General features: G+C 44.8%; 57 protein-coding genes, 1 pseudogene and 2 riboswitches (1 of these 60 cut by a window edge). Of the genes and pseudogenes, 15 read left to right on the top strand and 43 right to left on the bottom strand.

What is annotated here, in order from left to right:
* The 4 genes from MH215_RS20715 to MH215_RS20700 form a co-directional block, all read left to right on the top strand.
* Positions 1–939 carry the 3' portion of an FAD-dependent monooxygenase gene (locus MH215_RS20715; RefSeq protein WP_239293097.1) on the top strand. Its footprint begins 570 nt before the window's first position, so only the last 939 of its 1,509 coding nucleotides appear in the window; its start codon lies off the left edge, out of view; the stop codon is at positions 937–939.
* A 433-nt stretch (positions 940–1,372) separates the two neighbouring features.
* Positions 1,373–1,735, top strand: coding sequence for a stalk domain-containing protein (locus tag MH215_RS20710; RefSeq protein ID WP_239293096.1), 363 nt, complete (start codon positions 1,373–1,375; stop codon positions 1,733–1,735).
* 6 nt (positions 1,736–1,741) lie between these two features.
* Positions 1,742–1,927 (top strand): hypothetical protein, encoded by a 186-nt coding sequence (locus MH215_RS20705; RefSeq protein ID WP_239293095.1) that lies wholly within the window; start codon positions 1,742–1,744, stop codon positions 1,925–1,927.
* 74 nt (positions 1,928–2,001) lie between these two features.
* Positions 2,002–2,673 (top strand): hypothetical protein, encoded by a 672-nt coding sequence (locus MH215_RS20700; RefSeq protein ID WP_239293094.1) that lies wholly within the window; start codon positions 2,002–2,004, stop codon positions 2,671–2,673.
* A 51-nt stretch (positions 2,674–2,724) separates the two neighbouring features.
* Here MH215_RS20700 and MH215_RS20695 read toward each other — a convergent pair whose 3' ends face one another.
* The 4 genes from MH215_RS20695 to MH215_RS20685 all read right to left on the bottom strand — a co-directional run bounded on the left by MH215_RS20695 (position 2,725) and on the right by MH215_RS20685 (position 5,133).
* Entirely contained in the window at positions 2,725–3,807 is a 1,083-nt protein-coding gene (locus MH215_RS20695; RefSeq protein ID WP_239293093.1) for a nucleotidyltransferase domain-containing protein, read from the bottom strand.
* A gap of 159 nt (positions 3,808–3,966) precedes the next feature.
* A complete protein-coding gene (locus tag MH215_RS20690; protein WP_239293092.1) occupies positions 3,967–4,233 on the bottom strand; it encodes a CD3324 family protein in 267 nt (88 codons plus the stop codon).
* A gap of 55 nt (positions 4,234–4,288) precedes the next feature.
* On the bottom strand, positions 4,289–4,411 hold the full coding sequence (locus MH215_RS29120) for a hypothetical protein (protein WP_275446249.1): 123 nt from the start codon (positions 4,409–4,411) through the stop codon (positions 4,289–4,291).
* 158 nt (positions 4,412–4,569) lie between these two features.
* Positions 4,570–5,133 carry an NAD(P)H-dependent oxidoreductase gene (locus tag MH215_RS20685; protein WP_239293091.1) on the bottom strand — a complete coding sequence of 188 codons (564 nt, stop codon included), beginning with the start codon at positions 5,131–5,133 and terminating at the stop codon, positions 4,570–4,572.
* A 194-nt stretch (positions 5,134–5,327) separates the two neighbouring features.
* On the opposite strand from MH215_RS20685, the gene MH215_RS20680 reads away from it, so the two are divergent.
* Complete coding sequence (locus tag MH215_RS20680) at positions 5,328–6,182, top strand: helix-turn-helix transcriptional regulator (protein ID WP_239293090.1); 855 nt, start codon at positions 5,328–5,330, stop codon at positions 6,180–6,182.
* Between the two features lie 178 nt (positions 6,183–6,360).
* On the opposite strand, the gene MH215_RS20675 is transcribed toward MH215_RS20680, so the two are convergent.
* The 7 genes from MH215_RS20675 to MH215_RS20645 form a co-directional block, all read right to left on the bottom strand.
* On the bottom strand, positions 6,361–7,380 hold the full coding sequence (locus MH215_RS20675) for an ABC transporter substrate-binding protein (protein ID WP_239293089.1): 1,020 nt from the start codon (positions 7,378–7,380) through the stop codon (positions 6,361–6,363).
* 23 nt (positions 7,381–7,403) lie between these two features.
* A complete protein-coding gene (locus MH215_RS20670; RefSeq protein WP_239293088.1) occupies positions 7,404–8,162 on the bottom strand; it encodes an ABC transporter permease in 759 nt (252 codons plus the stop codon).
* Positions 8,159–8,920 (bottom strand): ABC transporter ATP-binding protein, encoded by a 762-nt coding sequence (locus tag MH215_RS20665; RefSeq protein ID WP_239293087.1) that lies wholly within the window; start codon positions 8,918–8,920, stop codon positions 8,159–8,161. Before MH215_RS20665 ends, MH215_RS20670 begins: the two co-directional genes overlap by 4 nt.
* Positions 8,917–9,579 carry a thiaminase II gene (gene tenA, locus MH215_RS20660; protein ID WP_481857462.1) on the bottom strand — a complete coding sequence of 221 codons (663 nt, stop codon included), beginning with the start codon at positions 9,577–9,579 and terminating at the stop codon, positions 8,917–8,919. The genes MH215_RS20665 and tenA overlap by 4 nt, the downstream gene beginning before the upstream one ends.
* Positions 9,580–9,700: 121 nt before the next feature.
* Positions 9,701–9,798: riboswitch (TPP riboswitch) on the bottom strand.
* Between the two features lie 308 nt (positions 9,799–10,106).
* Positions 10,107–11,273: an iron-containing alcohol dehydrogenase gene (locus tag MH215_RS20655; protein WP_239293086.1), complete on the bottom strand. Its 1,167-nt coding sequence runs from the start codon at positions 11,271–11,273 to the stop codon at positions 10,107–10,109.
* 331 nt (positions 11,274–11,604) lie between these two features.
* Positions 11,605–12,183 carry a DUF4367 domain-containing protein gene (locus tag MH215_RS20650; protein ID WP_239293085.1) on the bottom strand — a complete coding sequence of 193 codons (579 nt, stop codon included), beginning with the start codon at positions 12,181–12,183 and terminating at the stop codon, positions 11,605–11,607.
* Between the two features lie 184 nt (positions 12,184–12,367).
* Positions 12,368–13,456, bottom strand: coding sequence for a stalk domain-containing protein (locus MH215_RS20645; protein WP_239293084.1), 1,089 nt, complete (start codon positions 13,454–13,456; stop codon positions 12,368–12,370).
* 225 nt (positions 13,457–13,681) lie between these two features.
* On the opposite strand from MH215_RS20645, the gene MH215_RS20640 reads away from it, so the two are divergent.
* The gene (locus MH215_RS20640; protein WP_239293083.1) at positions 13,682–14,152 is read left to right on the top strand and encodes a hypothetical protein; all 471 of its coding nucleotides are present in this window, start codon (positions 13,682–13,684) and stop codon (positions 14,150–14,152) included.
* Positions 14,153–14,277: 125 nt separating this feature from the next.
* Here the strand turns inward: MH215_RS20640 and MH215_RS20635 are convergent, their stop codons facing one another.
* From MH215_RS20635 to MH215_RS20550, 18 genes are all read right to left on the bottom strand, one after another.
* Complete coding sequence (locus MH215_RS20635) at positions 14,278–14,994, bottom strand: class I SAM-dependent methyltransferase (RefSeq protein WP_239293082.1); 717 nt, start codon at positions 14,992–14,994, stop codon at positions 14,278–14,280.
* Positions 14,995–15,241: 247 nt separating this feature from the next.
* Positions 15,242–15,574, bottom strand: coding sequence for a chaperone CsaA (gene csaA / locus MH215_RS20630; protein WP_239293081.1), 333 nt, complete (start codon positions 15,572–15,574; stop codon positions 15,242–15,244).
* Between the two features lie 423 nt (positions 15,575–15,997).
* Positions 15,998–16,966 (bottom strand): Ldh family oxidoreductase, encoded by a 969-nt coding sequence (locus tag MH215_RS20625; RefSeq protein ID WP_239293080.1) that lies wholly within the window; start codon positions 16,964–16,966, stop codon positions 15,998–16,000.
* 297 nt (positions 16,967–17,263) lie between these two features.
* A complete protein-coding gene (locus MH215_RS20620) occupies positions 17,264–17,446 on the bottom strand; it encodes a hypothetical protein (RefSeq protein ID WP_239293079.1) in 183 nt (60 codons plus the stop codon).
* Between the two features lie 67 nt (positions 17,447–17,513).
* The gene (locus MH215_RS20615) at positions 17,514–18,812 is read right to left on the bottom strand and encodes an ABC transporter permease (RefSeq protein WP_239293078.1); all 1,299 of its coding nucleotides are present in this window, start codon (positions 18,810–18,812) and stop codon (positions 17,514–17,516) included.
* Entirely contained in the window at positions 18,805–19,707 is a 903-nt protein-coding gene (locus MH215_RS20610) for an ABC transporter ATP-binding protein (RefSeq protein WP_239293131.1), read from the bottom strand. The genes MH215_RS20615 and MH215_RS20610 overlap by 8 nt, the downstream gene beginning before the upstream one ends.
* A 20-nt stretch (positions 19,708–19,727) precedes the next feature.
* The gene (locus MH215_RS20605) at positions 19,728–20,624 is read right to left on the bottom strand and encodes an ATP-binding cassette domain-containing protein (protein ID WP_239293130.1); all 897 of its coding nucleotides are present in this window, start codon (positions 20,622–20,624) and stop codon (positions 19,728–19,730) included.
* Between the two features lie 15 nt (positions 20,625–20,639).
* Complete coding sequence (locus MH215_RS20600; protein WP_239293077.1) at positions 20,640–21,029, bottom strand: GntR family transcriptional regulator; 390 nt, start codon at positions 21,027–21,029, stop codon at positions 20,640–20,642.
* Positions 21,030–21,124: 95 nt separating this feature from the next.
* Positions 21,125–21,838 (bottom strand): hypothetical protein, encoded by a 714-nt coding sequence (locus tag MH215_RS20595; RefSeq protein ID WP_239293076.1) that lies wholly within the window; start codon positions 21,836–21,838, stop codon positions 21,125–21,127.
* Between the two features lie 348 nt (positions 21,839–22,186).
* Positions 22,187–22,558, bottom strand: a complete 372-nt coding sequence (locus MH215_RS20590; protein WP_239293075.1) for a hypothetical protein — start codon at positions 22,556–22,558, stop codon at positions 22,187–22,189.
* Positions 22,559–22,668: 110 nt separating this feature from the next.
* The gene (locus tag MH215_RS20585; RefSeq protein WP_056695575.1) at positions 22,669–23,133 is read right to left on the bottom strand and encodes a DUF420 domain-containing protein; all 465 of its coding nucleotides are present in this window, start codon (positions 23,131–23,133) and stop codon (positions 22,669–22,671) included.
* Positions 23,134–23,219: 86 nt separating this feature from the next.
* Entirely contained in the window at positions 23,220–24,146 is a 927-nt protein-coding gene (ctaG, locus tag MH215_RS20580; protein ID WP_239293074.1) for a cytochrome c oxidase assembly factor CtaG, read from the bottom strand.
* A 106-nt stretch (positions 24,147–24,252) separates the two neighbouring features.
* Positions 24,253–24,573 (bottom strand): cytochrome C oxidase subunit IV family protein, encoded by a 321-nt coding sequence (locus tag MH215_RS20575; RefSeq protein ID WP_056695579.1) that lies wholly within the window; start codon positions 24,571–24,573, stop codon positions 24,253–24,255.
* 3 nt (positions 24,574–24,576) lie between these two features.
* Positions 24,577–25,203, bottom strand: a complete 627-nt coding sequence (locus MH215_RS20570; protein WP_239293073.1) for a cytochrome c oxidase subunit 3 — start codon at positions 25,201–25,203, stop codon at positions 24,577–24,579.
* On the bottom strand, positions 25,200–27,050 hold the full coding sequence (ctaD, locus tag MH215_RS20565) for a cytochrome c oxidase subunit I (protein ID WP_239293129.1): 1,851 nt from the start codon (positions 27,048–27,050) through the stop codon (positions 25,200–25,202). The genes MH215_RS20570 and ctaD overlap by 4 nt, the downstream gene beginning before the upstream one ends.
* Before the next feature lie 71 nt (positions 27,051–27,121).
* On the bottom strand, positions 27,122–28,174 hold the full coding sequence (coxB, locus tag MH215_RS20560; RefSeq protein ID WP_056695632.1) for a cytochrome c oxidase subunit II: 1,053 nt from the start codon (positions 28,172–28,174) through the stop codon (positions 27,122–27,124).
* Positions 28,175–28,765: 591 nt separating this feature from the next.
* Positions 28,766–29,527: a type I methionyl aminopeptidase gene (gene map / locus MH215_RS20555; RefSeq protein WP_239293072.1), complete on the bottom strand. Its 762-nt coding sequence runs from the start codon at positions 29,525–29,527 to the stop codon at positions 28,766–28,768.
* A 172-nt stretch (positions 29,528–29,699) separates the two neighbouring features.
* On the bottom strand, positions 29,700–29,888 hold the full coding sequence (locus tag MH215_RS20550; RefSeq protein ID WP_017690840.1) for a hypothetical protein: 189 nt from the start codon (positions 29,886–29,888) through the stop codon (positions 29,700–29,702).
* Between the two features lie 397 nt (positions 29,889–30,285).
* On the opposite strand from MH215_RS20550, the gene MH215_RS20545 reads away from it, so the two are divergent.
* Entirely contained in the window at positions 30,286–30,567 is a 282-nt protein-coding gene (locus MH215_RS20545) for a transposase (protein ID WP_128100123.1), read from the top strand.
* A 266-nt stretch (positions 30,568–30,833) separates the two neighbouring features.
* A complete protein-coding gene (locus tag MH215_RS20540) occupies positions 30,834–31,172 on the top strand; it encodes a DUF4870 domain-containing protein (protein ID WP_056695585.1) in 339 nt (112 codons plus the stop codon).
* Positions 31,173–31,562: 390 nt separating this feature from the next.
* Here MH215_RS20540 and MH215_RS20535 read toward each other — a convergent pair whose 3' ends face one another.
* Positions 31,563–32,915: a nucleobase:cation symporter-2 family protein gene (locus MH215_RS20535; RefSeq protein WP_239293071.1), complete on the bottom strand. Its 1,353-nt coding sequence runs from the start codon at positions 32,913–32,915 to the stop codon at positions 31,563–31,565.
* Between the two features lies 1 nt (position 32,916).
* Positions 32,917–33,504, bottom strand: a complete 588-nt coding sequence (locus MH215_RS20530) for a xanthine phosphoribosyltransferase (protein WP_128100112.1) — start codon at positions 33,502–33,504, stop codon at positions 32,917–32,919.
* 317 nt (positions 33,505–33,821) lie between these two features.
* Positions 33,822–33,921, bottom strand: a riboswitch (purine riboswitch).
* A 262-nt stretch (positions 33,922–34,183) separates the two neighbouring features.
* On the opposite strand from MH215_RS20530, the gene mscL reads away from it, so the two are divergent.
* Positions 34,184–34,678: a large conductance mechanosensitive channel protein MscL gene (gene mscL / locus MH215_RS20525; protein ID WP_056695591.1), complete on the top strand. Its 495-nt coding sequence runs from the start codon at positions 34,184–34,186 to the stop codon at positions 34,676–34,678.
* 398 nt (positions 34,679–35,076) lie between these two features.
* Here the strand turns inward: mscL and MH215_RS20520 are convergent, their stop codons facing one another.
* Entirely contained in the window at positions 35,077–35,379 is a 303-nt protein-coding gene (locus tag MH215_RS20520) for a hypothetical protein (RefSeq protein WP_056695593.1), read from the bottom strand.
* Positions 35,380–35,455: 76 nt separating this feature from the next.
* On the opposite strand from MH215_RS20520, the gene MH215_RS20515 reads away from it, so the two are divergent.
* Positions 35,456–36,181 carry an NUDIX hydrolase gene (locus MH215_RS20515; RefSeq protein WP_239293070.1) on the top strand — a complete coding sequence of 242 codons (726 nt, stop codon included), beginning with the start codon at positions 35,456–35,458 and terminating at the stop codon, positions 36,179–36,181.
* Between the two features lie 305 nt (positions 36,182–36,486).
* Here MH215_RS20515 and MH215_RS20510 read toward each other — a convergent pair whose 3' ends face one another.
* Together MH215_RS20510 and MH215_RS20505 are read right to left on the bottom strand one after the other, a co-directional pair.
* The gene (locus MH215_RS20510) at positions 36,487–37,293 is read right to left on the bottom strand and encodes a TrmB family transcriptional regulator (protein ID WP_239293069.1); all 807 of its coding nucleotides are present in this window, start codon (positions 37,291–37,293) and stop codon (positions 36,487–36,489) included.
* Between the two features lie 71 nt (positions 37,294–37,364).
* Complete coding sequence (locus MH215_RS20505; protein WP_145050325.1) at positions 37,365–38,150, bottom strand: zinc ribbon domain-containing protein; 786 nt, start codon at positions 38,148–38,150, stop codon at positions 37,365–37,367.
* Between the two features lie 458 nt (positions 38,151–38,608).
* Here MH215_RS20505 and MH215_RS20500 point away from each other — a divergent pair, with 458 nt between their 5' ends.
* Positions 38,609–41,179 carry a UvrD-helicase domain-containing protein gene (locus tag MH215_RS20500; RefSeq protein WP_239293128.1) on the top strand — a complete coding sequence of 857 codons (2,571 nt, stop codon included), beginning with the start codon at positions 38,609–38,611 and terminating at the stop codon, positions 41,177–41,179.
* A gap of 134 nt (positions 41,180–41,313) precedes the next feature.
* On the opposite strand, the pseudogene MH215_RS20495 reads toward MH215_RS20500, so the two are convergent.
* The 3 genes and pseudogenes from MH215_RS20495 to MH215_RS20485 all read right to left on the bottom strand — a co-directional run bounded on the left by MH215_RS20495 (position 41,314) and on the right by MH215_RS20485 (position 44,553).
* Positions 41,314–42,171, bottom strand: a pseudogene (locus tag MH215_RS20495) (P-loop NTPase family protein).
* A gap of 365 nt (positions 42,172–42,536) precedes the next feature.
* A complete protein-coding gene (locus MH215_RS20490) occupies positions 42,537–43,715 on the bottom strand; it encodes an MFS transporter (RefSeq protein WP_239293068.1) in 1,179 nt (392 codons plus the stop codon).
* Between the two features lie 19 nt (positions 43,716–43,734).
* On the bottom strand, positions 43,735–44,553 hold the full coding sequence (locus tag MH215_RS20485) for a MerR family transcriptional regulator (RefSeq protein WP_239293067.1): 819 nt from the start codon (positions 44,551–44,553) through the stop codon (positions 43,735–43,737).
* Between the two features lie 277 nt (positions 44,554–44,830).
* Between MH215_RS20485 and MH215_RS20480 the strand changes: the two genes are divergently transcribed.
* A complete protein-coding gene (locus MH215_RS20480) occupies positions 44,831–45,199 on the top strand; it encodes a hypothetical protein (RefSeq protein ID WP_239293066.1) in 369 nt (122 codons plus the stop codon).
* A gap of 94 nt (positions 45,200–45,293) precedes the next feature.
* On the opposite strand, the gene MH215_RS20475 is transcribed toward MH215_RS20480, so the two are convergent.
* Entirely contained in the window at positions 45,294–46,364 is a 1,071-nt protein-coding gene (locus MH215_RS20475) for a Gfo/Idh/MocA family protein (protein WP_239293065.1), read from the bottom strand.
* Between the two features lie 355 nt (positions 46,365–46,719).
* On the opposite strand from MH215_RS20475, the gene MH215_RS20470 reads away from it, so the two are divergent.
* On the top strand, positions 46,720–47,817 hold the full coding sequence (locus MH215_RS20470) for a copper amine oxidase N-terminal domain-containing protein (RefSeq protein WP_239293064.1): 1,098 nt from the start codon (positions 46,720–46,722) through the stop codon (positions 47,815–47,817).
* A gap of 131 nt (positions 47,818–47,948) precedes the next feature.
* On the opposite strand, the gene MH215_RS20465 is transcribed toward MH215_RS20470, so the two are convergent.
* The 5 genes from MH215_RS20465 to MH215_RS20445 form a co-directional block, all read right to left on the bottom strand.
* Positions 47,949–48,344, bottom strand: coding sequence for a RidA family protein (locus MH215_RS20465; RefSeq protein ID WP_239293063.1), 396 nt, complete (start codon positions 48,342–48,344; stop codon positions 47,949–47,951).
* A gap of 253 nt (positions 48,345–48,597) precedes the next feature.
* Entirely contained in the window at positions 48,598–49,572 is a 975-nt protein-coding gene (locus MH215_RS20460) for a M15 family metallopeptidase (RefSeq protein ID WP_239293062.1), read from the bottom strand.
* 391 nt (positions 49,573–49,963) lie between these two features.
* A complete protein-coding gene (locus MH215_RS20455) occupies positions 49,964–50,863 on the bottom strand; it encodes a hypothetical protein (RefSeq protein WP_239293061.1) in 900 nt (299 codons plus the stop codon).
* Between the two features lie 201 nt (positions 50,864–51,064).
* Entirely contained in the window at positions 51,065–54,277 is a 3,213-nt protein-coding gene (locus MH215_RS20450; protein WP_239293060.1) for a DEAD/DEAH box helicase, read from the bottom strand.
* 261 nt (positions 54,278–54,538) lie between these two features.
* A complete protein-coding gene (locus MH215_RS20445) occupies positions 54,539–54,970 on the bottom strand; it encodes a chemotaxis protein CheW (RefSeq protein WP_056704132.1) in 432 nt (143 codons plus the stop codon).
* A 390-nt stretch (positions 54,971–55,360) separates the two neighbouring features.
* On the opposite strand from MH215_RS20445, the gene MH215_RS20440 reads away from it, so the two are divergent.
* Both MH215_RS20440 and MH215_RS20435 read left to right on the top strand, forming a co-directional pair.
* Positions 55,361–57,157: a methyl-accepting chemotaxis protein gene (locus MH215_RS20440; protein WP_239293059.1), complete on the top strand. Its 1,797-nt coding sequence runs from the start codon at positions 55,361–55,363 to the stop codon at positions 57,155–57,157.
* Between the two features lie 6 nt (positions 57,158–57,163).
* Complete coding sequence (locus MH215_RS20435) at positions 57,164–57,340, top strand: hypothetical protein (RefSeq protein ID WP_239293058.1); 177 nt, start codon at positions 57,164–57,166, stop codon at positions 57,338–57,340.
* The last annotated feature ends 331 nt before the right edge of the window (positions 57,341–57,671 follow it).

The raw sequence follows: 57,671 nt of genomic DNA, 5'->3' as shown, positions 1-57,671 counted from the left end.
GACGGTAAGATTGATAAATTATCGCGTAATCGTTGGCACATGTGGCCGCGTAAACATGGTAAGCAAGTCGCTGCTTGTCCGCTCCCCCACTCCAGTCAATTTCAAATTATGATTCGTCTAAAACCGGGAGAAATGCCAAATCTCAATGAAGATATGCTATCAGAACAGTTTTACACGCTCACTGGATTCAGGCTACACAGCATCACCTGGTCTTCCGTGTTCAGACCCAACATTCGGCTCGCAAAAAATTACCGCGCAGGTAGAATTTTTTTAGTTGGGGATGCGGCCCACGTTCATACTCCAGCTGGAGGGCAAGGCCTTAACACAGGTGTGCAGGATGCTTATAATCTCGGTTGGAAACTCGGTCAGGTAATTTCAGGCGCAAATGAGAGTCTACTAGACTCATATGAAGCCGAACGGCAACCAATTGCTGCAAGTGTTCTTGGTAAATCAACTGAGCTGTACGCAAGTCTAGGTAAACGGAACCTTTCCAGCCTTAAGCGTGGAGATGAGGAACGACAGCTCAGGATTTCGTACCATGGAGGTCCACTTGCTCCAATTAATACTCCGTCTACCAAGACACTGCAAGTTGGCGACAGAGCACCAGATGCATCCTGTATAGGACCTGGAAGTGTGCGCAGTTTGTTTGACTTGTATAAGGGACCACACTTTACACTCTTAGCTTTCGGAGTAAATGCTACAAAGGCATTGCTCGAAATTAAGTCGCCAACTAACGGAGCTACATTGCAAAGCTACGCCGTCCATACTAAAGAAGTTGATTCAGAAGATTATATCTGTGATGTTTCAGGAAAGTTGTGTAATATATATGGAATCACTGATGATACATTAATATTAATTCGTCCGGACGGTTACATTGGATGTATTATAAAAAAAGACTGGCTGACAACCTTTAACAAGATAATTATGAGTATTAGCTAAACTATACGGAACACGGAACTTTTGACTGGGCAGAGAAACAGACCATTTATAACGAAGCTGAAATTGCCCACCAATTAAATCAAATCAATGATGAGACAAAACAATTATTAATTCCTAAGTTTGGAGCTGTATACCTCAGAGTTGAAAGTGACGAGGAAGAGAGCTAGGGAACCATTAAAATTGTTGAATATACACAATCTACTGGAGTGGTGGTGAAGATTCCGGAGCATTAGACTCCGGGGTCTTTTTTTGATGTACACGGACACCAGCCATCAATAAACCAACAACAGCGATATGCCTCATAGAAGAAATCAGAAATATGAATCAACGCTATGCTTAATCGTTCAAACAACTAGAATATTAAGGAAACATTCCCCTTCTATTACGCGTTTATATTACGTGTACAGCATTTTTTTGTAAGGAGGGCTTTAAGATGAAGCGGCTTATTTCTCTTTTGTTGATGTTATGTTTTGTTGTTAGTAACACAGTCATTGCATCTGCAGATGTCCAATCTTCAGAGGATCTACCTTTTGTGGAGCGCGCAGCTCATATGTATAATTCTTCATTACAAAAATCTGTACTAAATGTCTCGAAGGCTGGTGAGTTAACTACAACGGAATATAACTCTATCTACATTCCAGTAAAGGATGTCTTCAAATCTTCCGGAGCCAAAATCCAATGGGATGGGAAGAACAAGATAACGACTATTAAAAACCAAGGACATGAATTAATACTTAATTTCTCTGGAAAGACCGTGATCCCTAGAGAGAATCAAGTTGTTGTTCCTAAAGAGTAGTTACAATTGAAAAATGGAGCCTCATCCATTAATGCATTGGTCTTAGCCTATCTTTTTGAAGTGTATGCAGATGACTCAGATCAAGAAAGAGTTGAATGGGAAAAACATCTTGAATTTTTGGATATTAAACAAACAACCGGAATTGGAGGAATAGACGGAAACATGCATGTTTTTGTGGAGTTTAATGATTAAGCATACTTTGATAAATTCTGCATCTTCATATGAAAATGCTAAAAGCATCACATCCCATATTTGGAGGTAATCTAATGAAAACAAAATCACAAAGACTCATTCTAGTTGGTATGATTCTTGCCTTGGGAGTCGGAGCAGGTGTGTATGGATTGGCAGCTACATCTGCTGATACTAGTCCTTCTGAAGATCTAGTCGAGGCTATAGGTATAGATGGAACTGAAGGTTACATCAAGACTTCAGACATGAATCAAGATTTGCCACAAACTCCCGAGGAAGCCATTCAGAGTATGAACGAGCCAAAGGTAGATAAATATATCAACTTGTACGATAGCAACGAGAATATTATCGGACAATTCCTACTTGAGAGCGCAGAAGATTCTAACACTGCAATGGCAATTGACCTGAAATTAGCAAAGAATACGTTACAAGAGAGCGACCGTCCCGCGCTAGATATACTCGAAGAAAATTTGATCGCTCTCGTACAACATGACCACGAGCTTTACCGATCCGGTTTTGTCAATGACCAACTGGCAGATGCTATGGACTTTTATTATGGTGAACAGTTCCAATATAAGTTCTCAAGCATCGAGAGCATTGAGAAAAATGCATCTATCAAAAATCAATTACATATTACTGTTCTTGGTGAACGTCTGGATACAACAACCGATTCGGTTGAACAAGTAAGAATGATGTATGCGATCCGTCAGAGTAAAGAAGGAGATTGGGACATCTATACCATTGATTAATGTCATAAACTCCCCATTTCCCTAGACTTACTATGAACTAGGTTATAAAAACTAGCGATTCATAAAATGAGCATACAGTTGCTCAAAGGTTGTAAATCGTTGGACTTCCCGGCCAACCTTATGATATTCCTCTACATACTCATCCATCACTTCAAGAAACTTCTCTTGCATAACGGTTAGATTACTTGCATCAAAGTACTGCATAAGATCAAATTTCTTAGTTCCGATCTTCGCAGCCATTTCATCAAGATAACCTTGAGCTCCAAAGGCTGAAAGAAATACATAAGGGGCATCGTTTATCAAAACACCGTTCAAGATCTTGTTGCGGTAGTTGCACCACAATTCTTCGTAAGTTCCCTTCAGATTATCATAGGTCGGAACAGGTTTAACGATGAAGCTATCACACATCGTGCTGTGTAACTTCGTAACACTTTTCAACATGTCAAAAGACGCTATTCTAATTTCTTCGATGGTGCGCGCTTCAATGACTGACATGTACATCGATTCAAGCTGATCAGGCACATAGCGAAACGAACATATCTCTTCTAAATATCGCTTGATTCCTCGTTTGATGCACGTGTTATTTATGCTGACCAACGCATTGACTAGATTGTACAAAACGTCGGCAGATGCATATCGCACGGAGCCGATATCTTCACTAAGCATGATATCGCTGTAAGCGATTTTAGCCAGATCAATCCACTTTTCGGCTCGTTTAAGACATGCTTCACCTATTGGGTTCGCAAGTGCATTGAGAGCTTTTTGCTTGAATTCATTCAATTTCTCCAAGTCCTCAGGCTTAGCATAATAGAGTACTTGGAGCTCGGTTAGGCTCGATACGTTGGGACTTTCCAAGGTGGATTGTTCATGTATTCTTGTAGACCAAGGTGTGCAATAGATGTCATATCCCACGTCATCCAAGATGAAGCAATCGGATATCCCCCGTCCTTTATCTGTATTGTTAATGATGATTAAATCCAGGTCGCTCTTCTCATGAAAGTCCCCGGTGCTAAATGAACCCGTAAGCCCAATAATAGCGATATCGTCTAGAAAATCTCCCTTTACGCGTTCAATTATCATGTTAATCAACCGTTCATTTTTGTCCAGCAGTTGCTTCATTATCATTTCATTCATCCCGCTACACCCCTTCTTATCATCCTTAAGTCCTCTGGTCACAACAGCATTAACTTGAGTCTACGGATTTCGAGGTACAGTTACTATGTATAAGTTGATTTAATTCAACTTTGCACAAAAATCCGCTATACCGTCAATACGACGATATAGCGGATTCCATTAGTTCTTGGTATAAACAATCTTCTTAATACTTTCACAGGACAAAAAATATTGCTCCGCCAACTCGTTTATGCTGACTCCATCACGGAACAAAGATTTAATCTCAGCGTTTCGAGCAGATACTTTACTCTTACTGTGTGTTTTCTCTCCCCATTTGAGGTGCGCCTCTTTAGGTTTGGGGATATATACTAATTCGCCTTGAACGTATTCTTGAATGATCCGTAGCAATTCTTCCGGGAAAATCGACTCGGCTTTTGAATATTTCACGTGCCTCACTCCTTATTTAATAAATCAATAAGGTGCAAAGCCAGTTCGTAGAATATTACAACTCGTTGTTGGCAATTGGATTGTGATTGTTGCTAATCTCTATGCAAAGCATTGCCATATCCTTCACTGGCTTTGCATAGAGCCATGCATATAAGAATCCTACCCCGATTGTTTTCAATGGCCTCACCTCCACAGAAAATAGATAGCTGATAACTGCTATTATATCAGAGCATGTTGTTCTAGAACGTACTTATATTTATTCGTAGAGCTGCAGTTCATTAGAAAAAAGGCAACCTCTTAAGAAGAGATTGCCTTTTTCGTTTGTGTTTGCCGACCTTAAACGTTAAGTTCGAGTCCGAAAACTTGATTTAAATGTTCGTGAAGCTTGGCGATATATTTTTCGATATCCGGGTTCGTGATTACATCGTGAATGCTGAAGCTTTCCAACGCCTCCATGCCGACAAAACGTTGAGTCGCGTGAATATGCTCCAATGTTCCTTCCAAATCCAGCCCTTGGAAGAAGCCTTCCGGATTGTTAAAATCACTCTCTGGGGCATTCCATGTGGTGGAAAGCATGTATTTCTTCCCTTTCAACAGACCACCTTGCCCGTATTTCTCGGATCCTTCGAAAATAATTCCGTATTCATAAACTTCATCAAAATACTTTTTGAACAGCGTAGGCAAAGAGAACCAGTAAATTGGAGTTTGAAAAATAATCGTATCGGCCCACTTGAACTTCTCTTGTTCTTCTCTAATATCGTAGCCGTCTTGAACAACCGTCGTTTTTATATTGTATTTTTCCGACAAATTGGAAACCATATCGTCAAACAACGTTTTATTCAATCTTCCTTGTGAATAGGGGTAGAACTGATGACCGTTAATAACCAAGATATTATTCATGATTTTCTCCTTTTATCCCTCTGGATTAGTGAATGTGTTAAAATGAAGCATATTAAGTGATGGCTTTATCCTAACTCGATTCGGATCATCTAAGAAGCACTGTGTTTATATCATTATTCTCCCTAACGCTATTGGCGATTCTATATTTCGCAATCCTGATACTGAGAGTATTAGCTTGAAAGGAGCGTTCTGTTATGAGCGATGATCAACGCCGTCAGGAGCTCGGACACTTTCTTCGTACGCGACGGCTTCGACTTACGCCGGAAGAAGCGGGTCTACCTCACGCCCAATTTACAAGAAGACGCACGAAAGGACTTCGACGCGAAGAAGTTTCAGCCCTCGCTGGAATTTCGTTGCCGTGGTATACCTCACTGGAGCAGGGACGGGACATCAATGTTTCTGACCAGGTGCTGGACAGTCTAGCTCGTGTTCTTCGTCTCGATGCAGACGAGAATCACCATCTTCATTTCCTTGCGAATCCACGCCAATACACCTTCATCTCTAAGAAAAAGGAGCCGGAAGTATCGTCTTCATTAAACTTTTTATTGGAGCAGATGCCACTCTGTCCGGCTTACATTACCGATGCAAAAATGAATGTACTGGCTTGGAATCACCTAGCTCTCTCTGTGTTTGGCCCTTTCGGTACGGCCGACAGTCGTGAGCGTAACATGATCTGGCGCATATTCATGCTACCATCCTACAGAACGATGTTCGTCGACTGGGAAGACCTGGCTGAATCTCTGCTCGGCCACTTCCGCGTAATGTATAGCCAGAATCTCGAAGATACTTGGTATTCGGAATTCATCACGGAAATGACGGAGAATAGCCCCGAGTTTTCAACGATGTGGGAGAACTATGAGGTTCGTTGCACCAGCAAACACCCGCAAGCGATTACGCATCCACAGGTGGGACTGCTGAACCTGTCAACGCTCGTCTTACCAGTCCAAAACGGAAGCGGGCAGTTCCTGCATGCATTTACGCCCGATCTGCAGGATGGCTCGTCTGAACGCCTGGCTCAACTCGCAGAGAAAATGACGGTTACGCAATAATTGGAAAAGTTAAATAAGCACCGGCCTAAGAAGGCCGGTGCTTATGTCGTATAGAATAATATTGGTAGTATACTCCGTTTGAATGAATCCTACTTGATTCTAAATTAGTAAAAAGGTCGTTCGTTTGCGTTTGCAAGAAGACATACAATCAAATAATGGAGAGAGTTTTGAGATACTACTATTCATACGGAATGACTGCACGAACATCGTCTAATGTAGGTTTTATCTCAATTAGCCCCTCCGACTCTAGCCAATCTATATTTTCCTGCCAGCGGGAATCATCCTGACTGAGGAATTCAGCGTTATCATTCTCCATTAAAGGAAGAAGGATATCTAAACTCTGACGTTCAACATTTTCAGATAACGGAAAATTCTCTGCATTCTGATGATCTAATAAGATTTGTAATGCAGCCTCTGGATTGGCCTTTACATCCTCAAATCCTTTTTTTGAAGCATGTAGAAATTTAGCCAGCATGTCCGATTCAGAATTAATTGTTGTATCGTTAGCAACAAAAACACCTTCATAGTATGACGGAACCCCATATTTCTCCAATGTAAACCAATTCACATTGAAGCCTTCCTCCTGAAGTTGGGGTACCTCATGATTAATCAAGCCACCGATTGTGGCGTCCACATTACGCGTGGTCATTGAACTCATAAGTTCAAAGCCGACATCGACCATTTTAACATCACTGCTATCCGAACCATCATGTTTCATGACACTACGAATGAGAGCCTCAGATAATTCTGTTCCTGAGTAACCAATCGTTTTGCCCTTTAGATCTTTGGGAGAAGTTATGTTCTTCTCTGCTAAAGAAATGATGGCATTTAGCGGAGACTGCACAACCGCACCGATTGATTTGACAGGCACGTTCTGATTCGCTCTTGTGATGATGACATCCTGTTGATAATACAAGCCAATATCTGCTTTTCCAGCTGCTACAAGTGAAATTGCATCATTGCTGTTAGACGGGAATTGCAGGTTTACCTTCAATCCTTCTTGCTCGAAGTACCCTTTATCTATCGCTACATAGAGAAACGCATGCAAGGCGTTTGGATACCAATCCAGCACCACATTAACTTCTTGTAATTTCTGTGTAGATGAGCTAGTCGTAGATGAAGATGTATTCTGATTAGTACATGCGCTAAACACGAGTAAGATCAGTATCATTGTAAGAATGGCTCTTGTTTTTCTCATGAATTTCTTTCCTCCATATCTATTTATGACTCCCCACGCCAGCGAACGAAACGACACTCTAACAGTGTGATTACGGCAACCGAACCCATAGCAACAACGGATAACAATACAATGGGTGCAAACACTCCCGCACCGTCAAGCTGCGTCATCATTCGACGCGAAAAATATCCCAGCCCACTCTGTGCACCCAGCCATTCTCCAATCGCTGCCCCAATGACACTAATCGGAATTGCCATTTTGATAGCTGAGAAGAAATAAGGCAGTGCATAAGGGATTTTGAGTTTCAGGAAAATTTCCCACGGAGTGGCACCATATGTAATTAGAAGCTTCTTCATATCCATACGGGTACTGCGTAAACCATCGTATACCGTAATTGTAATTGGGAAAAAGGTTATTAAAACGGACACGAGTACCTTGCTCCATATGCCATACCCAAACCATAGAACAAATAGTGGAGCAATGGCCGTGGTCGGGATCGTCTGTGAACCTACAACGATGGGATATAGACACTTACGCATCAACACACTTACGTCCATAAGGATCGCTAGTGCAACGCCTAATACGATGGATAATACAAGACCAATGCTCGTAATTAGCAAAGTCGCGGGCAAATGAACGGTAAATAAGGGTTCGCGAAGCTCCCACATTTTTTCAAATATTTGAACCGGGCTAGGCAAAATATAAGCAGCGTTCAAATTCATTGCTCCCAGTTGCCAGACCATCAGCAGAGCAAATAGAACGATTAGGGCAGGAAGATTATGAGTGTAAGATGATTTTTTCATAAGATTACATTCGTCCTTAACGATTGAATCAGTTCGTTACGCAATGCAGATATTTCTGGTGAAGCAAGAGATTCTCTTGAATGGTGGTACCCGTTAGGTATATCAATCGTTGTTAAATGGTTTATCGGGGCACTCGTCACAGCTAGTATTCTTTGCGAAAGAAATAAGGCTTCGTCCACGTTATGAGTAATAAAGATAATTGTTTTCTTGTGCTGTTCCCACTGATCAAGCAACCACTCTTGCATTGTAATGCCGGTTAGAAAATCCAGCGCAGAGAACGGCTCATCCAGCAATAACAAATCGGATCCCGTGAGCATTGTACGGGCAAATGCAGCTCGTTGGCGCATGCCGCCTGAAAGTTCGTGAGGCATCTTGTTATGACAATGATCTAAGCCTACATTATGAAGTGCGTCAGCAATAAGCTCCTTGCACTCAGCCTTGGTGTAACCTCCGATAATCTCCAAAGGCAATCCAAGATTCTCTCCTACTGTTCTCCAAGGGAACAACAGGTCTTTTTGTGGCATATAGCCGCAGTAATGCTTTTTTTCCCCGATCGGAGCCCCATCAATCCGTATTGAACCAGATTTTGGCCTAAGTAGGCCGTTAATGAGATGGAAAATCGTGCTTTTACCACAGCCCGAGGCGCCAACAATACTGTGAAATGATCCTGCCTCAATTGTAAAAGACAGGTTGTCTATTATGTCTATAGGTTCAGCATCATATTGATAGGACACATTCTGAAACGTCAGTGAACTCAAGACTCCAGCCTCCAGGACATCTCCCAAAAATCAAGCTCAAAGCGACTGCACATCACGAAAATATCCTCCATCCGTTGATATGCTTCCTCGCTACAGCCCTCTAATAGCTTGTCCGTTAATTCAACTAATGCCTGATTGCTGCTATGGTATTCAGGGGAAGCATAACCTGTGATCCATTCCCCGTAGAAAGCATGATCAGCTGCACCTGGCGCTTGAGCAAGCACTTGACCAATTTCAGCGTAGCTCCATGAGCAAGCCAGGATGGATACGAGCACTTCTGCTATGCCACCTGCATGTGAAACAGCGAGCATATAGTTAGTGTAGGCTACATTTTTCAGTGAAGGTTTCACCTGAAAAACTTGATCTTCCGTGATTCCTAACCGCTCCATATAAGAACGATGGATTTTCATTTCACCATTCAGAATGTTATCAACACTTTTGCTTAAAAGCTGCATGACTTTGGGATCCTTCGACTTGACGATGCCTAGCGCAAATACACGGGCGTAATCGTACAGGTATAAGTAATCTTGGAGCAAATAGTATCGAAATTGTTCAATTGTTAAGGAGCCATCTCCAATCCCTTTCACAAAGGGATGCTCGTGACATTCCTTCCACACAGGCTGTGCTGCCTTATATAATCGCTCTGATATAGTCAACATTTGTTCCTCCAATTCGTAATGTAATTCCCCTTTTTCCAACAACAAAAAAAGCGAAACATCCATAGGACGTTTCGCAGATAAATAAACTATAGTTTGGAATGCCCACGGGCAACCCAAATAACAGCATTTCATCGTTGCATTCCTACGTTGGCATTATCCAAATCAGGTAAGGTCGGTTTTACACCCTCTCAGCCGGTTAAGGCTCCCTCGCAAACGGTTATATGTAATTATTATGTTTCTTAAACCACTGAAAACAAATTATCTAACTATTCGATCAGTATATCAATGGCTATATACATCGTCAAGGCGCTTTGCAGTAACTCTTTATAGATGTCTTACTTTTCATGTCGATCCGTTACGTATAGAGAATCTTTTTTTCGGAACCTGATGGATTTTTGAGAGATTAGAAATTCCCCAGCGATTGACGAAATCTGTATCTGGACGTACATACTTGAAGCCTAACCAATTTTATAGATCGGCTAGGCTTCATATGTTTTATTGGATTTCAAATCGTAATAGAATCTGACTTAGAAGTTAACATCTACGCCATAATAGGCGGATTCATACAATTTTCTCATTTGTTCAGCAGACGTTTCTCGTGGATTTGTCCCTGTACATGGATCTTTCATTGCATTGTCTGCCATGGCTTCTACATGATTCCGGAATACGTCTTCTTCAATCCCGAATTCTTGTAATGTAGCAGGAAGTCCCATATCACGGTTAACTTTACGCACCCACTCCACTAAAGAATCCGTTAGTTCCTGGGCATTATTCCCCTTCAAATTCAATCGAGTTGCAAGGTTAGCATAACGATCTTCTACGACTTTCCGGTTAAACTGGATTACATAGGGCAAGTAGATTGCATTCGCTAATCCGTGAGGGATATTGAAGATCGGACCACTCTTATGTGCCAGACTGTGTACATTCCCTAAGACTGCATTAGCAAAGGACATACCGGCCATAGCTTGAGCGTAATGAACTTCCTCCCTGGAAGCCAGATCGCCTTGAAAGGAAGCAAGCAAGTGATCCTTCAGTGCTTCAGCTGCTTCAATCGCGAGTGCATCCGTAAAAATCGTACGTGGTTTAGCCACATACGCTTCAATGCTATGCGTCACTGCATCCATACCACTGTAAGCAATCATATGTTGCGGCATATGAGTAACTAAAACAGGATCAATAATCGCGATATCTGGAGTTAACCCAAAGTCCGCCAAAGGATATTTAATCCCTGTTTGTTCGTCCGTAATGACAGAAAGGTTTGAGATTTCTGCTGCGGTTCCACTGGTTGTCGGTATGCCAATGAATCTTGCTTTGGTTCGCAGTTCTGGCAATGAAAACGGAACAGCAGCTTGTTCAAATGTTAGTTCTGGATACTCATAGAAAATCCACATTGCTTTTGCAGCATCCATAGGTGAGCCTCCACCTATACCAATCACCCAATCCGGTTCAAACGTTCTCATTTGCGCTGCGCCAGATTGAACCATAGCCACGGTAGGTTCCGTATTAATACCTTCAATCAGTAACGTTTCCATACCTGCTTGGTTCAGCAATTGTGTGATCTTTTCTAAATGACCTTGTTTTTTGATCGAACCTCCACCAATGACTAAAGCAGCCTTCTGACCTTTCAGCGTTTTCAATATATCTAGTGCATTTTCTCCGTAATAAATATCTCGTGGAATTGTAAATCTATTCATGTTATTATGTCCTCCTCTAGCAGATGTATTGGTTACATTGCCTAGTATAGGAGGTCTGTATCTTTTTGTTAAGTACGCACTTTATTTACATATACTTACTCATAAATCACATAGTTTCCTTCAGTATACCTCCTCTTCTTCCTTAAATCTGCTTTTCTTGTTTTTTTAATTTAAAGTTTCCCGTTAGCTTAACGAGCTATAATATAGCGGTTCTCAGATAAAGAAGTTTACGGATTAACGGTCGACATGTTCAAATTAAGTATGTATGAGCAAAGAAGTGATTAAGTCATGTAAATCGCCCACCAAAGTAACAATCCTTTAGTGGCCTCAGCTAGTTTATTCGATTTTCGTTCATTGATTTTGCCAACGCAATCATTTGGTCTTTAGTTAATTCTCCGCTATCAATTTCAATGAAAGTATCATTATGGATCCATCGTAGGTATCCACCTGGTACATGGTTAACCCATGCTTCAAAACGCCCTTCAATTCCATTTATATTAATAATCTCTCCACGTTCACTAAATTTAAAGTTTTCGATTACAGTTCTTGTTGTGCTTGTATGGTTACGAACATCGATTGTAATAATATCTCGGTTTATTTTATAGCCCACTGCCTTATGTTCTTCGACACCAAACAAATATGACTTTCCTGATTCATCAAAAAAGTGAAGTCTAATCTTTGAAATTTCTTGATCTGGATTAAACGGGTATGGTTCTTTAATCTCCAATTTATAGTTTTGAATGGAGAAGGAAGGTGTGAATATGTTAAAGTCCGCAACAGATTTTAGCTTATCCAGTTCAGCATTTGAATAAGCTAACACAGGATTAGCTAATGCAGTGAGTTGACTATTGTTCATCTCAACAGAAATGATAAAAACAATAATAATCATTGACATCATCCATTTAAACAAGGACATTCCCTCCCTAGTCTTAGGTTAGTATTATGTCCTAGTCAACTTCAACTAACCGTTAGTTAAATTAAAAACAGCTGACCAATGTGATCAGCTGCTTTTTGAGAAATATTGAGCTAACGCTTCCGTTAGTTTATTGACGGTCTAGATGTCTCACTCTTCTTCTGTAATTTCATTATGCTGCTTATTTTTTGAAAATCACGACCATATGCTTACTTCCCATATATTCAACGGAGGTATTTAACTGCTCCGCCACAAAACGAACAGGAACAAACGCATTGCCGTTCTTCAGAAGTAAAGGAGCATCTTGCATGACCGTTTGCTGGTTTACTTTTACCTGCCTATTCCCTACAGCCCAACGAATCGTTTTACCATCTTTCTGAATGGTTACCTCTTTGGTGCTCTGTTTCCAATTCACGGTTGCCCCAAGCTTCTCGGAGATGAAACGGATCGGCACATAAGTACGTCCCGTCTGAATAAATGGCGCTGCGGAAATACGATATGCACTTTCTCCCACATAAGCTGTCGTGCTGCCGATCACCAAGCGCTGTGTCTTACGCTGACCGCTAGGCAACTCATTTCCTGCCATTTTCACAAATAATTTAGTTGTTTTCGATCCCTTGCTTAAGTCTAAATAGTTATTTTGCAGTGCAAGTGGTTCAATGAATGCACCCGTATCATAATACGGTAAAAAACCACGTTGTTGGAGCGGCTCTAAATCCCAGACTCGATTGTTCTTCAAATAGAGGTAAGCCAAACTTTGAAGATTTCTCAATGGCTCCAAATCATAAATTTGGTTAGATGATAAATTCAGAGTAACCAAGGCAGTTAATTTAGACAAAGGAGCAAGATCTTTGATGTTATTATTCGCAGCTTCGAGGCTCCTAAGCATAACCAATCCTGTTAGTGGCTTTAGATCAGAGATCTTGTTGGAACTTATGGACAACGTGCTCAGACTGACTAGTCCCGCTAGCGGTGACAGATCACTAATTTGGTTGTTAGTTAAAGAGAGCTTCGTCATATTGACTGCATATTCCAAACCCTGCAAACTCTTAATTCCTTTACTCGATAGATTAACGTCAGTCAGTGACTCTAAATCCTCTTTTGTTACTGATTCATCATCGTTTTTATTCAATAATGACTTAAGCGCTTGCTCTAGATTGGGATCCTCAAAAGCCAATGGCTGTTGGTTAGACGCCTCCATGTAAGCCTGAGTTGGTAAGCTCAAACATAGGACAAAAATAATTAATAATCCAGCAAGGTATTTCTTCATTCTGAACAATCCTCTCTAATCACTTGTGTAAACTAGCCAATAGTCGCTTGAATTAAGACGCAATTTGCAAAGAAAAGTTGTATTGAAGAGTAATGGGATTTTGCGTTGTTGTCCTTTTGGGAAACCAGTTGTACAGCAGGCAAAGCCGAATAAACTCCTACCATTTTGGTGAATATACTGTTTTAAAGTAGGAAATAATTGTTGCTATAGAAAGGTGGGGTCAATATGTTCAAAAAAATATATTTAATAGCCTTTGCAGTGACTATTATTTCAGGAGTGGTTTTAATATCGAATTCAAAAGCAGACACCTATCCAGCAATGGAAACCGTAAATAAGACAGTTGAAAATCCTGTTAACACTAATTTTTCAACAAATAACGTGAAATCCGTAGAATCAGTAAAAAACGTAGAATCCGTAGAATCAAAAATCGCAAACGGGGATTCTACTCAATTCTATACACCTCATGGCATGTTCGTGCGAGCAGATGAACAACGTATCTTTAAGGAATCGGAGATAGCAAGAACTATAGATGAAATTGAGCCTAATACGAATCAACTCATTTTTGAAGGCAAGTTCTTTTTAAAAGTAGATGAAGAAGAATTTTTTAAAAATTATCCCAATTCGTTGCTCTTTGGCAAAACCTTAAATTATGAAAACCCGACTGATCCTGATGTTCCATCAAGTTCATCAAAATAGTAATTTCATTTCATAAAGAAAGAGCCATCGTTTTCGACAATGGCTCCTTTCTTATTTGGAATTAGCGTGACTCCAGTGAATGTTTCGACTTCCGGCCGCTGTTGTTCCTAAATTTTTTAATGACTCTATTTTACACAATGAAAAATAAAAGATCGGTTCTTAGAATTTGCATGTTTAAATTCCCAATCGCCATATGTTTCAATTTCCGAGAATCCTGTTTGTTTCAGCGACTCATCCAATTCTCCTTGATTTCGGAATCTTATCTGCATTTTTTCATGAACTAGGACTTTGTCTGTTTTTGTATTTTTCACAGTTTCATAAAAAGTATAGATATCTCCCTCAAACCCTTCATATTCTGTATAGATTTCAAGAGGGTCTCCACTTAACATATCTTTAGCTAAGTCAGGAGTCTTGTCCTTCTCCCACTCTTCCCACACTTTTACCAAAGGGTTTCTAATATCAAAAATAAAGTGACCGCCAACTTTTAGGGATCGGAATACGTCTGAGATTACTTTCTTCCAACTATTATCTGTTAGAAATACCTGTGCAACATTGGCAGTCATAACAACCGCGTCATAGGTATTGATTTGTAAATTTGAGCTATCTCCTACAATCCAATTCACATTGCCTGAATTATCTTTAATTCTCGCCACTTCAATCGCTTCTTCATGGGGATCAATAGCTGTAATTTTATAACCATACTGAACAAGATGAATAGTCCATCTTCCTGTTCCGCAGCCTAAGTCAACTATAGACTCTACTTTTAATTTCTTTAGCAATGCTAGAAAAAAATCGTCGTCTCTTCCCCAATGGTTAATCTGGTCATATACTATAGGAATCATAAATTTTGTTTCCCACTTTCTATACCATTTTTACTAGTTCAACATATAAGAAATGGTTTAGTCAACTAGCCGCTCATATTGGTCGACTGCCTTTTTTTTAATAATTCAATTATATCGGTATGCAGACCATGCTCTAAAGTATTGTTAACTTCAAAAATGAATTTACTAGAAGGATTGTCGACTAGTAGTAGATACGTCAATTAAATAGCCCACCTAGGAAGTAATCCTTTGGTGGGCTTGAGTTAGTTTATCCGATTTGTGTTCCATTGGGTATATTAGAATCCGGTTTTAATAGTACAACATCCCCTGGTTCTGGCACCCCGCCCAGCACCAAAACTTCCGAATCGAATCCCGCAATCCGGCGAGGTGGAAAATTCACAACTGCTACAATCTGTTTACCGATAATTTCTTCAGCCGTGTACCTTTTCGTAATTTGTGCGCTGGAGGACTTCATACCAATTTCAGAACCAAAGTCAATTTCCAGTTTGATCGCCGGGACTTTAGCTTTTGCAAAGAATTCTGCATTAATAATTGTTCCCACACGAAGATCCAGTTTTAGAAAGTCATCAAAAGTTGTCATTCATCATTCCTCCAAATTTAGAATTCGTCAATTGCTATCACAGATAATTAATATGATAGACGCTTCGAAGCTGAATATTGTATTGATTGTCTCCAAAAATACATCAGCATACCCAGCATCGTTATTAATCCACCTATAGACTGAAAGGTAGTGTAGCTCCAGGGCGGGATGCATGATTTGGATTATTTCACTGAAGATGTTCCTGTGTAAAAATAAGGATTCAAGTTCCTATCTGGATTGGCGATAGGAACTTGAATCCTTTTGAAATCTCTGATTAAAAGAAGTGTGCGTAAAACCTCGTTCATAAAAACTTTTCACTTTTAGGTCTTTCATAATTCCCACCGTCTCATGATAGGTAAATATTAATTTCTATAGAGTTACCCTACATTTTAGCTAAACTCTTCAATTGTAGCATCACGGGATTCACTTGATAAGATAACTCTCAAGTGTTGCAACCAATGAAGAGGGAATTTCTATGTCGTCCGTTTGATAGCTGCCACCGGGGATATGAATTCCCTTGGAGGATAATCTTTCAATTTGAGATGCCAAACGCTTGGAAAAACCAGGAGACAGCAATTCGGGATTTATAGTAACAATGAATAGGCCGGCACCTGGGGACTCACTCCCTTCCTCAAAGGATGGAGCATCCAGTGACCAGTTTGCGCCTGTTGTGCCAGCAGCAAGGATTTCAACCATAAGCGCAATATTAGCACCACGTGTTCCTCCAAAATTAAGTAACGCCCCCTTCATCGCTTCACGCGGATCAAGAGTACTTTGACCCCTTTCATCGATGGCCCACCCTTCGGGAATTTCCTCTCCACGTTCTGCTACTTGTCGTATATTAACAAACGCTGTGGCACTGGATGCCTGATCAAAAACCAAGGGAGGCCTGTTTTCGACAGGTGCAGCAAATGCGAGAGGATTGGTTCCATAGACAGCCTCGGCACTTTGTCCCGCCGCCATTAAAGCCGGCCCATTAGTCGAAGCGAAAGCCACTAATCCTTCTCTTGCAAGCCATCTTACGTAGTAGCCAAGCTCTCCAACAGTATAACTATTCTTTAATGAGAATATGGTCACACCATAAGTCTTTGTCCGTGATAGCAATTCCTCGAATGCACGATCAAAACAAAGTTGAGCGATACCACCCTTGGCGTCAGCCTGTACGATATTAGGAGTCGGAAATAAGAGATCAGGCTCCTCTGTAGCAGCAATACGACCGCTCAAAAAGCCTTCTAAATAGTCAGGAAGATGTGCAAATCCAACCCCACTTCTGCCAGAACATTCTGCGGCGACAGCTGCTTCAGCAAGAGAAGTTGCCACCGCTTTGCTCGCGCCAGCAGCAACACACACACGAATAGCTAACTCTCTTGCGTTATTAAGATCATATCGCATTAGTTGTTATCCTATATGTCGATTGAATTAGCGACTCTTTTATTGCGGGGAAAGTAGCTACTGGTGTATTCGATGCATTCTTATTCCCTACTTGCATTTAGTCACACTCCCAATTGAATTTTTTGATTTAAGAACACGTCATTATATCATAATTACATATAGCTACACCGTATCCCTATCAGGCATAGGTGGTCAATGTCTCGCTAGATAAAACTGAATAGTAATATTAAAAAAGGCGCCACTCCATTTAAGAGTAGCGCCCCCTTCATTTACTTCTTACTTCTTACTTCTTACTTCTTACTTCTTGCTACCAGCCATCCAGAGACCTACAGCTGCGAAAATAGCTCCAGCTCCCATCATCGCCCCTTGAACTGCATCCTTCACTACAGAACCTTCTCCACTGATGACTGATGCTAACAATAGAACAACTACTCCTGCACTCATTAACTTATAGGACTTTGTATTTAATTGATTAATCATATTAATCGCCTCCATATTTTTATAAGAGTTACGTTGTTGGTGTTGTTGTTGTTGGTCCAGTTCTTGCTTAGATCTTGTATGCCTTCATTGCTTTAAAGAGCTCTTTAAAGGTTGGACGTTTACCGTACATCAGTACACCCGTACGATAGATTTTAGCTGCGAGCCAGCCAAAGATCAGAATAGATACAGCGAGAATCGCAAGTGACGTGAGAATCTCCCAAGTCGGGGCAACTCCTGCACCAATCCGCACCAGGATCGCTGTTGGTGACGTAAATGGAATGAAGCTAGCTACTTTCAGCAACAAAATATTTGGTGTAGCGATACTGAAGATTGCGATGTAGAACGACACGAGAGACAGCATCGTAATTGGCAGAACTGCCTGACCCAGTTCCTCTGTACGGCTTACCATTGAACCAATGGCAGCGAACATTACGGCATATAAGAAGTAACCTAAGATGTAGAAGATTAGTCCGTACACAATGACTGCCGTATTGATATCACTCAGATTCATATTGAAATCACTTAGTACATTAATGTTATGAGGAAGCAGCATATTACCGGCAACGACTGCGCCGAAGATTCCGATCTGTAGCATACCTACCAAGAAAATACCGATGATTTTACCAAACATCTGACTCAGCGGAGACACACTTGTGATGAGAATCTCCATGATGCGAGAGCTTTTCTCTGCTGTAATTTCAGAAGCGATCATATTACCTGTCATCATCGTTGAAGTGAACAGCAGGATGATCAGCAGATACACAACAATGTAGTTAATTGGGCTCATTCCATTTTCCGATTCCGTACCAGCTGCCCCTTCATCTGTGCTCAGGTTTTCCTGAGTAAGCTTCACAGGTGTTGTAATCAGTTCCTTTTGTTCTGCTGTAAGCACGTCTTTTACAACCACATCAAGCTTCACACTTTGCAAAGCCGCTTCAATAGAAGCAATGATCTGCGGTGATACCTCATCGGATGAGTACAGAATCGGCTGCGGGAACTCCTGTCCAGCTACCTCTTCAAACTTCAAGTAACCATCCGTAAGCCCTGCTTGTGTATCGGCTTGTAGAGCTGCTTCATCCTTGTCACCACCTGCGATGAACCGATATGCCTGATCTCCCTGCGCCGAAGAGAAGCTCTCCAGTTTTTCCGAAACTTCAGGCTGTGTTGATGTGAGAAGTCCAATGTTCACCGGGTGATCCCCCGAAGCTCCGCCACCACTTGAGCCACCGTTGAATAAGGTAATGAAATATGGCACATTGAGTCCAATCGTAATCAGAATGGCTAATACAATCGTCGTTACCATGAATGACTTGGTTTTCACTTTGTTTTTAAATGTAAATCCCGTAATCGTTCCCATTTTATTCATTCGACTCACCTACCTCACGAATAAAGATTTGGTTAAGCGTTGGTTCCTTGATCTCGAAATGCTCAACAGTTGTCTGAGACATCGCATGCTTCAGAATTTCCTGAGCTGCATCTACATGGCTGATATGAATTGTGTAACCACGCTCATTCTGATCTACCTTATTTACTCCTGTTAGCAGCTCCAGACCCTCTACTTGACCTACAGTGCTTAGAGCAACCTGCTCACGTGGATAACGACTCTTGATTTCCTTGATCTGACCTTGCACTACAGTGTTAGAGCGATGAAGGATCGTGATCTGACGACATAACTCTTCAACATGTTCCATACGGTGTGTGGAGAAAAGAATAGCTGTGCCTTCATCCCGTAATTCCTTAACGGTTGATTTGAGCAATTCCACGTTCACCGGATCAAGTCCACTGAAGGCTTCATCTAGAATAAGAATTTGAGGACGATGTACAACGGCTGCGATAAAGCCCATTTTCTGCTGGTTACCTTTGGACAGCTCCTCAATTTTTTTGTCATAATACTCAGGGACTTCGAATCGTTCAAGCCAGTACTTCAAACTTTTATCTGCATCCTTCGCATTCATCCCACGAAGTCTAGCCAGATAGTTGATCTGATCACTTACCTTCACCTTCGGATAGAGCCCGCGCTCTTCCGGAAGATAGCCCATAATTTGTTGCAGCTCCGTATTGTACGGCTTGCCGTTGTATAGAATGTTTCCACCATCCGGGTGGATCAAGCCAAGCACCATGCGCATCGTTGTTGTTTTACCTGCACCATTGGCTCCGAGCAGCCCGTAAATTTCCCCTTCTTTTACATTGAGCGTGACTCCATTAACGGCTGTTTTGTCTGCATATTGCTTAACGACTTGCGTCAATTCTAATCGGTTCATCATTTATCGTCTCCCTTCGGTTATTTCCATTGTATGGGTGCATATCCGGCAATCCAGAATGCGAGTACTTCATCGAGCTCCAAATTGCGAATCTTCAGCACCTGATTACTGGACAGCTCCAACCTTTCCTGCGCTTCACTGACCCGAGTCGTAATAATACGAACCAGACCATTTTCATCTATAGAAGATTCCACGACGCCAGGGATACTTTCTGGACGTAGGTCTCCTTCATACCAAACTTCTCTCCACTGATCGAGCACAGTGTCTTTCTCCGCCATGCCTAGGGACTGACCACGGTGCATCAGTACGATGTAATCCGCAAGCCGTTTGACCTCATCTGCGATATGGGTAGCAATTAGTATTGTGGTATCTCCCCCTGCCATGAAGTTTCGGAACTGCTCAACCATCACTTTCCAGGCAAAAGGGTCAAGACCAGAGGATGGTTCATCCAGCAGGAGAAGTCTCGGACGCGCTGCGAGTGCAGCTGCAATCTCGTACTTCCGCCGTTCTCCCTTGGACATCTTGATCAGCTTCACGTCCCTCGGCACGTCCATCTCTTTCATAAGCTGGTCAAACAGCTTCATATCCCAACGCGGATACCAGTAAGCACGAAACCGAACTGCTTCCTCTGCCGTAAGCTGGTTCTCTTCAAGCCCGCTGTTATCGGCCACAAACCCAATCTGTTGTCTCAGTTCTATGGGCAGCGGCCCATTGTGCTCTTCTCCAAACCATATGATCTGTCCACTGTCCGGCAGTACAATTTGTTGCAGCATGTTCAGTAGTGTGCTTTTGCCAGAACCGTTATGACCGAGGATTGCAACGACATACCCTTCCGGGATGGTCAGATCAATGGGGCCGATCACTCTGCGTTTACGCATTTTGGATACGCCGTTCAGTTGAACAGCTACAGGTTCCATCATGGTACTTCCTCCCTACTTCGGATAGATAACTCTTAGGGCTTCTCGAAATAATTCTTCCATTTCTTCTTCCGTACATCCGACCGCTTTGCCAGACTGCACCGCAGCCTGCATCGCTTCCTGCGCAGCCTTCAATCTATAATTTTCTCTGTCACCAGCTTCAACCTGAGCTACAAATGTACCCGTCCCCTGCTTCGTCCGAAGCAGGCCTTCATTCTCCAGATCCTGATAGACCCGTCTGACTGTAATCACGCTACAATTCAGAGCTCCGGCGAATTCACGAATGGACGGCAAATGCGTTCCCTCCCCTAATTGACCCGTAACGATTAATGATCTTAATTGATTTTCAATCTGGTGGTATAGAGGTTCAGCGCTATTTTCATTGATTTGAATCGGTATCTTCACATTTTTGCACCTCGCCCTCCGGTACATCTCGCCGTCTTACCAGCTAGTAGCGCCGGTTCGTCCTGTTTTCATATTTGCATATATTCTCTCGTACTTTAACTTAAATCCCGACATGCCAGCTTCTTCAGGGTCAATCGACTGAATAGCCATAGCACCGTTAAACCAAGTACCAGAGCAATCCACATGATCGGGGATAACAGGCTCCACTTTTTACTGTAATCGATAACAATCCACACCCCGTAGCTGCCTGACATTCGAATTAACAAGGATAAACCGATGGTAAGTGGCACGAACGATGTACTGAGAAGCAAGTACTTTTTGCCGCTGAAGAGAAACTCTCCGTAGATGTACAAACCTGTCATAAAAAGTCCGTACCCTGTGCATGTAATGGCAAATGCCAGATATTGATCCCATCGGAATACTTCCTCATGTAATCTGACTACGTATAGTGATCCGTAGAAAAAGATACCATTGTATGCGAATGTTATAATCGACTGCTGCAGTCTTGACCACATTACCGTTTCGTTCGAAATTGGGAGTCTGCGGTAGAAGGCCAACATCTGTGTATAGGAATCTTCCTGTATGTAACGGAATGAACGTCTGCTGAACAGGAATCCCTGAAATGGCACCATGATTAGAAAAAAGATATCTACAAAAGGGTTAATGAAATTCACATCATGTTGCCTGATTAACATCACACCTGTCATGCTACCCGTGTAAATCATAAAAATTGCACTCCATAACCACTGGAATCGATCCTTACTCATCTCACTGCGGGTCAACCACAACGCTTGCTTCCATGCGTTCATATGCACGCCTGCCTTTCAACTTTCATTCATGTACTGTGTTCAGTGTGCTCACTGTGATTACTGTATATATCAATATACACAGTATACAGACCTAACAGTTTTCCCGTCAACACTTTTTTTCCTGAATCAGGAAGTGTCGGAAGAGGAACACACTACTCAAACTGCAATAAACAGCGTCACTACGGGCAAAACGGCGTATTTCAGACTTGAATAATTCCATGTTATATGGGGTTATATTCCAGAGTTTTGCGCCACAAAAAAAAGGCTGCACCCATAGTGTGTATATACACAGTATGGATACAGCTTTTTCAATTTACCCTTCACCTGATTGTAGAAGAGGTCAAACCATTACACGAGGTCGTAGCCGCTAGGCAAACTACGGTTACTGCGGATTGCACGAATTTCAGCTAGTGTTAAGCGTTCATTCGTAGAGATCAAGGACTCCACATCGTTGCCACGGATCAAGTCATCCAAGTCTCTCAAGCTGGTGTTCCCACGGTAAACACGGAATCCACCCTGGAAGTTAGGTCTTGTGAACACAACGAGTGTTGCATTGGAGCTGGTCGAGAAGAAACGTAGGCTCTCAACGCCTCCAAGGATGTTCTCCAAGTTGCGCAGACCCGTGTTGCCACGGTAAATCCGGCTTCTTCCTATGAAGTTCTCATCCGAGTACACTGTGAGACGTGGATACGTTTGACTGACATGGACTGTTTTTTTCATTTGTTGTTTCCCCCTCCAAACTCATTCTATGAATGTGTTCAAGAGGAAGCTTGGACGAATCTTCCACCAGATTCGTCCATTTTCATAGATTCGCATTTTACACCGTACGTTTAGACCCCAAGAATAATTTCCCATACAGGTCGGGTGTGCCCGCCTGGATAAAGGATATACAGCAGAACGTACACGATCACACCCGTCATGGCACTGCTGAACCAGATCATAGAGGTGAACCGTCCCCAGCGGCGGTGAGTTTTGAATTTCTTTTTGAACCCTAGCACAAGTGTTGAGATACCAAAGACAGCGGCCACAGTTGCCAGAATGATATGAAAGATCAAAAAGATTCGGTAGAAGATCTCCATATCCGGTTCGCCGCCCCAAGCCGTGTTGCCCACAAAGATCGTTCGAGACATATAAATGACAAAAAATATTAATGCCGCTACCGCACCTGCGACCATCATGGACTGATGCGCTTCCCGTTTACCGCGGATAATAAGTATCCAGCCGATTCCCACCAGCACCGCACTAATCACAATGAAAGATGTGCTGATTGTAGGCAGTAGAAAATACATATCCATCATGTATCCCCCTCTATTCATAGAGTACGTGTTCAGAAAGGTCTGTTCTCAAAGCCGACTTTTGGAACAGCCTTACATAGCAAATTTTATTTTGTAGCAGGGTTAAGTGGTACTACCGGTGGCTCTTTCGGATGAGAATTATCCTCGTCATCTTCCTGCTTCTCCTTGCGATACCATTGGAAGAAAACAAGCGCCAGCATGGATACGAAGATTCCCTCCTGAATGAATTTCATAATGATGCCTCCAACCTGCTGATCCTCTTTAGCAGAAGACAGAAAGTTGAAAAACGCAGGCCCTCCGAAGGATCGCAGCAATGCCGATGTATCTCCTGATACACAATATCGCATGGCCTCGGCCCATACAGCAGGATTGCTATAGGTTGCATATAGAGGCTCGGAGGCGAAAATAATCAAACCACAGGCTGGCGTAAGCAACACCATATTGAGAAAAATAAACCCAACTTTGGACAGTCCCGACGCCTGTCTTCCTTCCGGCAACGGATTAAGGAGCGTCCACCACATCAGCATTGAAGTGATGAAAAGCGCAATGTAATACAGACGATGAACCGTGAAATTGAGCATCACATAATCATGCACTACCGGCAGATGATAGATGGAGAACAACCCATTGAACAATAGAGCTGCCACGATGGGATGAGCTAGAAAGGATAACTGCCTGGTTGGCAGAAAACTTACGATTTTACGCCATACCCAGTTAGGCAGTCCCTTCATAAGCAGTGGTGGTGCTACCAAGTACGATAGAGCCATACTGACCATATGAAAGCTAAACATGACATGTCCCAACAAGTTGAAAGGCCCCGCTTGAGCTAGATAAAAAACGATAAGCCCTGTGATAAACATAATTCTCTGTCCCACAGTTGCTGGTTCTGCTCCACTGACCTTCTCACTGACTGGCCCTACCAGCACGAGGTAACCTGCTCCGACAAGTAGAAATATAGCCATAATGGCAGGGCTCCACAGATCGTTAAAACTAAAATATTGCAACCCGAGCATACGGGAAACCTCCCCGTGAACTAATTTGGTTAGTACCTATACGCCTATCCTGCTGGTGCGCCAAAAAGGGGAAAAGACGGCGACAATAAGCCGCCGCCATCTCCTCTTACCACCAAACCCAATAGAGTGCCATAATAATGCACGTAAATGCTACGAAAAATCCAAACGCCATGAACAGAATCGGCATTAAATGACCTTTGTCCTTCATGTGCATCCAATAACCGAGCTGTACAAACACCTGTAAAATCGCCATGACAACCAGCAAGATGATGGTAAACGTTGCATTGACACCACCGGCCTTAACGGCTGCGAATGCGATCAGTGTCAATATGATGGAGAAGATAAACACTACGACGTGTTTCTGCGGCCCTTCCGTCCGGTGACGATGTTTCACTGGTTCCTGATCTGCTTTATCCTGTACCGACATGTGTTACCCCACCTTTCCGAGCAAGTACACGACCGTGAAGATAAACACCCAGACAACGTCGATAAAGTGCCAGTACATTGCAGAGACGTACACTTTAGGTGCAGTTACGACCGTCAGTCCTTTTTTAAACAACTGCCCAATAATAAGACCGATCCAGAGAATACCAAAGGCTACGTGAGCTCCATGGAATCCGACTAGTGTATAGAATGCTGAGCTGAATGCACTCGTTGTCATACCAAACTCTTTGTGCTTCACATATTCATAAAACTCATAGATTTCGAGTCCTAGGAACCCGAGCCCTAGCAAAACGGTAATGCCGAGCCATAATGTGAGTGCCTTCACCTTCCCTTTATGCATCGCTTGAATGGCAAATACACTTGTCAAACTACTGACTAGGAGGATAACGGTTGCTGCTGCCACCAGCGGTAAATGGAACAGCTCATTCGCCGTCGGCCCATCATTCGTCTGGTTCCTGAGCGCTAGGAAGGTAGCGAAAAGGGTTCCGAACAATACCGTCTCTCCGCCAAGGAACAACCAGAAGCCGATGAGCTTATTGCGTCCCTCTAGCGTTGCCTTCTCCGGTTCATGTGGTAAATTACCGTTCACAGGTTCAGCATGTGATGTTGTCATGTTCTCGCCCCCTTCTCGTCCTGATCCTCTGGCTCAATATGCCAGCCATGATCATCATAGAGTGAACGAAGCATCATGGCTCCGAAGGTAATCACGAGTCCTATAATGAGCACAATGTAATTGTTGAATAATCCATTCATAAATGCATTACCAAAGTCATCCTTACTGAACATCAGTCCGAGTCCAGCAATGAATATACCAACAGACATGACAAACGGTAACGGTGTTGCAGATGGCATATGAATTGACCCTACCGGCTCAGCCGGTGTCATTTCTGTGTTCCCAGCCATCTTTTCCTTCCAGTATGCATCAATACCGCGCACAAGCGGCGTTTGCTTGAAATTGTACTCTGGCGGTGGAGATGGAATGGTCCATTCCAACGTACGGCCATCTTCCCACGGATCATTCGGTGCATCCATCGGTTTCTTCGTTGTAATAACGATGTTAACGAGGAAAATGATGACACCAACACCCATCAGGAACGCTCCGATTGTACTCACGAGGTTAAGCAGGTCGAAATCCTGATTTGGCAAGTAGGATACGATCCGGCGCTGCATACCCATCAGTCCAAGGAAATGCTGCACGAAGAATGTGAGTTGGAAACCAATCATAAATGTCCAGAACGTCCATTTTCCTAACGTTTCACTGAGAATACGTCCAAACATTTTGGGCCACCAATAGTGAAGACCTGAGAAAATACCAAGTACCAAGCCACCTACGATAACATAGTGAAAGTGAGCTACAACAAAGTATGTATCATGGAATTGGAAGTCAGCCGGAGCAGACGCCAACATGACACCCGTTACGCCCCCCATAACAAAGGTCGGAATAAATCCGACTGCAAACAGGTTGGCCGCTGTAAATCGAATTCGTCCTCCCCACATCGTGAAGAGCCAGTTGAAGATTTTGATCCCTGTCGGTACAGCAATCAGCATGGTGGAGATGGAGAACAACGCGTTAGCAATCGTTCCAAGACCCGTCGTAAACATATGATGCGCCCAGACCATGAAGCCCAAGAACGCGATTAGGATCGTTGCAAACACCATGGAGCTATAACCAAACAATCTTTTGCGTGCAAACGTTGGGATAACCTCTGAGATAATCCCGAATGCTGGCAAAATGAGAATATATACTTCGGGATGCCCAAAGATCCAGAAGATATGCTGCCATAACACGGGATTCCCCCCGCCTGCAACATCGAAGAAGTTCGCATCTAATATCCGATCAAAGGTCAACAATACCAAACCAACGGTAATTGCAGGAAAAGCAAATAGGATAATAGCAGAAGTAATAAATGTAGTCCAAGTAAACATCGGCATCCGCATGTATGACATGCCAGGCGCACGCATCGTTATAATTGTGGCGAGAAAGTTAATCCCCCCGATGAGTGTTCCAAGACCTGCAATCTGCAGTCCAATCGTATAGAAATCGACACCGTGTGTCCCACTGTATTCACTGCCCGATAGTGGCGTATACGATGTCCATCCGGCATCAGGTGCGCCGCCCATGATCCAGCTCAGATTAAGCAACAGACCACCGAACAGGAACGTCCAGAAGCCCAGCGCGTTAACGAACGGGAAAGCTACATCCCGTGCTCCAATCTGCAATGGTACAACCGCATTCATAATGGCAAATATAATCGGCATAACACCTAGAAAGATCATCGTGGTTCCGTGCATCGTAATCAATTCATTGAAGACCTGTGCCGAGACAAAATTGTTCATCGGCTTCATCAGCTGAATCCGAATCAAAATGGCTTCAATCCCACCGATGCCGAAAAACAATCCGCCCGCAGCTAAGTAAAGAACGGCGATTTTTTTGTGATCGACGGTAGTGATCCAATCCATCAAGCCACGGTAACGCTTGACGCTATGAGCTTGAGCCAAGGTTGTGTACCCCCTTTATCGTCCTTGCTGTTCTATTCATAGTCCAATTTATAATTGGCCAGATATTCGGCAATTCCGTCGATCTCTTCATCTGTAAGTCCGAGGTCTTTGGGACTCGGCATCGTATTGCCTGGCTTCACGGATTGTGGATCATGCAGCCATTCTTTCATGTTATCCAAGACAGGTTTACCTTCTTCTTGTCCCTCGCGTTGATTAAGCAAAATGCCTGCGACGGATTCCTTGCCACCAATGCCTGTGAGATTTGGCGCAACTGGGCCACCTTGATCACCTACAGCATGACAAGAAAGGCAATTAGTTTTGAATTTTTCAGCCAATTGCGTATCTTCTGGAAGAACAGCAGGTGCTTTCATTTCAGCGACCCATCTGTCAAAAGCCTCAGGGCTGACCGCTTTTACTTTAAACTCCATGTAGGCATGAGACCTACCGCATAATTCGGCACACTTTCCGCGGTAAACGCCTTCATTCGGTGCTGAGAAGCTAAACTTATTCAGTGTTCCATCTGGGTTGGTGTCCATTTTACCCGCAAGTGACGGCACCCAGAAGGAATGAATCACGTCAGCGGTTTTCAATTCGAATGCGATCTTCTTGTCGGTAGGAATAATGAGGTCTTGAGCGGTGGTTACGTCATATTGAGGATAAGTAAATTCCCACCAGTACTGATGCGAGGTGACTTTGACCTGTACTGCATTTGGATCATTGGACAGATCTGCGCCTTGAGCAAAGATCTCCTTAACCGTTGGTACAGCTAGTACAATAACAAGCAGTAACGGAATGGCTGTCCATATGACTTCGAGCTTGAAACTTCCTTCGACCTGTTCGGGTATGTCATTCTGTCCAGACCGTCTGCGAAAACGGATCAATACATAGGCCGCAATGGCAAATACAATGATGAGTACCACGATCATAATCGCGATGGACAGCTTCATCAGATCATATTGACCTTGCGCCACAGGACCCTGAGGTTTCATTACAGACAAGTCTTCCCGCCCGCATGCGGATAGCAGCAAAGAGAACACCGCCAGCAAGGGGAGAATTCGCTTTGCAACCTGCCACTGTTTCATCATTGATCTACCCCACTTTTTTACGTTTTCGTAGATTACCGTCTTTGTCCCAAAAGCATATTACTCTTCCGTTCTGGCACAATACGTATAATCCTCTCCGTCATATAGAACGTTTCCAGAAATAACGCTTCCATAGACCCCTTAATTCCCTTCAAAGGGCATGTCTACGCATTCTTCCAATTCATTCTATATGGTTCAATCACATATTAAATATAAGTTGAGGGTATGATTTTGTCAATCTTTGGACACATGTTCACAATTTGTTCACTTTATGTAGAAAACCGCACCACAACTAGATTTGCAAGCGATTTCAGTAAAAAAACCATGAATATAAATTTGAAAATTTTTGCCAAATTTCGGTGATTGGGCATATTTTTCACCAGACTTTTATCACACACAAAACATGCGAAATTATGCAAAAGGAAATGAATCACTCCCTGGTAGGCTAACTTCCAGTTATACAGGAAGGAAATTTCACTCCATACCGTTCTATTAGCCATTCAAAGCGGCATGGAGTAGTACTCCTCCCTTTCTGAATTTAACGTTTCTTCCAACTATCCTATAAATGATCTTGCATAGATCACATTCTCTACATTATGTTCCATCTGTTAATATCCGTGGGCCATTGCTCGTGATCGCGATCGTGTGCTCGTATTGAACCCCCCAGCTCCCGTCCACCGTGCGCACAGTCCATCCATCTTCGTCCCACACCACGACTCCTGAGCTACCTTTTGTGAAGATCGGTTCAATCGTAATGACCATGCCTTCGGTCAACATCTGTCCTGTACCACGTTTGCCATAAGGTAGTACATTGGGCGGTTCATGAATGTATTGACCAATCCCATGACCAATGAGCGGCTTCACAATGCCATATCGATATAACCTTGCTGAGCGTTCAATGGCATTGCCGATATCCCCCAGCGTATTCCCAGGTACAGCTTGGGCAATAGCACGATGCAGGGCCTTCTCTGTACGTTTCATCAATTTACGAATCGTCCGCCGCTGTTCCCCGATCCCATATGTCCAGGCAGAGTCAGCAAGCCAGCCATCTTTATTTACAACCATATCAATAGTCACGACGTCACCTTCAGCCAATTCCCGTTCACTAGGAAAACCGTGACAGACTACCTCATTGATAGATGCACAGGTCGCATAAGGGTATCCCTTGTATCCTTTTTGTTCAGGCGTCGCGCCGTTCTTCGCCAGAAATTCTTCCACTAATTCATCCATGTCCCGTGTAGTTACACCGGGAGCTAGCCGCTGTTCAATGAGCTTGTGACAGTTGTGCAGGATTCGCCCTGCTTCCTGCATGTAGCTAATCTCTTCTTTTGTTTTCAAAATAGGATCCACATGCATACATCCTTCCTGGAAGTTGTGTACTTCCATATATATGCAAGCTTCACGCAACAAAGCCCGAAAAGTAATGGTAAACTCTTCAGGCTGAAGCAAAAAAAACCGTCTACCGGAGCTTAACGCCCGGAAGACGGTTCTATTCATATCGGAACAGTAAAATTCTAAGTTAAGTGCTTCAGGATACGGAAGAATCCATCTTGACAAGCTCATGCTCGACCACAGAAGTCAATTCTTCTTCATACCCACCCGTAATCCGGTATTTTCTCACGTACTCCTTCACGAATTTTTTTGGATCCTTAGGACGGAAAATCCGAGTCATTTCCCTCAAACTTTCTTTGACCTCATTGTGACCTTTCGTTGCCATTGTAATTCCCTCCCAAAACGTTGAAAGTGAATGCTCCGTTTAGAGAACGCCGAATAAGTCTTAAATGCCATTCATGAAGTTGTGTGCGCGGCTTAAAGCAAGCTTTAGGTCGGGAACCTCGCTAAAAGCAAGTACCTGACACTATAAATACCCGATATGATTCAAGTTGAATCATAATCTTATTGTAGCATATTCGGAAGTATGTTACGACTTGACGATTTTCCTTAATATTTATAACGGTTTTTAACCCGAAAAAGTTTAATTCCGAATCATATTTAATGCATATGCCTATTGTATACGGAATTAATGTATCCAGCATAACGCGTAACTATTCGGGGGATATTATCACGGACAACCATTATAGTTAAATTTCTGGATTCTAAGGAGGCGCCGTTTCATGGAACGAAAAGAACAAGACATGTTGCCCCTTTCGCATGAAGTCGTGGAAGTGGACGGAATCTACATCAACGAAGCGGGACGCGAAGAGCATTTGCATCGAGGTCAGCATTTTCCCGCCGATCCCATTCTTGGCAAGACAGAGTGGAAATTGACGGAGTTTGCCTTTGAGAACCATCATGATGGTCGTACGGACGAACGTTTGGTACCCAAAGAGAATGATACTGACAAAATCGGTAAAGTCACGAATCCACGTAGACAGCTTGAGCAAGGCGATAATTAATCTTTAGGGTAACCAGAATGATAGATCCTAAATAGTAGCTCTGGGGGCAGACGCAGCCGATATGACAAATGGGTCTGTTCCTCCATAGCTACACCAACACCATGTTAAATGTAAAAAACACTTCGATTTAATTCAGTTCTATACACATACTTATAGCAACACATCATACATACATTGATCTATCCATTCATTCCTTCATCATTCCGGTTCAGTTCTGCCCCTTCTCCTCATAGCTTATATAAAAAGGACAAAGGAGGCTTGACCGGATGTCCCCCATTAAATCATCGAGTGGTCTGGATGAAAATATTGCAGGTATGCTCTGTTATCTGTTCACCATTGTAGGTGGGATCATATTTCTCGCCGTGGAAAAGCGGAGTCGATTCGTTATGTTCCATGCGCTCCAATCGGTAACTGTATTTGGCCTCATTATGGTCGGTCATGTGTTATGCACATTTCTCCCGTTATTTGGCCCATTGGTCTCCTCCCTGTTATCCCTGCTCGGTGTGGTTGTATGGCTCCTGATGGTTGTAACCAGCTTACAGGGAAAATGGCTGAAGCTGCCTTGGATTGGCGATTTTGCGGAAAAACAGATGCGGCATTTATGATTCCTGACGACTCATAACCAAAAAACATCCGTTTCCCTGCCAGGCAGAGAATCGGATGTTTGTGTTGTTATTCATGCTATAGATCATTCATCACGTAAATGACTCATGCCATGAAACCATTTATTCATGACATAAAAGGTTGTTCAAAAAGTCCGCTTTTGATTACGAAGGATGCGCGAGCGGCATCTCAGCTTCGAATATGGGATTCAGCCGAAATGTCCGTTGCTCACGTAGCTTAATCTACGCTCCGCTACTCCATTTCTATCTTCACCCCATCTTCTTGGTACTGAAAACCGACCTTTTTGAACACGTAATATAAGCATTTCATGACAAGAGTTAACATAGGATGCATGGCGGAAACTAATTTCTTGCTGGTTTCTTAACACCTACTTATGCAGAATGTTTAGACTCCCCAATGATATCGTCTGCTTGTTTCTCTGCCATTCTAGCTGCCTCAGCCTTCGTTCCAATGCCGTTGAACAACAGATTCATAAATATCGCTGTAAAGCTACCTGCGATGATGCCGTTACCTAACATGATTTGTGCCCAGGCCGGTGTATTGGCAAACAGCTCAGGAACAACGGTTACCCCTAGACCCATGCCTACAGAACACGCGATAATGAACAAATTCTCATGACGGTTCAGATCCACTTGGCTTCCCAAAATACGAATACCTGACGATACCACCATGCCAAACAGAGCAACCATCGCTCCACCTAATACAGAACCTGGTACAAGCTGTGCCAGCGCAGCAATCTTAGGTACGAATCCAATCACGACAAGCAAGCTACCCGCTACAACAATAACATCACGTGTTTTCACTCGCGTCATCTGTACAAGCCCTACATTTTGCGAATAGGTCGTGTATGGGAAGGAGTTGAAGATACCACCCAGTACAATCGCCAGACCTTCTGCGCGGTAACCCCGAGCCAGGTCTTTGGAAGTCAGATCTTTATCCAGAATTTTACCCAAAGCCATGAATACACCCGTTGATTCAGCAACACTCACAATAGCGACCAGAATCATCGTCAGAATCGGTACAATTTCAAATGTTGGTTTACCGAAATAGAACGGCTGTATCATATGGAACCAGCTTGCTTCACGTAAAGGTGCAAGTTTCACTTCACCCATAAAGGCTGCTGCAATTGTCCCTGCGAGAAGACCAATCAGAACCGAGATGGAGCGGATAAATCCAGTTGTAAACCGCGTCAACAGGATAATGAACAGCAGTACACCGAAACCGAGCATCAAATTCTGAGCACTACCAAAATTCGTACTACCACCAAGATCGTTGAACGCCACAGGGATCAGTGTCAAACCAATAATCGTGACGACTGAACCTGTAACCACTGGTGGGAATAATCGAATCAATTTACCGAATAGACCGGAGAAAATAAGAACAAATAGTCCGGAAGCAATGATCGCACCATAAATAGCCGATACGCCGCTGCTCTGACCGATAATAATCATCGGAGATACCGCTTGGAAAGCACAACCCAGCATAACGGGGAGCCCCACTCCGAAATAACGGTTGCCCCACACTTGAAGCAATGTCGCTACCCCACAGGCAAGCAGATCAATTGCAATCAGATACGTCAGTTGCTCCATCGTAAAGCCTAAGGCTTCACTTACGATCAGAGGCACAATCACAGCTCCTGCGTACATTGCTAATACATGCTGAAGACCTAAGGAGAATGTTTGGACAGGATGCCGATGCCGCTGAAAAATACGTTCGCGTGCCATATTAGTTCGTGCCCTCCTCGTCCGCAAATGTAACCTGTCCGTTCGACAGGGCTCCAATGCGAACTAGTGATTCAACCCGATATCCTGCTTCTTGAAGCAAGCGTCCACCTGGCTGGAAGGCTTTCTCGATGACGATTCCGATACCAACGACTTCGGCTCCAACCTGCTCTACGATGCGTGCCAGTCCAAATGCCGCCTCACCATTCGCCAAGAAATCATCAATAATGAGTACACGATCACCTGGTTGCATGAACTTTTTGGCAACGGTAATCTCATTGGTCTCCTGCTTCGTGAATGAGTACACCTTCTCGACCAGGATATCTTCTGTAAGTGTAAGTGACTTCTGCTTCCGTGCAAAAATCAGCGGTACATTAAGCTCCAACGCAGTCATGATGCCTGGGGCTATACCCGAGGATTCAATCGTGAGCACACGTGTGATATTCTCACCTTCAAAGCGGCGGATGAATTCCTTGCCCACTTCCTTCATGAGAACCGGGTCCATCTGATGGTTCAAAAATGAGTCCACTTTCAGTACTTGTTCAGACAGCACAATTCCTTCCTGTCTTACCTTATCTTTTAGCAATTGCATGTTGTTCTCTCCTTGTGTGCCTCTCGCACAGGCGACCCTGCATACTCTCCCCTTCGGCTGCCAAAACCAAAAACAAAAAGCCCACCTTTCACCGCTGCGGCTGAACCGGAGACAGGAAAGACAGACTTGTACATATATGACAAGCCATTGGAACTGAAATTTCGTAATAATACGGCAGATGGAATCACACGGTTCTAGTGTGCCTCTTCGAACCCATGTTGAGCTTGAGCAAAAGGAACAAGTCCATGACTCACACAGATGCGACGATGAGCACTGTGCTTAGCCTATTTTGGATTTCCATCATCCATAACATTAGCGATATAACAGATCTTTCCCGTAGTCCGATCATTACGGTGATCGGGTAGAGACATGCAGGCCTATTCCTGCACATATACGAGTAACGGCGTATTAAATTGTTGAACTGATAATTCCCATGATTCTTAACGATGTATGATCGTGAATCTGTAAATAAATAAGTTAAACTTCACTGACAATGTTAGAAGTATACCGAATTGCTCGCATGAAATAAAGAAGTATTTTCATGGAAGTTACGGAAAGTTGTCTTAATTTGCATTACAGGGGTGATTGAAACGTCGTTTTTATGTACAATATGAAAACGGAAGCGCGGGTTCAAAACAACCTTTGCAACGACATTATCTGTCAAAGGAGACATGCAACTATGAAAGGCGTTCTTAATGAATTCAAGGAATTTGCTGTACGCGGCAACGTCATTGATCTGGCGGTCGGGGTTATTATCGGGGCTGCTTTTGGTAAAATTGTAACCTCTCTCGTGAATGATATCATCATGCCACCGGTTGGCAAACTGATGGGCGGCATTGATTTCAGCCAGAAAATCATCAATCTTGATCCAGGTGTGAAAACAGCAAATGGACAAGACATCACAACACTCGCTCAAGCGAACGAAGCTGGTGCTACCGTAATTGCATATGGTCAGTTCATCAACGTTATGATTGATTTTCTTATTGTGGCATTCTGTATCTTCATGCTCGTCAAGGGTATTAATTACCTCAAAAGCAAAGAACACAAAAAGCCTGAGCCGAAGAAAACGACCAAGGCTTGCAAATACTGCCTATCTGAGATTCCAGCAGCAGCTACTCGTTGCTCCCACTGTACATCCGAGCTAGAAGCTGAAGGCAGCGGAAATCCTGCTTAAGGAAACGCAAGTAGGCTCGTCATAACGAACTTACTTCATCGTGACGAGCCTATTCACGACTTAAAGGTCTTTATTAGACGGACATTCAGGTGGGCTGCCCGTGGGCGTGCGATCTCTGCTTGACTGCACAATGTTCGGATAATTCTACGGTGCAACGGTTATGTAATGAAAAAACTTCAGCTTGTCTGTCTGTATAGATTCCCCATCCACGTTGATTTCTCAGGTAAGATGACAGATGGGGCGGAGCAGAGCGGCTCCTGGTTACTTCTCAGCAAGGTCTCACCAATTCGGTGGGGCCTTTTAATATTAAGGGATCATTCCATCATTCCCTCACAAACAGACCATGAGCTGACAGTGACTGAACCGTGTTAAATGGAATTTAAGACATGACTTTGAACTTAGAAGCGGCGAGGTAACAGGTGTTCCAGAATCGATTTTAGATCCTTATCTTCCTTATAGACTTCTTCCCCGGTATCGAGCTCAGTTACCCGAATATACTCAAAGTTGGCCGAAGCATCCACAGGTTTGAACAATAGCTGTGCTTCATCTTCCAGGCGTACATTGAATCCCATGTCTTTGAACATCGTCGTTAACTGACTGTTAGCCGGCTCCTGTCCCTGCCCTACAAAGATGAGTCCTCTAAGGCTTTTACGTTCTTGAGGTTGCGGATAAATGACTTGAAAGTGTACAATGCATTCCATGTGGTGGTTCCCCTTTCTCATTAAAACTTTGTGAAATTTTGAACTTTAAAACTTGCTATATAAGGAGATACGTTTCATGACCCCAGAACGTTTCGATTTTTATGACAATCAGCAAAATTGGTTAGGCACGGCACCTCGAACAGAGGTTCATGCCAAAGGATATTGGCACCGTTCATTCCATTGTTGGATCGTGCGTGACGAAGGCGCTCAGCGGATGGTTCTTTTTCAACGAAGACGTGATATCAAGGACACTTTTCCCCTCTACTACGACATTACAGCCGCAGGTCACCTTACTGCTGGCGAACAGCTTCATGAAGCGAGCAGGGAACTAGAGGAAGAGCTCGGCGTTCATGCTGCATTTGAAACGCTGACGTATCTACTCACTGCGAAGCAGGAGCTTCAAGGAGAAGTTCGTGGGCTGCCATTCATTGATCGGGAGTTCAGCTCCGTATATGGACTCTGCCTGAATCAGTCACTTGAAGATTACATCCTACAGCCAAGCGAAGTGCACGGCTTATACGAGGTTGCTCTGGATGATCTGCTCGCGTTATTTCGCGGTGAACGTGAAGTTATCGAGGCTAATGGAATCTGTATGGAGATCGATTGGCTAGCTTCATCCACGACTCAAAGCACAGAAGAACATACCGAACTGGGCGCAAGCGACGATGAGCATTCAGCCATATCCTCTGTGCGCGAGACTGTTACGGTGCATGCTCATGAGTTTGTACCTCATGGGGAGGAATATTATATTCGTGTTCTTGAGGCACTGTATGACGTACCCTCTAGCCGTACGAATACCTAATACATTATGAGATCAACATCATCTTTCCTACTTTCATTCTCCCAAGAATAGCATAGCTTCATACCACTGATTTCTAATTCATATGGCATACGACGATTAGGTTCAAATTTTAATGATCTGAAGCTTCAAGGATTAATAACACAAGAATGTAATGACATACGTGATTTATTGACCAAAACGCTAACGCTCCGGATCTCCTCACAACCAGATAAACAAACAGGCGTCTACCGTATGGCAGCGCCTGTTTTGCTTATCTGGTATTTATAAAGCGATGACTCGTGAACGATTAACTGCTCAGACACAGGTCACGACGATCCATTGCCCTCTGTAGGCTTAGACCAGTATTGTGCTGAGAGACGCTCATAACGACGCCCGTAACGAGCCTCCAGCACTTCTCCCATATCCTGCTCCAACTCGAACAATACCAGATCTTGTGCAAAGTGATTCAACAGCAGCCCTGTCATCACAGGATGCTCTGTGACAACGGCTTGCGTAACACTCCCTTGAGCACGCATCCCCAGCATACACCAGCATCGATCCACCACAAGGGAGAACTTCCGCCCTTCACCATCGGCATAGGCCGACATTCCAGGCCAAGGCAGCGGCTGCTCCAGCATACCTTCACCTTCCTCACAGGACCACAACAGACGTACGCCCCGCTCTTCGGCTTGCTGTAGATCCTCATGAAGCGACTCAATCTCTTCGCGCCAGACGTCAATTACAATCTCATGCTTCGCCTCAGCTAATTGCCGCTTCAGGGTCTCAAACACTTTCTTATCGCCTTCGATATTGTAAAAGGCTGGCTTCTCGGGTTCATGCTGCGGCATGCTGCTCTGTACATAGTTAAGGGAATCTCGCATCTGACCAGAGATCATCCGAGTCATTTCCTCAGGCTTCAGCACACTGTACTTGGCTGGCTCGCCTGCACCACACCGCAGGAATCCACGCTGCTCTAATCGTTGCAGGGTCGCGTATACATTGGAACGGGACACGCCCAGTCGCTTCGCTACCTCATAGCCTGAGGCTGAGCCTTGACGGGCGAGTTCCACCATAATTTTCGATTCCATCTCCGTAAATCCCAGATGACGCAAATGATGCAGCAGTTGGTCCATATTCCCGTCCCCCCATGCTGTCAGCAACCTGCACTGCTACTCACTCATAATGTGGCAGCGCCTCTACTGCATCAGATCTGTTCTGCTCCGCAGCGTGGGCACCATTTGGAGCCTTTGGGCAGCTCTGATGCACAGATCTGACAGTTCACCATTTCACGCGGCACTTCGGTCTGTACTTCCACGGTGTCTACAATTGGGTTATTCTCTTTCCAGTATCGAATGCGCTCATCCAGCTCTTGCTGGCGTTCACGCTCACGCAGCATCTCTTCTTCCCGGCGACGTTCCCACTCTGCATCGAACGCTTCCTTCTCTTCCTGGGTAAATTCCGTACTGTTGTATTCAGTATCCGTCTCCAGATCAGCAATGGATGGAATAACGGTATGGTAAGGCTCATTCTCTTCCAGCTCTTCTTCCACAGGTGCTTGGTATACCGGTTCTCCTACTTGCTGTGCAACAGCAGCCTCTTGTCTGGCGGAAGGAGCTGCCGCGGCAGAAGCTGGTTTAAAATCACCAAGCTTACGTCCACATTTAGGACAGAAGTTCGCATCCAGTGAAGCGACGTGTCCACACTCGCACAACCGTTCATTTTTGAGCTCAGCAATTTTACTACGCAAACTGTCGATCTCATCTTGCAATTCGTCGCACAGATGCGACAAATCGACCATATCTTTCTCCGCACGCGTCATATCTTGGGCACGGTAGCCCTCATAGAAAATTCGACCCATATCTGTAAAATGGACTTCCTGTTCCTGTTGCAAGCCCACGATCTGATTGTTTAGTTTTCCAATCTCCACGGCATGCTGAGCTCGTTCTGTTGCTTTGTTCGCTCCATTCTTAATTCGCTGAAGCAGTTTCATGACATCTCCTCCTCTATTCCCGTCAGGCGCTAAATGATTTCATTCAAGCTAATCTCTTCATTACGCATACATGTTAAGTTCATTTCATTTTCATAGACAGCTTGCTCACTATATAAAATGGACTACAGAATATTACACTTGCTACTCCGTTCCTGTGTAATGAACAAGTTCATTTTATATAAATCTATGCAAACTGCTCGGTATATAACTTATACGATAAGTAGCCAAAAAGTTGCGAAATCCTACGCGAATGCCCGTATTATGCCGATGCTGGATGAATTCGGGGGCTTTCGTTAGGACCATATGTTCGGGTATAATGAAACTTTGTCCCGGCATATCGCCGAACTAAGGCGATTAACCCTATCATACCAATTTACAATGCGATTGTGAAAAGGGCAAATGGATTACTTTTGAACCGGGATAGCCGATCCCTGAATGTATACAGAGGTGGATGAATGATGTTAAGTCCGAACTCAACGTTTTACCCCCGTCCGCTCGGGGTTACCCCTGCGGCATCCCTGCCCCAGTCGCCTTCGGCTCCGCTGGAGACCAGTCGGCAGCTTGTTAGCAAGGATGAACTGGATGCACCTTACTTCCGTTCTCTGGAGGAAGCCGGCATCCGTCTGAACGGTCCTCAAATCTCCGCAGTTCGCCATGGTAGAGGTCCACTATTAACCTTGGCTGGAGCAGGCTGTGGCAAAACGACAGTGCTTGCAGCACGAGCAGGCTACTTAATGGAGGTCAGCGGTGTTCACGCAGGCAGCATCCTGCTCGTGACTTTCACGAACAAGGCGGCGGCCGAGATGAAAGATCGTATTGCCGCCTTGCCAGGTATACGTCCTGCTGCTGCAAGAGCGGTGCAGACGCGTACGTTTCACTCCTTCGCCTTGACGCTACTGCGTCATTACGGCGTTCAGGAGGAGATCTTTGGTGAATCTCGTGCCCAGCACACTGTCATAAAAATGCTCCTACGACAGTACGGCATGAGCGAAGCCTTCCAGCCCGAGAGCCTACTCGCTATGCTATCTGCATGGAAGATGCAAGGTTCACAGACCACCGATCTGCCCGAGAAATCGCAGGAAGAACGTGATGCGAAACGTGTACTTCTCGGTTACGAGAACTGGAAGAAGGAACGCAACAAGATCGATTTTGACGATATTCTGCTGCGTGCCGCTGAATTATTACGTGACCCTGCTGTACTAGGGCCACTTCAACGACGTTTTCAATACATTATGGTGGATGAATTCCAGGATACGAATCATTTGCAATATGAGATTGTGCAGAAGCTCGCCTCGGCTCATCGTAACCTGATGGTCGTTGGAGACGATGATCAGACGATCTATACGTTTAATGGTGCACGGCAGGAATCCATATTAGAATTCGATAAAGTATACCCAGGCGCACGCATTGTGACGCTAGATATTAACTATCGCAGTGATGCACGCATCCTTGGGCTTGGCAGCGAACTGGTAGCGAAGAACAAACGTAGACGGGACAAACGTCTGCGTGCCGCAGGACATCGAGGCGACGCCCCTAGGTTCGCCACACCGTCCAATGCGGAGGAAGAAGCCGCATGGGTTGTAAACCAGATCTGTGAGCAGATAGAAGAAGGTCTGCATACGTATCGGGATATCGCAATTCTGCACCGCACAGCCAGTAGTAGCCGGGCGGTATTTGAGCAACTCGTGTTGAAGGATATCCCTTTTGTCCAACACGGCGCATCACCGGTATTCTATGACCAATCGTTAATTAGACCTTTGATGGATCATATGCGTCTGTCTCTCGATCCGCGGTCTGCGGATGCTCTACCAAGCGCACTCGGCCCACTCTACGTGTCCCGGGATGCTGGACTAGATTGGATTCAACGCAGTGAACAGCAACAAGCGAAGAAGTATCCGCTAATTCATCTAGCGAAATGGGACAAGCTGAAGCCATTTCAACAAGAACAGGTCAAGGAACGTATCAAATTAATTAAGTCACTTCATAAACTGAAACCTGTCATCGCTATTCAAGAGATGCGCCGTCAATTCTATGATAAATATATGGAAAGCGGTGATCCTAGCATCTTCACCCATTATCGGGAAACGATGCTGGAGACGCTCGATGAATTCGAAGCGGCCGCCAAAAAATTCGAAACGGTAGAAGAATTCATTCAGTTCGCTGACGAGCTCTCGCGCAGACATCGGGAGATGGAGTCTCTACGCCGAGCACAAGACAGTGATGCGGTTCAATTAATGACCATTCATCGTGCGAAGGGTCTTGAATTCCCATGTGTCTACTGGATTGGTGCAAGTGAAGGTATCGTTCCTCACAGCTCTTCATTGCGTCAGGATCTGCCTGAGGATCAGAAAGCCGCTCTGTCTGTACAACAGACGGATACCGAGCTGGATATGGCTTTGGAAGAGGAACGACGACTTGCCTATGTTGCCATCACACGTGCGAAACAGTTCTTATACGTCACTTCTCCAGCCAGCCACCATGGTAAACCTGCCGATGTATCCCGATTTTTGCTGGAAGCATTCGGTATGGAGGTTCCGGATAAACGTAAAGGCAGTGAGGGCAATCGAACGGAGAATTCGCGTTCTTATGGTAAAAACCAAGGTCAGAGCTACCGATCCGGTTCACGCAATGAGGATCGTGATGTGCTTCACCGTCGCCCAATTCACTCTAATGGGCATGATGAGCGTCGCCACCGGGAAGAAGAGCTTCATCCACGTAACGAACGGCTTGGTAGCGGCGAAGTTCGTAACCATAAAGCGTTCAGCACGGCAGGTGTTAAACAAGCTCCGAGCTCATCCTCTTCAAGTACAGGATCACATGCTTCAGGTCACTCGGAACGTATGGAGACTGTAGCGATCTGGAAATGTAGCTCATCGACATGTAAAGCTTGGCTGCGTCAGAAACCAGCCGTACCTTCTGCCAAGGCATCCAAAAACACCAAGTCAGGCCCGCCGCCATGCCCCTTGTGTTCGGGAGCCATGGAGGCGAGTACTCGCCAGGTTCCTATGGCAGGAAGATACGGGCGATAGAAAAACGGCCGTTGAACTATATATGACATGCAAAAGAAAGCAGACCCACTAGGAGCTGCTTTCTTTTGCTTTATGCATTATTTTCGCGGTGTACAGGCAGTGATGTATGTTTGTAACTGTAACCTAAGTTAAATTTAGGATATGCTCTCGCTGAAATGTGTTGCCAAAATCTTCAATAGCCGTTGCTTGTATGCATCTACATCATACGAAGAGTTATTTACTTTTTCCTTAGCGATACTCAGGTCGTTATATATGGTCTCTTCCAATTCCCTTCTAGCCTTCAGAACCTGAAGCGTCCCTTCTAATCCATGATAGCCGTGATCTAAGCCAAAGCCTTGGTTGGTGTAATATTCAATAAAACCTTCTGACCATGCTGCTGGTCTCTCCTTGACTGCTCTTCTAAAAGAATGATCAAGATCATCCTGCTCTACGTAAAGTAACAAAGGATTCAGTTGCTCCACAATGGAGGCTAGCTGCTGCACATAACTCATCACTACTTCATTAGCTGCACCATACTTAATCATCCCAATGGTCACAGGGTTCTGTATAAAACAACAATCAAAAACATAAGTATCTGTGCCATGCAAACTATGCTTAGCAAACTGCTCCCATTTTTCCATAATCCGCACTCTATTCTGATCTAACGGCAATTCATAAATATCATATTTAAAGATGTTATCCATCAATTCCTTTGGAATACTTAATCCAAATTCGTTTATTAATTTGCGATATTCCAAGAAATAATGGTTACCATGCTTCATGAGACGTGTACGCAATAAGTCGCTAAACTCCGCATGGTCACGTAGTAATTCTTGATACTCATACTAGCCAAAGCAGGCAACGCCATCATAATCCGCAGGATGATCCAAATTCCCTTCCAGAATTAACTGCGTATTGATGTTCACATCGATGAGGATGTCATGAACAAGCTGAGCCGTTGTTGTTTTGCCGAAGCCGGGTAAACCCTCAATGAGAACTAACTTTGGTTGCATCCGATATTCCTCCATTTCATATTTAGGAGGATAGGCAGGTGAGATTTCCAATGGAGATGCATTTATCCATATAAGTGCGTGTTCAAAAAGGACGGACTATTTGAACACCTCTATAAGTAAAAACGGATACCCTAAGGTATCCGCGCATGGTTTATGTCATACCTTACCCTGCATACCCTGTAAGATGAATAGAAAAGATGCCAAATAAAACGTTGTACAGCGAGCCTTTTGAACAAGCGCTTATCGGCATATTTTCGAATAATTTATCTTTACAGAGTAGTCCACATGATCAGGTATATGCTCCTTTGTATGCATCTCATGACTAATATTACCATTGTGAGTAGAACCCTACAACCATAGTCGAATCATAGAGATTTCGTAGCCATAGGAGTTTCAGCTCTGCTCCTTTTCGTGAACAGTACAGTAGCAAGAAGCAAGGCTATACCTACAGCGATGAAACCCAGCCAGTTCAAATACAAGACAGAGGTACGGCTGATGACAAGCCCCCCTAAGCCAGATCCTAATGCAAACCCAAATTGAATGAACGACGTATTTACGCTCAAGGCAATATCGGGATTGCGAGGTGCTAGTTTGACCAGATATAGTTGCTGCGCCGGAGAAATGCTCCACGTTGCTAACATAAAGATCATTAGAACCAAGATTAATACGATCAGATTAACTCCAGCTAGAGCGAATAAAAGCAGCGTAACTCCTTGTAAAATTAGCCCTAGGAAAATAGTGAATTTCACACCTCTGGCATCGGCCAATTGCCCGCCTACCTTAGAGCCAACAAAGCTGCAAATGCCTGCCAGGAAGAGAACACCGCTAATCTCGGTCATGGAAAGTGAAGATGTCGCCTGCAAGAAAGGCGTAATATACGTGAACAGTGTAGCGTAGCCACCGACATACAATAATGTAATTAGCAAAGCGGTCAGAATAGTCGGATTTCTCATAATAGAAAGCTGCATGCTGAGGCTAGCCTTCTCTTCTTCTTTGATGGACGGAACCTTCTTATAGATGATCAGCAAGGGAACAATGCTTAATACACCGATTAGAATAAATAGAACTCTCCATCCAAACATCTCACTAAAAAATGTACCGATTGGCACACCCAGCACTAGCGAGCTGCTAAGTCCCATCAGAATAACCCCGATGGCATTGCCTCTTCGTTCTTGTTGAACGAGCCTTGTCGCTACGGCCATCGCTACTACGGTAGCCATACCACCACTTGCTCCTTGCACAATTCGGATCCACAGCATGGCTTCATAAGTAAGATCCAAGAACATAAGTCCGTTACTCGCAATAAATATACCAAGGGTCGTCATTAGTAATTTCTTGCGATCTAGATTGATCGTAAGTGTGATCATAATGGGGGCAACTATAGCTGCTGCGAGAGCAAATACCGTTACCAATAATCCGGCTTCGGAGGTTAGCACGCCCAAGTCTGCTGCAATCATCTCAATGACGCCTGTAATAATATATTCAATCGTTCCGATTAGAAAAACAGCCAGGGCTAGAATATAGATAATGCCTTTGTTCTTCAACTCACTTCACCTTCTTCCGTTATCTCATTCGTATTGGAATCTGTATCTCTATACACTTTGCATCTTGTTCTGGGGATAACAGTACATATAACTCCCTACCCGCTTCGTTCTCATTGATCTGATAGTTGTTGGCTTCAATCCATTGGGCTAAATGAACACAGGCAGCACCATCAAACGTTGCATCTGAATGAAAAACCATCGTAGCCATCATTGGCTCAGGAGAAAGGGTTCGTAGCTCAAATGGCTCTGGAGTTGTGCGCAGCTCACAGGTCAAAAAGTAACCCACTTCAAACTCAAACTCATCCTCTTTGCCATCGATTTCTCTCCACAGGACAACCTGAGTCCCTTGAATACACCCACGAATCTCTTTGGTGATGGATTGATCCATCTGACGAATCAGGTTCGGGATATCCTCTTCCCGCCCGTATGTCTTCTGATAAAGGAACGATTGGGCACCTTCCGCCTTAATTCTAATCTCTTGCCCTGTTTCCAATTGCCCCTCTTGTTCGATCAGCTGCATACGTTCCTCAATTCGTAGGAGCTTAGCCTGCTCTGTATCGATAATCCGTTGAATCTCACTTCGCTTCAGCTTGAACATGCCTTGAATGTTCTCCAATGTTATATCTTCTTGAAGCAATTGTGAGATCTGTGGCAATGTAAAACCTAATTCCTTATACATCAGGATTCGGTTAAGCTCAAGAAGCTGATCTGCCGAATAGTAGCGATAGCCTGTATCATGATCTACCTTTCGCGGCTTAAGTATGCCAATCTGGTCGTAATAACGTAGTGTTTTTAAGGAAACCTTACTTAGCCTGGAAAACGCACTGATTTTGAACAACAAGTTCACCTCCTATCTTCAACATAATGTGAGTATACAGTTTCCCGTATAGGGGAGAGTCAAGGGTTAAATTAATCATTAATATAGAAGAAGTAATAGAAGACATACTAGCTGAACTCAAGCTAAAAAAGCTGACTGTATTTCGATCCTAATTCAACAAAACTATAATGATGTTATACATTACGAAGGAGGAATACCTTATTCGTTTCAGGATGGTACCTGCTGTTTATTAACAGTAGAAGGATGATATTTCCATTTTGGAATGGGGGTTATACGAATGCAGGAAGGTAAAGATCATTATTATGTCTCGGTAAGCCACAATCTGATTGAACGTGAACGTCATGAATCAACACCTTTTGAAGTCATGGTGAACGATGAAGAGCTTGTTCAGTTAAAGGATCTGATGAAGGTACTGGAAGATGATGATGCGTACACACTGCAGCGAGCTCCGGTGCCTTATAAGTCAGCAGATCACGATGAAGCAACAGCGCAATTTTCGGATGGAATGACCTTGTTATACACATTTCTATATGACCACGGTACGTCGGGTACTCGGCAGTCCATTGAGAGCATGAATGTGCTGTCCCGGCTGCAGGATACAGACTATGAAGATCCCGGGTACGAGGATTCACCGTTGAATAAATAATAGTAGTCTAGTGACTGAATCAACACCTAAAAAGCATGTATTTTCCGCAAGCGAGCGGATGTGGCATGCTTTTTGGCGTTCCATCCTGCTTCTCTTAGTCCAAACGAATCTCATGCCCCTTCTCGGCAGATTCATAGATTGCGCATAACATACGAGTGGAGGCAACCCCGTCGGCAATGGGGCTGATCGGCTCCGTTCCATTCAGACAACAATCTACAAAGTGATCAATCTGATTCTGAAATGCGCTGTGCATATGCAAACCTGGATTATCGGCTTGGGGCTCTATGTTAAGGATTGTATTATTTTTCTCCGTAACAATCAAAGTTTCCGGCTCTAGCTCGAATCCGCCCCGTTCCCCATATAGTTTAACGGAAGACTCATCACGCTGCGCATGTAAAGTGAAACTGACATCCACAGCAAGTGAAGCGCCATTCTCAAAACGAATTAAGGCATTCGCCATATCCTCCACATTGTTCACGGCAGAGCTATAGTCCGCGGCTTTGTAAAAGGATAGGTGCTCAATATTCGCTCGATTTCCCAGCTTATAATACGTATTGCCACTGACCGATACAGGCTTCGGACATCCCATAAGATACCAGCATTGATCAATAATATGTACACCCAGATCAATTAGTGGCCCACCACCGGATCTATTTTTGTCAGCAAACCAGCCTCCGGGATTACCTAGACGCCGCAGGATGGACGCCTTCGCATAATACAGTTCGCCGAACTCTCCAGCCTGGATAAATTGATGAAGCATCTGCATGTTGTTGTCATATCGCCTGACAAACCCCACAACGAAGGTACATCCACTGCTCTTCACCGCTTCTTCAATCCGTAACGCATCTTCCACATTGGTTGCCACTGGCTTCTCCAGCAAAACATGTTTACCTGCCTTAAGGGCAGCAATCGCAAAATCAGCATGTGTATTATTCCACGTACAGATACTTACCGCGTCTACATGTGGATCTTTCAGCATCTCACGATAATCGGTATACACCGATTGTGCCTCGTACTTCTGGGCCGCCGCTGTTGCACGCTGTTCATTCAAATCACAGATGGCATAGATCACCGCGTTAGGATTCTTGGCATAACACCTCATATGCAGATCTGAAATGGAGCCTGTTCCGATCATACCGATGTGCAGCATTTGTTTGGTGCTCATCTTCATCCTCCCTTCCTTTTCCAACCTGTTGTCACTATTGTGCCCGCAGTTAGGCTGGATCAATACCCTGATTCCAACCGGATCATGCGACAACTAGCTCTCACAGGAACTTCTACTTACTTGAATTTAACCTGATCAGGTTCGCCATAACCTGCTAGTTGAGAAAAACATCCAATTCGTGCTGGTTAACATTGGATTCAACTAACAGACGTGTTGACACTAGATTAAACAGACACCACTCGCTAATGCGTCCTAAAGTGCAACACTGGAGCAAGATATTCCGTCTAGAACACGAAAGCTGGTTGAACATAACAATTACTGTGACTCAATCTAAAATAAGAAGGGAAGATCAACCATGAACAACAACACGACAAAAATAAGCGCCCTTATGGCACTATCCTTAGCTCTGGGTGGAGGATCGGCACTGGCAGCAGCGCCAAACACAACACAGCCCGCACCCCTGATCACTGCATCAGCTCAAACAGAGCAGGCATCTATGATTAAGGTACTCGTAAACGGCGCACCTGCTGCTAATGGCTATAAGACTTCAGCGGATAAAGAGCCCATGCTGGCACTACGGAGTCTTACCGAAGCTCTGGGCTATGAACTTGAGTGGAACAAAGAAGATAAGTCTGCCGAATTGACTCAAGGTAACTTATGGACACGCGTAGTTACAGGCCAAGATCAATATTCCGTGAATAAGATGCTGCTCACGCTAGGAACAGCTCCGGAAATTATCAATGGCACATTGTACGTCCCTGCTTCATTTGCCGAGAAAGTGCTCCATGCACAGGTGACGACTACCGGAAACGCGGTAACGATCGTATCGGAGGAAGCTGTGAAGAACATAACCGAACGTGGTGTTATTACAAGAATTCATAAGGACGGTAGTTATCCATCTGTGCAAATTGGTGGAGCTGGTCTAGATGGAATCGTTCTTAATCTCAATGATGATACCGAATTCAAATCCGCTGAGGGTAAAGAGATTTCACTCGACGATCTTACCCTAGGAATGAATGTAGAAGCTGTGCATTCTGCTATTACCACACGCAGCTTACCACCGCAGACACCAACCTATCAAATTACGGTATTGGATGTGGCTGGATCAGAAGCTGAGACACCACCCCTAGAAGTTCTGGGTACAGCAGGTACAGTTGAACGCGTTCAGACTACAGCGGATACGACACAGATCGAAATATCCGGCACACGCCTGACAGAGACAGCTCCAGAGCATGTTATCTTGAACATCACGGATGCGACACAACTCGTAGATCACGAGGGGAATCCTGTCGAGTTAACCGAACTGACAGAAGGTGCTAAAGTGATTGGATTCTATAGCCCTATGCTGACGCGTAGTCTGCCACCGATCGGAACAGCCTGGAAACTGGTGTTAGAGGCACCTGACGCCCAGCCTGCAGCTGATGAACAAGCGGACACTGAACAAGCAGAGTAATACGGCTTGGTACGCTTCCCATGCTAGTGGAGCGTAGAGTCAGCATAAAGTGCCATTGCTGATCAAAAAGCAAAAATAACCTTACCCGCTTGTCCTTTTGAGGGCAGGGTAAGGTTATTTTATATCTTTTTTTATGCTTCCTCAGACTCAATTACAGCCTCAACTTCAATCTCTACCATAAGCAAAGGATCAATAAGTGCACTAACTTCAACCATGGTGGCAACAGGCTGGATCTGTCCAAAGAACTCACCGTGCGCCTTACCTACTTCTTCCCACCGAGAGATATCCGTAACGAACATTCGAGTTCGCACAACATGGGTGAGGTCTGCACCTAATTCTTGCAATGCTTTCTCAATCGTCTGCAAAATAAATCTGGTCTGTGCATATGGATCACCTGCACCCACCACGACACCATCCTGCATCGCCGTTGTGCCTGCCACTTCAATCCGATTGCCGACTCTGATCGCCCGGCAATAACCGACAAGCGGCTCCCAAGGAGAACCTGTAAACACCTGCTGTCTGCTCATGCTCTATTCCCTCGCTTTACCATCAAGTTTATTTTCATAACTATACCAACTTTCATAGGTCTAGACCATTCATTTCAAGCCTAACTACTCCCGCGCTGTGCAAACATAAAATTGATGTGAACACTCAAAATCGCTATGAAAACAAAAAAAGCCCCACACAAACAGGAAAGATTGGATCATTCCATGTTTGTACAGGAGCTTACATCATTTGTTTAAGGACTACATAAACTTCTAACTTAGACGAGCTACACTATTACAACTTGATATTCGCCTCATCAAAGTATTCTTCGAGGGTTAATCCACTCTTCACGATGTCTTGCGCCAGTTCCTTACCCACGTAGCGAATGTGCCATGGCTCATAAACATAACCCGTCACATCCTCCTCGCCTTCGGGATACCGAATCACATAACCGTATTCTGCGGCATGCTCATCTAGCCATTGACCCTCTTTTGATGATCCAAATACTTCTTCAAGCACATTGCCCACACTTGGGCTGGATACATCAATCGCAAGTCCAGTCTGATGCTCACTTCGACCTGGTACGGCACTTACACGCGAAGCGTATGCTTCACCTTTGGTTTTGACATTATTGTTGTAGATGGATACTTGGCGTTGGTACGAACGATAGCCAGACACGGCACGAAGCTCAATGCCATCCGCTTTTGCACCTGCGAACAGCTCCTCCAATGCCCCGGCAGCTTCCTTACGCATGTGCCGCTTCTCATGTGGCTCGTCAAAAGAAAACTTCACATTTGGTTCAACGAGATCACTCGGCTCATAACCCTCTGGCAAGCTACGCTGTTTGTTGACGATGACAGTCATCGCCTCTGCATTAGTCACGACCGATTGACTATCAATTGTATTTTGCAATGCACTGACACTACGCTCCTGCATCACAGGATCATCTGCTGTCGCTTCATTCCCATCGGCCGAGGAACCTTGGTTCTCCCCTTCTGACGCTGCATCTGAACCGCTATCTGTGTCCTCACTGCTGTCTGTAGCTGGGGTATCCTGCCCCTCATTAGGAGTGCTACCATCTGTTCCCGTATCATCTGTAAAATGAATGGTTGTGCCATCTGATTCCTGCTGTGTGTTGCCTGCTGTGCTCGGATTCTGGCTCTCATTCGCACTCGAACCGTCCTGACAAGCGGATAGCAACATGCCACATAATATAAATGAGGACAGCATCACTGTGATGCTCCGTTGTCTGCCTGTACGTGATTTCATGTAAAAACTCCTATCGCCATCCATTTTATAGTGCGTGTTCAAAAAGCGTGGTTCCTTCGCAATCAAAAGCGAACTTTTTTTGAACAACCTTTTATATTGCAATCTGTTATGTTCAGGGATATGCATCAAAGCATTCTTCCCCTGCGACAGTATACCTTATATGCGGGCGAAGCTCCACCGTTAAAGACTCCCTTCATCCGAACTCATTATTACCCCAGATGGGATGATCTGCATATTAGACCGTTTTTCAGCCTTTTATAGCCTAATCCCAGTTGCTGTCGTTCCAAGCAGGCCATTGGCAATTCCATAGATGTGTCAAAATGAAAGCCTAGGCGGTGACCATGACAAATAAGCAGGGATGATCTACGATCTCCCCGCTTAACGCCTTGCATCACTTAGTTGCCTTGCTGTCCTTGTTCTTCTTCTGGACAGCCTGCCATATCCGCGCAGCAACACGCTCGCGGATCAGCGTAAGCCCAGCAACGGCCGGCACGCCTGGCAGCAGCGCCGTTAGCTCCGGCGTTGCCGGCGGCTTGCCCGGCTGCGCCAGCTGCACCTGCACGGCGCCAAAGCCTGGCCCTGGCTGGTGCATGGCGCCTTCTGCGGCAGCCTCGGCGATCCACTCGCCGACGGCAGCGCCGCCTTCGCCGCCCCGCGCCTGCGGGCGGCCAGCCGTCTCGGCTGCGCGGCCAGGGCCGCTGGGTTCAAGGGCGAGTTCCTCCGCCCATGAACCCAGCACGCCAGCGAGCAGCGCTGCGCGCGGCAAGCCGGCGTGCGCTAGCTGCAGCAGCGGTTCGGCCGCGTAGCGCGCGGCTGCGGCTTGCACAGCGGCAGCGACATGCGCGCAGCCCAGGCTGCCGCAACTGCACATGGCGGCAGCGCCGAGCGTAGCCTGCGCGGTTGGCTCCGCCGCTTGCGTGAAGCCCACCGCGGTAGGCAACAACGCTGCAAGCTCCGCTGGAACCGGAGCTTGAGCTTGAGGCGCACTACTGCGCAGCAGTGCATACAGCGCTAGCGGACGTTTGCGCAGTTCCGCCAAAATCGCCTCACGTGCTGCCTCACTAAGCTGTGGCAGCGTGCAGGTTACCGTATACACACCTTCACCTGCGGAATCATGGTTTTTTACACCCTTCCCAGATGCATCAGAGGTAACGACCCTCGTATCTGTTGTACCCGAATCTATATCAGCCTTTTTCGGCTTCGAAGTTGTGGGTGCATGAACCTTTTCCTTCACTTCTGCTGTCCATCCAACGGGGGACATATGCAGCTCGACATTCCATTTTTCGCTCACAACAATCCCCCTTTAATTAGGGCATGTCTAAAAACCCGCTCAAGGTCATCTTGCACCGCCTTTTCTCCCCCTGCTGCGTCAGTTTCACTTAACTTACCCCCGGTAAGCCTGCGTAAAACTTCCTTGCATGAGACGAAAATTCGGCACAATTTGTTCCCCTCAGAGTATTCAGACACGCCCTAGTCGTGTCTCATCTTATTCTTATAACCATGTCTCGCCCTGGAGCGAGATCAGTCCACGCAGCTCATCGTCTGACATTTCGGTCAACCAATTCTCGCCGGAACCTACGACTTGCTCCGAGAGAGCTTTCTTACTTTCAATCAGTTCATCGATCCGTTCTTCTAACGTTCCCTGACAGATCAGCTTATGCACCTGTACGTTGCGGTTCTGTCCGATCCGGAACACCCGATCCGTCGCTTGGTTCTCCACTGCCGGGTTCCACCAGCGATCATAATGAATGACATGACTTGCACGCGTCAAATTCAGACCTACGCCGCCTGCACGAAGAGATAAGACAAATAACGAAGGCCCTTCCCCTTTTTGGAATGTCTCGACCATTTCGTCCCGTTGTATTTTGGACACACCGCCATGCAGGAAATACGGCTCCTCTTCATAGCGCTGTGTTAATCGTGATACCAACAACTCTCCCATAGCCACATACTGCGTGAAAATCAATGCAGACTCTCCGTTGTCTCGAATGGCGTCTACAAGCTCCAACAGGCGCTCCATCTTGCCAGATGCCTCCACTTTGGCGTGATCCTTCCGATTGCTATCCGCCAGCACCGGATGATCGCAGATCTGCTTCAGTTTGGTCAGCGATGACAGCACAATCCCTTTGCGGGCAATGCCATTTCTGCCATCCAATCCACCCATCAGATCATCAACAACACGCTGATACAGCACCGTCTGCTCTGGTGTCAGGGAACAGTAGGATTTCAGTTCCAGCTTCTCCGGTAGATCCTTGCGAATGTCCGGATCACTTTTGAGCCTACGCAGCATAAATGGAGACACAAGTCGGTGAAGCTCCCGCAGAGAAGCCCCATTCTCTTCCGAGGTTCCTGTACCTGTATAGCGCTGGCGGAACGACGAAGCCGTGCCTAAGTACCCTGGATTCAAGAATTGGAAAATGGACCACAGCTCGCTCAGCCGGTTCTCTACCGGCGTACCCGTCATTGCAATTCGGTGAGGAGCAGACAGACGCATCACGCTCTGCGCCTGTTTTGTACGATAATTTTTAATATACTGTGCTTCATCTAGCACCACAGTAGACCATTGCAGCGAAGCGAGATCAGGCCCATCCCGGCCAGCTAGATGGTACGTCGTTAACACGATATCATGAGCCTGTGCCTCTGCCTGGAATGCAGCACCATGCAGTCGCTGTCCGCCATGATGAATATAGAGGGTTAGGTCAGGGGCGAACCGCTTCAGTTCCCGCTGCCAGTTTCCTAGAAGGGATGTTGGACACACAATTAATGCAGGTAGATGAACTCCCTGCGAATACGCAGCGGCATCCCATTCCGATGTGCCATCTGCTCGCGTCTCTAATGTTTCCTCATCATTCTCTTCCGCTTCCTGCGCAGCGATCTGTTGCTCCTCGTGCTTCAGGTCGAGCAGACAGGTGATGACCTGAATCGTCTTACCAAGACCCATATCATCCGCCAGACATACGCCGAACCCTAGCTCACGCATGGCCGATAACCACTGATATCCCCGTTCCTGATAAGGACGAAGCTCTCCATGCAGCTCTTTGGGCACTTGGCGTGGTTCAATGCTGCGCAGCACCTGTCCATCCAGTAAGAAGGAGAGCAGTCCTTCCGATTCTGCGCCAAATACAGACAGACCTTTCCATGCGGCATCCTCGCCTTCTTCTGCGGCCAGGTGCAACCATTCAGATAGAGGCATGTATTGTTCTTCTTCTTTTTTCATGTAACGAAGAACTTGGCGAATTTCCTTCGTATCCACTTCGATCCATTCACCGCGGAACATCACATACGGAACCGTCGCTTCAGCCAGTGCAGCGAGCTCCTCCGGTGTCACTGGTTTACCATCGATCATCGGTTCAGCCTTAAACGCCACAAGCTGTTCCATGCCCAGTGCAGATGAAGCGCTCGGCGTCTGTTCTGTGCCACGATTCAGCATCTGTAAACGTAAACCAGCACGACGCTTGCCCGCTCGACTCCAGCGAGAAGGCATGAGTACCGTCACCCCAGACTTCTGTAAACGAGGTACGGCATGTGTTAGAAATTCGAAGAAGGCTTGCTGTGAGAGCTTAATCCCTTCAGGACGTGGCTCAAGCAATGCAGTCTCAAGCTCTGGAGCCAACTCCGTTGCGTACCCTAGCGCCATTAACAGCTGTTCTGCAATAGCGGCATATTGAACCTTACCTCGATCTAAATCACGCTCTGGATGAGCCCAGATTGTGCGAGCGGGCAGTCTCAGCCCCGGCTCCTGCACACTGTCTACCCAGAACGTAATGCCCCATAATGTCTCCAGCTCGCCAAGGGGCGGCTCAAGCCGTAATACAAGTTTAATTTCACCTTCTGTAGGAGCAATCTCTTCCGTTCTCATCAAGGGCATGGATGTGCCCCCGGCGTCTTGAATTGTCTCCATGAATTCAGTCAGTTCCTCCGTCGCTCCCTGTACGGTCACAGGGCGGAACATCGATATTAAACTGTTCCACCACAGCTCTGATACTGGAGAAGATCCACGCCGGAATTGCGTCCGGTACCGTGACATTTCACTATCCATGCCCTCCAGCTCACCTGTGACAACGGCATTAACCATGCTGCTCATAAATGAAAATAAGACAGTCGCGCCTGCCTCTTCTCGCGATTCCGGTTCCGAAGAAGCGTAAGCCCCCGGCGCAGATAGACCAATTGGTGGCACAGCCTCAGCTAATTCTCGGAATCGCTCCACGTCTGCCTCATGTAATAAGCGCGGGCGCCATACACCGATTAACGTTTCTTGCCCCGTGCGCCGACGCGCTCCTGTCTTCGCAGCAAATTCAGCCGCTGGCGCAATCTCCCCACGCAGCAACAATTCCTGTGTAAATTCGGCTGCTTTTACCCAATATTTAATCTCTTCTCCAGCTTGAATGCCTGCCGCATTCAGTATGCTGTCATCCCAATGGAGCAGCAGCTTAAATGTATCTTTGGGCGACATTGCCAGTCCTTCGAGCGTTCTTCCAAGTAATTGGCGACGCTTCGTTCCCTTGGCTTCAGCAGCATTACGCATCGGATTCGGCCAGCGCAACTCCGCAAGACGCAGAGCGGCAGGCTGAAATAGACGACCCCCGTCGCCAAAATTTAGCCGTCTGACCACGTGACTCCAAGCATCTACACGTGGTTCCGATGTTTCACCGGAAAAACAAAAAAACACGTCACCAAGCCATACACCATACAGCGATTGCATCATTACAGTCTCCCGTCATCCCTTCGCATTGTTACTCTCCATCATATACGAAAATGAGTCGATTTAAAAACCTTTACCTATAAAAATTGCTTATTTTCATCGTTTGGTATGCAAAAAATGCCCCTCTTCCCCCCGAAAGAGGATAAGGAGCATTTAGAGAAATCAACTACCTATGTCTTCACTGAACGATGAAATATAGATAATGAACTTCGTATTTACACGTGAGCTAAACGGAAAGTTGTAACTAATACAGCCTTGGAACGATTACGAGTGGGTCAAGCTGCCCAGCAGAGCTTCAAGGTTTAAAATACCCGCTGTATGATCTTCACCGTACCCGATTTCATTGAAGACTCCACTCATGAATCTTTTGTGTTCTTCCGCAGGTTTTTCAAATCGTTCATATGTTACGACAGAATCAACCGTATCTACAATTAGAGGTACAAACCCATCTTTGTACGGTACAACAATAATCCGTGTGGCAGAAGTGTCCTCCTGATCCGGCATGCCTAACAACACACGCAAACTTACAACGGAGACAACTTTCCCGTATAGCGAAGTAAACCCTCTAATTTCCGGACTTCCAAAAGGAACCGTTGTAACCGGCACCATTCTAATGATTTCTTGAACTTCATCAATCCGAAGTGCAAAAAACTGCTCTCCTACCGAGAAATTAATATATTGAATGTTCTCATCCATAGATCCCTCAGACCCTTCTCATTTCCATTTTTAGAACCTTACATCGTCATACTTCATCTGTAGATGAATTAATTTCACTAGGTTTCGTCATTCGGCATAACTGTGATTCGGCATAACTAATCTTTATTCATATTATATCGGTCTAGGTCAGGTGAAATTTTACCCTGTAATATGAATCTGAGATTCTAGCATTCACCCGCAAAATCCTCTCTTCCCCATCTAGCAGAGAGAACAAATCCACCCTTTTTTATTCGGCAACCTGAATGGTTCATATTACCTACTCCATATCTGTAACATTACAGCAAAACATTGACGATATACATAGTATATTCAAACATTCGTTCAAGGACTAAAGTCCCAGGGTGTTATTTCAGAAACGAGGTAAATATTATGACGTTAAAAACCAAAGTCATTTTCATCGTCACCGCGATCTGTATCCTGCTGGCAGCACCCATTGGATACATCTCTCTCTACGTTATTGAGAAGCAAGCTACAGAATCGGTCGATAATGAGCTGCAAAGCACCGTTCAAAAAGCTGTAGCCGAGGTCGACGGCTGGGCGATGACTCAAGCCAAAGTTATTGAAACCGTCGGAAAGGTCATCAATGACACTGTTCCACTTCAAGAAATTAGCATGGAGCATCTTCAGGCATTCCAGTTGCCAAATAATAAGGAAGATATCGCTACGATTTATTTTGGACTTGAGGACGGTACATATCTAGATGGTGCAGGTTTTCAGCCGGATGCATCCTTCGATGCGCGTCAGCGCCCGTGGTACCTTGCTATCAAGGCTTCTAATCAGCTTACTTTCAGTGATGCTTATGTAACCCAAGCGGGTGTACAATCTATCTTTATCGGGGTACCTCTGCATGACGAAAACGGCAACTTCCAGGGGGCTATCTCGGAAAATATCTCTCTTAATTCGATCAAAGATGAGATTAGTTCCATAGAAACCGATAATGGATTCACCTTTTTGCTAGACCAAACCGGTGTGGTACTCTCTCACCCCAATCATGATCTGCTGAATACGCCGCTTGCTGAACAGAGTGACTATACCGAAATCGTAGGTAAGATGCTTGCAGAACCAAGTGGAATGTCAGAGTATACATACAACAATGATCGGCAGCTCATCTACTATGAGAAAATTCCGAACACCAATTGGATTGCAGCGACTTCGATCTCCAAATCAGCTGCTTTGGCAGAATTCACGAAGATGAGACAACTGTTTATTGCATTTATCGTGATCTTTACTCTAATTTTGGCTGCTCTTGCCTATTTCTTAGCCTTAAAAACGATTAAGCCTTTGATTGCGATGAAAAACAGTGCACAACAATTGGCCGCAGGTGATCTCACCGTGCAGGTTTCCGTTAAAGGAAAAGATGAGATTGCTCAGCTCGGAGCATCCTTCAATGAGATGTCATCTTCACTTCGCAGCCTAATTCAACAGGTCGATCAGTCTGCACAACAAGTGCAATCTTCCTCTCAAACGATGTTTAAGGATGCATCAGGTAGTAATGAAATTGCGGGGCAGATCTCAACCGTTATTGATGAAATTGCCAAAGGTGCAGGCGAACAAGCCGAATCTATACAAGCCGGAGCTGAGATGGTATCAGGCATCAATCAAGTGATTGATCAAATTACAGACGAGGCACGTCAAGCATCCGAAACCATTCTGGACGTGAATCATGCGATGGAGAGCGGAAACGATGCGATCGCAAGGCAGAATGATCTCTCACAAGCAGGGCATGAATCAACCAATCGAGTGGAATCGTCCAATCAATTGTTATTGAGTAAGCTTAACGAAATTTCAGTCATTACCGGTAGTATTCAGAACATCGCAGCCCAAACTAATCTATTGGCATTGAATGCCTCTATTGAGGCTGCCCGCGCTGGAGAGCATGGCAAAGGCTTCGCTGTAGTCGCTGGTGAAGTGCGTAAGCTTGCAGAACAATCCTCTCAGTCTGTAGCTGGAATTGATCAGTTATTGAATGATCTACATGCTGCAGGTCAACAGAGTGCGACCGAACTGGAACAATTCCGCCTGAATAGTGCGGAGCAATCCGATTCCATGGCAGACACCTCAGCATCCTTTGAGCGTATTCGCCAATCTATTGATGAGATTATTCACAAAATCAACTCGATCACAACAGGTATGAACGAAATCAAATCAGGTGCCGCTCAAGTATAGGACGTTATGACAGGGCTAGCAGCCGTTGCCGAGGAAAGTGCCGCCTCTACCGAGGAAGCTGCTTCCTCCACAACGGAACAATCCCAATCGATTGGCAACATATCCGTTGCAGCCAAAGCTCTGTCTGACCATGCGGATCAATTACTACGTGAGGTTAGTCGTTTTAATACAGAATCTAAATAAATAAGACTTTATCTCTGTTCATTTCTTGTAAAAAGGCATTTATATCATTTATGAATGTGATGTTGCATTAGAAATACTTGCACACCTTCGTAGGCAAATGGAAGAAACCTCTGTCAACAGTGGCTTCCACTTGCCGAACGGAGGTTTTTTTATTTTCTTAAATTAAATACTTATTCATCTGTGGATATCTGCATGTTATCGATAGAAACGACGGAAATTAGGCTGTAATATATTGTATTTCAACAGATTGTGTATATCTTGTGCATAAGTTACCCACAGACTGTGTACAGTTACCCACAATTCTGTGGGTAACCTTTCGTATGTTGTGCAT

Origin of the sequence: Paenibacillus sp. ACRSA (assembly GCF_022346845.1) — a bacterium.
In the GTDB taxonomy this organism is placed as follows: Bacteria; Bacillota; Bacilli; order Paenibacillales; family Paenibacillaceae; genus Paenibacillus.
This window is presented reverse-complemented; position numbering and strand designations above follow the sequence as displayed.

Excerpts from the sequence above, each read along its gene's own strand:
- MH215_RS20440 (WP_239293059.1), top strand. The coding sequence starts at position 55,361 with ATGACGTTAAAAACCAAAGTCATTTTCATCGTCACCGCGATCTGTATC.
- MH215_RS20515 (WP_239293070.1), top strand. The coding sequence starts at position 35,456 with ATGACCCCAGAACGTTTCGATTTTTATGACAATCAGCAAAATTGGTTA.
- tenA (WP_481857462.1), bottom strand. The coding sequence starts at position 9,579 with ATGTTGACTATATCAGAGCGATTATATAAGGCAGCACAGCCTGTGTGG.
- MH215_RS20535 (WP_239293071.1), bottom strand. The coding sequence starts at position 32,915 with ATGGCACGCGAACGTATTTTTCAGCGGCATCGGCATCCTGTCCAAACA.
- MH215_RS20460 (WP_239293062.1), bottom strand. The coding sequence starts at position 49,572 with ATGAAATCACGTACAGGCAGACAACGGAGCATCACAGTGATGCTGTCC.
- MH215_RS20465 (WP_239293063.1), bottom strand. The coding sequence starts at position 48,344 with ATGAGCAGACAGCAGGTGTTTACAGGTTCTCCTTGGGAGCCGCTTGTC.
- MH215_RS20505 (WP_145050325.1), bottom strand. The coding sequence starts at position 38,150 with ATGAAACTGCTTCAGCGAATTAAGAATGGAGCGAACAAAGCAACAGAA.
- MH215_RS20710 (WP_239293096.1), top strand. The coding sequence starts at position 1,373 with ATGAAGCGGCTTATTTCTCTTTTGTTGATGTTATGTTTTGTTGTTAGT.
- MH215_RS20615 (WP_239293078.1), bottom strand. The coding sequence starts at position 18,812 with ATGAATAAAATGGGAACGATTACGGGATTTACATTTAAAAACAAAGTG.
- MH215_RS20570 (WP_239293073.1), bottom strand. The coding sequence starts at position 25,203 with ATGACAACATCACATGCTGAACCTGTGAACGGTAATTTACCACATGAA.
- MH215_RS20695 (WP_239293093.1), bottom strand. The coding sequence starts at position 3,807 with ATGAATGAAATGATAATGAAGCAACTGCTGGACAAAAATGAACGGTTG.
- MH215_RS20470 (WP_239293064.1), top strand. The coding sequence starts at position 46,720 with ATGAACAACAACACGACAAAAATAAGCGCCCTTATGGCACTATCCTTA.
- MH215_RS20640 (WP_239293083.1), top strand. The coding sequence starts at position 13,682 with ATGTTCAAAAAAATATATTTAATAGCCTTTGCAGTGACTATTATTTCA.
- MH215_RS20520 (WP_056695593.1), bottom strand. The coding sequence starts at position 35,379 with ATGGAATGCATTGTACACTTTCAAGTCATTTATCCGCAACCTCAAGAA.
- MH215_RS20605 (WP_239293130.1), bottom strand. The coding sequence starts at position 20,624 with ATGGAACCTGTAGCTGTTCAACTGAACGGCGTATCCAAAATGCGTAAA.
- MH215_RS20540 (WP_056695585.1), top strand. The coding sequence starts at position 30,834 with ATGTCCCCCATTAAATCATCGAGTGGTCTGGATGAAAATATTGCAGGT.
- ctaD (WP_239293129.1), bottom strand. The coding sequence starts at position 27,050 with ATGGATTGGATCACTACCGTCGATCACAAAAAAATCGCCGTTCTTTAC.
- MH215_RS20685 (WP_239293091.1), bottom strand. The coding sequence starts at position 5,133 with ATGAATAATATCTTGGTTATTAACGGTCATCAGTTCTACCCCTATTCA.
- MH215_RS20530 (WP_128100112.1), bottom strand. The coding sequence starts at position 33,504 with ATGCAATTGCTAAAAGATAAGGTAAGACAGGAAGGAATTGTGCTGTCT.
- MH215_RS20635 (WP_239293082.1), bottom strand. The coding sequence starts at position 14,994 with ATGATTCCTATAGTATATGACCAGATTAACCATTGGGGAAGAGACGAC.
- MH215_RS20595 (WP_239293076.1), bottom strand. The coding sequence starts at position 21,838 with ATGAACGCATGGAAGCAAGCGTTGTGGTTGACCCGCAGTGAGATGAGT.
- MH215_RS20480 (WP_239293066.1), top strand. The coding sequence starts at position 44,831 with ATGCAGGAAGGTAAAGATCATTATTATGTCTCGGTAAGCCACAATCTG.
- MH215_RS20610 (WP_239293131.1), bottom strand. The coding sequence starts at position 19,707 with ATGAACCGATTAGAATTGACGCAAGTCGTTAAGCAATATGCAGACAAA.
- MH215_RS20545 (WP_128100123.1), top strand. The coding sequence starts at position 30,286 with ATGGAACGAAAAGAACAAGACATGTTGCCCCTTTCGCATGAAGTCGTG.
- MH215_RS20645 (WP_239293084.1), bottom strand. The coding sequence starts at position 13,456 with ATGAAGAAATACCTTGCTGGATTATTAATTATTTTTGTCCTATGTTTG.
- map (WP_239293072.1), bottom strand. The coding sequence starts at position 29,527 with ATGCATGTGGATCCTATTTTGAAAACAAAAGAAGAGATTAGCTACATG.
- MH215_RS20670 (WP_239293088.1), bottom strand. The coding sequence starts at position 8,162 with ATGAAAAAATCATCTTACACTCATAATCTTCCTGCCCTAATCGTTCTA.
- MH215_RS20620 (WP_239293079.1), bottom strand. The coding sequence starts at position 17,446 with ATGATTAATCAATTAAATACAAAGTCCTATAAGTTAATGAGTGCAGGA.
- mscL (WP_056695591.1), top strand. The coding sequence starts at position 34,184 with ATGAAAGGCGTTCTTAATGAATTCAAGGAATTTGCTGTACGCGGCAAC.
- MH215_RS20575 (WP_056695579.1), bottom strand. The coding sequence starts at position 24,573 with ATGTCGGTACAGGATAAAGCAGATCAGGAACCAGTGAAACATCGTCAC.
- MH215_RS20700 (WP_239293094.1), top strand. The coding sequence starts at position 2,002 with ATGAAAACAAAATCACAAAGACTCATTCTAGTTGGTATGATTCTTGCC.
- MH215_RS20500 (WP_239293128.1), top strand. The coding sequence starts at position 38,609 with ATGTTAAGTCCGAACTCAACGTTTTACCCCCGTCCGCTCGGGGTTACC.
- MH215_RS20445 (WP_056704132.1), bottom strand. The coding sequence starts at position 54,970 with ATGGATGAGAACATTCAATATATTAATTTCTCGGTAGGAGAGCAGTTT.
- csaA (WP_239293081.1), bottom strand. The coding sequence starts at position 15,574 with ATGACAACTTTTGATGACTTTCTAAAACTGGATCTTCGTGTGGGAACA.
- MH215_RS20675 (WP_239293089.1), bottom strand. The coding sequence starts at position 7,380 with ATGAGAAAAACAAGAGCCATTCTTACAATGATACTGATCTTACTCGTG.
- MH215_RS20625 (WP_239293080.1), bottom strand. The coding sequence starts at position 16,966 with ATGCGATATGATCTTAATAACGCAAGAGAGTTAGCTATTCGTGTGTGT.
- MH215_RS20510 (WP_239293069.1), bottom strand. The coding sequence starts at position 37,293 with ATGGACCAACTGCTGCATCATTTGCGTCATCTGGGATTTACGGAGATG.
- MH215_RS20450 (WP_239293060.1), bottom strand. The coding sequence starts at position 54,277 with ATGATGCAATCGCTGTATGGTGTATGGCTTGGTGACGTGTTTTTTTGT.
- MH215_RS20435 (WP_239293058.1), top strand. The coding sequence starts at position 57,164 with ATGACAGGGCTAGCAGCCGTTGCCGAGGAAAGTGCCGCCTCTACCGAG.
- coxB (WP_056695632.1), bottom strand. The coding sequence starts at position 28,174 with ATGATGAAACAGTGGCAGGTTGCAAAGCGAATTCTCCCCTTGCTGGCG.
- MH215_RS20585 (WP_056695575.1), bottom strand. The coding sequence starts at position 23,133 with ATGGATATGTATTTTCTACTGCCTACAATCAGCACATCTTTCATTGTG.
- MH215_RS20655 (WP_239293086.1), bottom strand. The coding sequence starts at position 11,273 with ATGAATAGATTTACAATTCCACGAGATATTTATTACGGAGAAAATGCA.
- MH215_RS20550 (WP_017690840.1), bottom strand. The coding sequence starts at position 29,888 with ATGGCAACGAAAGGTCACAATGAGGTCAAAGAAAGTTTGAGGGAAATG.
- MH215_RS20475 (WP_239293065.1), bottom strand. The coding sequence starts at position 46,364 with ATGAGCACCAAACAAATGCTGCACATCGGTATGATCGGAACAGGCTCC.
- ctaG (WP_239293074.1), bottom strand. The coding sequence starts at position 24,146 with ATGCTCGGGTTGCAATATTTTAGTTTTAACGATCTGTGGAGCCCTGCC.
- MH215_RS20680 (WP_239293090.1), top strand. The coding sequence starts at position 5,328 with ATGAGCGATGATCAACGCCGTCAGGAGCTCGGACACTTTCTTCGTACG.
- MH215_RS20590 (WP_239293075.1), bottom strand. The coding sequence starts at position 22,558 with ATGAAAAAAACAGTCCATGTCAGTCAAACGTATCCACGTCTCACAGTG.